This is a genomic window from Aporhodopirellula rubra, assembly GCF_014192335.1.
In the GTDB taxonomy this organism is placed as follows: Bacteria; Planctomycetota; Planctomycetia; order Pirellulales; family Pirellulaceae; genus Rhodopirellula; species Rhodopirellula rubra.
Genome location: NZ_JACHXU010000015.1, coordinates 105,156 through 162,826, shown reverse-complemented (window position 1 = coordinate 162,826; position 57,671 = coordinate 105,156). Strand labels below are relative to the sequence as shown.

Sequence of the window (57,671 nt, the reverse complement as noted above, 5' to 3'; positions counted from 1 at the left end):
TGACGGATCCGTTGGGGACGTCGGCGGATCCGTCGCCATCTTTTCCAGACGGTTTTCGTGCGCTATCGGGGCCGTACGGCGCATGGTTGCTGAGGTCGCGGGGCCGTTGAGAGCTGGTAGAAATCGCGTGCAATTCTCGTGCGCACTCGCGTTAATTGCTGGGAGCGATTGCGGGCTGCTCGTGGGTATTGCTGCTGTTTGGCACTGCTCTATCGTGAACAGGTGACTGTCGGTGAAATGGGGACGTGCCTGGTCGGCATGCTCCAATCAAAACGCGTGCATGTTACGCGCGGTAATTCGAGTGCAGAGCAACCGGAGGTTCGGGTTTGCAAGTTGTGGCGTAGTGTGTTTTCCGGGTTGAGCGAAAGACGCGAGCTAACGCACAACGCGTCCTGACGCTGAGCCTCCCATGAGTGACTCTACTTCAGCGCGGGTGGAGTAGTTGAAGTCGCCCTTGATCGAATGTTTCAAGCAGGATGCGGCGACGGCGTATTTGACTGCTGTTTGTGGCTCGCTCAGTTCTGCGGTGATGAGGGAAAAGATCAGCCCTCCTGCGAACGCGTCGCCACCCCCGACTCGGTCGACGATGTTTTTGATTTCGTAAGGCTGATAGTTACCAGCGTGGTCCACCGGAGCGAATGCCGGTTGGTCCGATGCCGCGTCAAACAGCATCGCGCCCCAGTTATTGTGCGTTGCCGAGAGGCTTTCGCGAAGCGTGATGGCAACTTTGCTGATGTTGGGAAACATCTTGATGACTTGGCGGGCCACGTCAGGGTAACGCGACGTGTCCAAGGATCCGGAATGCACATCAGTGTCGCCGGCTTGGATGCCGAGAACGTCATGGCAGTCTTCTTCGTTCGCGATGACAACGTCGACATAAGGCAAAACGCTCTTCATCGTTTCTTGAGCGAGTTCGCGCGACGATTTCGGTGTCGCCCATTTCCATAGCTTGCCTCGAAAGTTGAGATCGATTGAGACTGTGGCACCCGCTTGTTTGGCTTCTTTCGCGGCAACGAGCGTGGCATTGGCTGAATTTTTTGAAAGTGCCGGTGTGATGCCGCTGAGATGGAGCCACTGAGCATCGTGAAAAATTGTGTTCCAGTCGTATTGATCGGCGGGTGTGATGGCGATCGCGGAGTCGGCGCGATCGTAGATCACATTGCTAGGGCGTTGATTGGCACCGGTTTCGAGAAAGTAGAGGCCGAGGCGTCCGTTGTCGGTCCGCAGGACATAACGGGTGTCGATACCGACGGCGCGAACGGCGTCCATTGTTGCGTCAGCCAATGCGTGTTTGGGCAACGCGGTCACATAGCGTGCTGAACCACCGAAGTTGCAAATCGATGCCGCCACGCTGGCTTCAGCACCGGCGTACGTCACCTCGAGTTCGCGGGTTTGTCGGAGTCGAAGGTTATCCGGAGCGGCGAGTCGTCCCATGATTTCGCCAAAGGTCACGACCGTATTCATTGGCTCATTCCACATGATTGTCGAGTTTGATGGGGAGATGCAATCACCGACGGAAGCATCCGATTGATGGTTTCGTTATTGAAGAACAGGCGGGACGTTCGTGAACGTGAGCGGAAACGATGCGGATTGCAATCGAACGTTGCCGCACGAAATTTCCTGAACGCTATTTCGTGCGCTTGAATACTGCGGCAGCACGTTCGGTGATGCCGGACCAATCTTTGCGATCGACTAATTCCTTTTGCACGATCCAGGATCCGCCGACGGCCGGAACGTTGGGTTCCCGGAGATAGCTCGACATATTGTCGGCGTTGATTCCACCGAGAGGAAAGTACTCGATGCCTAAATGTTGATAGGGGGCCGCCATGCTGCGAAGGTACGTGATTCCTCCGGCCGGTTCGGCCGGGAAGAATTTGACGAATCGACAACCCAGCTCGATCGCGGCTTCGAGGTCCGATGGTGTGGCGATGCCGGGTGCGAAGGGAAGGCCTGCCTCTTGTGCGGCGCGGACGACACGGGGATTCATTCCCGGAGCAACGCCGAAATCGGCGCCCACTGCTTTGACTTCGATAGCGGTCTCCGGCGTCAAAATGGTGCCAACGCCCACTAGCATGTTGGGAACGTTTTCACAGATCGCTTTGACCGACTCGAGTCCCGCGGGCGTTCGCAGTGTCAGTTCGATGGCGTCGATGCCGCCAGCGAGGAGTGCTTTGGCCAGCGGGATTGCGTGCGCGACATTATCTACCGAGAAACCCGCGACGACGCCTGACTTTCTTAGTCGGTCTAAAATTTCGGTCGGGAAGTTCATGAGGAGTGCGGGATGCCGATATGCGGTGATTGTGTTGAACCGGATCGATTCGGTAGGGGCGTCATTACGGACCAACGAGGACAGAAACCCGTTTGAGCGTGAGGTATTCTTGCAAGCTGTAGCGGGAGCAGTCTTTGCCCACGCCGCTTTGTTTCAACCCGCCGTGAGGCAGGTGCACGGCGTAGTGGACTTCGTTGACGCAAACGCTGCCCGCTTCGATCTCGGCGGCTGCTCGGAGCCCTCGGGTGATGTTCGTCGTGTACACGTAAGCGGCTAATCCATATTCGGTATCGTTGGCTAATGCGATTTCGTCGTCATCGTCAGTGAAGGGGATGACGGGCAGGATCGGGCCGAAAATTTCGTCGCATGACAGTGCCATGTCTCGGCTGACATCGCGAAGGATGGTCGGTTCAATGAAAAAGCCTTCCATGGCTGGGTCGGGAGCCTTGCCCCCACAAACGATCGAGGCCCCTTTTTCCTGTGCGGCTGAAATCAATGACAACATTCGGTCACGTGCTTGAGAAGTGAGCACTGGCCCCATTCGTCGTCCGTCACCTCGTCCGGCGCCGAGGGTGATGCCCGACGCGCGAGCGGCCGCGGCGGACAAGAATTCCTCATACACGGATTCGTGGACGAAGCAGCGATTGGGGGAAACGCAGACTTGACCCGAATTAGCGAATTTCAGATCGACAATGCTGTGAGCCGCGGCCTCGATGTCGGCATCGTCGTAAACGAGCACGGGGGCGTTTCCGCCTAACTCGACGGAGAAATGTTTGACGTTCGTGCAGGCCGACTTCATCGCGCCGACACCTGCTCGCGTCGATCCGATCATCGTGAACATCGAAGGAATGCCGCTCTCGAGCAGCGGGGCCGTGACGTCATAATCGGTGCCGCTGAAAATGTTAATGACGCCATCGGGTACGCCTGCATCAATCAGCAATTCTGCACATCGGAGCGTCGCCAGCGGGGTGACCTGAGATGGTTTGATGATCGCGGTGCATCCGGATGCCAATACCGGTCCGAGTTTGTATCCGAGGTTCAGCAGCGGGAAGTTCCACGCGAGATATCCCACCACCACTCCCAGAGGCTGACGTAGGGTGTAGTTCAAAAAACGACCATCGGGGTCAGGAATCACCTGTTGGTCAATGCGAGCGGCTTCATCACAGAAAAAACGAAGGCATGTCGTCAGCATTCCAAAGTCGTATTCGGCATTGTCGTACGGTTTGCCGGTTTCTGTGATCAGCAGTCCGATGATTTCTTCGCGATTGCGTTCGAGCAGTTGGCGGTATTTTTCAATGATCGGTTGTCGCTGAGACAGCGGCATCCGGGACCAGATTTGAAAGGCGTCGTGCGCCGAAGTTAGTGCCAGTTGGATCGATGCATCGTCCACCTCGGGGACTTCCGCGACGACTTTGCCGGTAGCCGGATTGGTTACCGGGAATGTTTTGTCCGTGTGAATCAACTTGCCATTGATCAACATCGAAAAACGATGGTTCAGCATCCCTTCAAGCCTTGATTTCGGTTTGGTTCACGACGAAAGACTGCATCTTTTCTTCATTCACAATCACGCCGAGTCCCGGTCCCGTTGGGACTTGGGCGATGCCATCGCGAACGACCACGGGAACTTCAAAAAGTTCATCACGAAGTGCGTTGGGGGTGCGATCGTATTCAAGCAGTGGCGACGGAGTTTCTTTTCGACCGGGTTCGCGATATCCCGATGCAATGAAGTGAGTCGCTGATGCTAGGTTGAGCATGGTACCCCAGCAATGCGGCACCACGTTGATCCCCATCGAGGAGGCTAGATTGCGGATCTTCAATGCTTCGGAAGGACCGCCGCAATAGGCAAGGTCGGGTTGCGCGATTTGTACGCCGCCGGTCGATAACATTCGTTGGAAGCCATATCGCGTTTGTTCGCATTCGCCGGTCGCGATGGGAATGTCAAGTTTGTCTTGGAGTTGTCGAAACTGTCCTTCGAATTCAGGTGACAGCGGTTCTTCGAACCAACTGAAGTCATTCTCTTCGAGAATACGTCCGATTTGAATCGCTTCGGGTAGATCGAACGCGTGATTCGAATCGGCCATCATGGTCATGTTCGGTAATGCATCTCGGAGGGCTTCGATTTGTTTTGCGTCGAAGGCCAGGTTCTTGCCCACCTTGATCTTGAGTGCTTGGAAACCTTGTTGTTGGTAACTCGATGCCTCCGCGACGATTGACGAAATTAGGTCTGCTTCGGGCATCTCTTTAAAGTACATGCCGGTGGCATAGCAGGGAATCTCGTCGGCGTATCGACCACCCATCAGATCGGAAACCGACTGTCCAAGCGCCTTTCCACGGAGATCCCAAAGAGCCATGTCGATTCCCGACATCGCACCCATCATCACTCCGCCGCGTGCGAAGTCGAGCGAGGAACGCCACATCAAATGCCATAAGACATCCGTTGCTAAGGCGTTTTGATTAAGCAGTCTCGGCGCATAGAAACTGTTGATCGCGGATTGATAAATTTCTGACGGCCCATAGCACTCGCCCCAACCGGTCGTACCATCCTCGGCAACAATCTCAACCCACAAAGTGTTTCGCGTGTCGTAATACCATTGTGAAAAACCGAATGGCACATCGAGGTGGTCACGCAGGTGGTGTGTTCGGATGCATTGGATCTTCATGCCAGACGAGCCGATTTGATTTGAGTTTTCGCTCGTGGTTGCGCGAGGCGAGATAACTCGACTGGGTGCTGATGACATCGAAACTGGCGAGGTCGTGGGGCACCAATCCTGATTATCCATGTCTTCAATCATTTGTTTGCGAGGATGTCTCTTGTCGTCCACAGCGTCTGCCGATGCACTCCCCGTGTCAAAACAAAAAACGTTGTCTTGTTGAGTCTGGGGCGTCGCAGTCCCGCATTTACAACGGATCCTTGTCGCCTTTTGAATCACTCTCGTTGCACCGTGGGCGAACGCTTGCGGTGAATGTGGTATTGTAATACAAATAGACTTTGGCAATCAAGTGGTGTGAGGAAAAATGTCTCGAACTCGTCATAATCTTTGTGAGCAGGTCGTGCACGATCTCGGTGTTCGTATCGTGTCAGGCGGAATCGAGCCGGGCGATGCGATTCCGCAGGAATGGATGTTGTGCGAACAGATGGGCGTCAGTCGCACGGTGATTCGGGAGGCGATCAAATCGCTCGCGGCGAAAGGGTTGATCGAGTCGCGTGCGAAGCGCGGGACGATTGTGCGTCCGTCGTGTGTTTGGAATCACCTCGATCAAGACGTGATCGCTTGGCGTGCTCGCTCGGACGAGAGTGGTCAGAATCTCATTTGTTTGACTGAATTTCGCCAAGCCGTTGAACCGAAGGCGGCCGCTATGGCTGCCGAGCGCGCGTCGACGCCTGAGTTGGATCGGATCCGTGAGGCATGGGAAGAGATGGATCGAACGGCTGGCAATGACGTTGAGGCGTTTCTCGCCGCGGATATTCGGTTCCATACCGAGATCATGCAAGCGACCTGCAATCCATTTTTTTCACCCGTCGCGAACGTGATTGGTGCGTCGCTCGAGTCCAGCCTGCGGGTCACCAATTGCCTGCCGCCTGACAACATTCCATCGGTACCACTGCATGAAAAAGTGTTGCGGGCGATCGTTGAACACCGGCCAATGGCAGCCCACGACGCGATGCTGTCGATGCTAATGGACGCTGCGAAACGGATTGAAAGAGCGATCCAAAAAACGTCAGATGCCAGTCCAAAATAGCGGCTGTACCGTGCCAGATGGATGAACCCTTGCGAGCAGAATGCGCCGCCTGTCCGGCCAAACTGCCTCGCCGAATCTGCTCCCCCCAAACGCGATCTTGAAGATCCAGTTCAGCCGTATTGAGTAGGAACTGAGTGAGATTTGAGCAGTGGTCTACCCACCTGTCTCGTGAAAACGCAGAATTGTGCGGCGGATGAGGCGAGGTTGGTAGCAAACTGAATGTGGCAAATTGTTCGGTTGATGGGACGTAGTCGATCGGATTCGCTGCCGATCGCAAAATTGCGGGACCGGATTGTGCTAGGCGAGTTCTTGCCTCACCACAAAACCACGCGAAAATGCAACGATCGATTAGGAAACCGCTGTTCATCTTATCTTGGCAGCAGAAGAACCTCTGAGTGAAGTCAATAGACTTTGTTGGGCGAGGAGTCTACGATAGCTCGTGTTTTCCTGCAGATTCGGTGTGGAGTCATTCCCCCCGATTGTCCGTAAGGCGACGTTGTGCCGTTTTTTCGCGCAAAACAACAAAAATGCGTATTCGTTGCGCGTTATTGTCGGCGTATCTCGGTAATCTCTGTATCTGTTGGAGGAAGTTCGAATCATACTGATACGCTTCGCAGGCCCTCTTTTAATTGTCATCCAAGCATCGGTATTGATTGCCTAAACTACATGGAAAACATGCGTTCTCGTCGAAATCTTTGTGGCCAAGTCGTTCACGATCTGGGATGTCAGATTTTGGCGGGAGATGTGAAGCCAGGCGACCCGTTACCCCAGGAAGCTGTGCTTTGTGACAAGATGGGCGTCAGCCGAACGGTCATTCGCGAAGCTATCAAATCGCTGGCGGCGAAGGGCTTGGTTGACTCCAGGGCCAAGCGTGGCACGATTGTGCTACCAGCGAGGTCGTGGAACTATCTCGATCCGGAAGTTCTTGATTGGCAGTCGCGGGCAGATACCGGTGATTCGCAACTGTTTTTTCTGACGGAGTTTCGGCAGACGATCGAACCAGCGGCCGCGGCGCTTGCTGCGGAGCGGGCGAGCGACGAACAGTTGCAGGCCATCCGAGAAGCGTTCGAACAGATGGAAGAGAATACTGACAAGCTTGATGAATTCCTGAAGGCTGATCTCCAATTTCATACTGAGATCTTGCACGCGACGGGGAATTTGTTTTTCTCGCCGGTCGCGAACGTGATTCACGTTTCGCTAGCATCGAGTTTGCGAGTCACCAACCGTCAGGCGTCCGACAATCGCACGTCCATTCCGCCGCACCGTAACGTGCTCGATGCGATTTGCGCTCGCGATCCTGAGGCGGCCCGCGAAGCGATGCGGTTGTTGCTCAAGGATGCGAACGAACGGATTCAAAAGGCGACTCAGGTTTCTTAACCAGGTTGTCTGCCGGATTGATCCGCGAGCTGAACGACTCCGTTAGTTGAGACTCGCAACACGGTCTGCCGGTCACTGCGTCAGAGGCGCCCGCGAATTAACGAGGCGTTCAGAGAGCCCACCGGCATGATTGAGTTGGATTGTACCGGTTAGGTTGGTTTTGACGTGTTCGTCGGCGAAGTGAATGATCTTTTCGTTCTCGCAGGCCGCCTGAATTGGGAACACGAACTATTTTGGGTCACATGAAACGTGTCACCCTCCTCCCATTGTTCGCATGCGTCTGTGCCGTGTTCGCAGGCAGTGTTTTCGAATCGGTGTCTGCCGATTGGTTGACTTTGCCGAGCCGTTTCACGCATGACGTTCTTACCGGTGAACGTGTGGCGCAGTTCGCGCCGGTGGAGCCCCCTTCGACGGCAGTCATGCCGCCTCTGAGAACGAGCGGTTACACGCACTACCGTAGTTCGCTGGCATACGGTCAATCGGCCGACAACTACCACCAGGTCGAGCAATGGGGAGATCCCGTGCGTCCCTATGGTGAGTGGCGTTTTCCATACCGACCTTACAGCACGCCCTATCCGAACTGGGGTGCACCGTATGCGGGTTTGAGTTTCAACAACATCTACCCCGGCTTCGGCCAAGGTTATGGTGGCGGGATCGCTCCGGTAGGTCCAGGAGGCGGCGGAAACCCTGGCAATCCTGGCAACGGCGGTGGAGCCGGGAACCCGTATGGTCCGCAGCGGCCAGGGCAGCAGTGGCGTCGCCCGAATCCGGCGGCGGGAACCGACGGTTTTGCACCCTATCCCTCTGGGCGGGGCACACCGTATCCGGTCGCTCCTTACTATGACGGCTACCATCCGAATTATCGCGATTAACAAGGCGATTGAGGCGGTTTAGTAGTGCGGCGGTTTCTCGTCTTCGAGCGATCCGCCGCCATCATCGAGTTTGTTCTTGAAGTCTTTGACTTGGTCCATCAATCGCTGCAACATGCGATCACGCGTTTGGGCGTCGAGCGATAGTTTCGTGACGACTTCGTTGAGTTGGTCACAGGTTCGCTGAGTGTGTGCGAGCTGGATTTCGAGTTGCGTGATGCGCTCGTTGAGGGTGTCCGACATAGAACGATGCGGGCAGGGGGACGAAGGGTTGCGAGACAGGCCCGGGGGCTGGATTGAGGTCTGAATCTGGACGCCTAAATCCGGATGCCTCAATCCGGATGAAGGTCCGGTACAAACTCCATCGTCGTGTTCACGACGGAGGATCGCTTCGTTTTAGAGCAACGGAGGCGTGGCGCCGATGGCCGGAGACGTCTGGGAGCTGGGGATGCGGAGCCAGTCGGTGATCAACACCCTTTGGACGAGAGGTTCATCGAGATTTTGCAGGACGACGTCCATTAACCGCTCGCGAATCTCTTTCTGAGCGGGGTCCGCCAACCAGGCCGGTTCGACTTGACGGAGCATTTGTTCGGCCGACTCGATGATTTCCATTCTGGTTTGAGTCAGTCGCTGTTCACCACGGAAATGGCGTGTCGGATCGACAACCGCATGAAGTACCAACTGGTAAACCATGTCGGGCTCGTTCACGTTCTGGAACCGCAATCGACCGATTTCAACGGCGGAACTTTCGAGATTGCTCAGCCGGGCAACGCGGCTGCGCACGTATCCGATCACGGCTGCGTGAATCGCAACCATGAGTAGGATCAGAGCAGGAGCCCAAAAGCGTCGGAGCAAAGCCACGAGGTGAACCGTTTGAAAAAGGAGAAAGCGGAGTGGCCGGAGTCAAAAGAGAGTCCGGAAGTCAATCGCTCAATGAATAGGTTGCGATTTGCACCCATGCAAATGGAATGCGTACTCCCGCGGTCCGGTTGTAACGATTGGCATTCACGGTCTCAAACGACGGGCCGGTTTTTCCGACAATGTCAGTGATGCCATCTTTGTTGGACGCAATCTCATTGCCGGTGCTGATGCTCGAGTCGACATGAATTTAACGGACAGTCCGAAGATCGCACGCGGTTCGTCGCCGGTTGAATGGACGCGTCGATGGCTCATATCGATGGCTCCTGTCATGGGATGGACACTCGTTGGTGTGTTGATGGCGTTTGGTAATTCCGTTTGCGCTCAGGACGGCAGCGTGACCCTGTCTGATCAATTGATGGTCGGCGAGGTAGCAGGTGCGCTCGATACAGGTTTAGCTGATTCGGATCGCGAATCGGTCGCCGCGGAACTCGCTGACTTACAGCGTCAGATTGATGAGTTGTGGTCGCAGCGATTTGTTGATGAGTCGGCCATGCAACAACCTGAGGACGCGATCCAACCCGTCGCGATCGCGGCACCGGCGCAAGCCACGACCGACAAACCGAAGTATCCCACGGTGCGGTTGTCGGGTTTGTTGCAAACTGACGCGGCATGGTTCAGTCAAGATGCGGCCAACCGTGATTTGGTCGGTGACGTGCAGGATGGGGCTGATTTCCGGCGGACGCGTTTGTCGGCGGTGGGAAAGGCGTGGGACAATGTCGGGTTCTGCATCGACATGGATTTCGGTTTTGGGGGCCGGCCCAGTTTCGCCGATGTGCGATTGGATGTTGAAGATGTGATCGGACGTTGCGATTTACGTGTCGGTTTTTTCCGACAACCGATCGGCATGGACGTGATGACGAGCGCACGCGAGATGACATTTCTCGAACGAGGATTGCCTGCCACGTTTTTGCCGTTTCGGCAAACCGGAGTGATGCTGTCGGGGGCGCGTGAAGACGAACTCGCGGCATGGGCGTTGTCGGCGTATCGGTTCCCGTCGGACTTTTATGGAGGCAACGTCGGTGACAACGGCGGCTATGCGTTGGCGACTCGGGCGACCGCAGTGGTATTGAGTCAAGATGACGGACGGGGGCTCGTTCATATCGGAGGTGCTTACAGCCTGATCGATCCCGCAAATGATGTGCTCCAATATCGGAGCACGCCGGAGGTCTTCATAGGTGAGACCGGCGGGGGTGTACCGGTGGGCGTGCCGAATAACCTGCCGCCGTTTGTTGATACCGGTTTGATTGCGACGGAGCACACGCAATTGTTTGGCGCCGAGTTGGCAATGGTATGCGGTTCACTCTACGCGCAGTCCGAAGCGATCTACAGTGTCGTTGATCAAACGGATGGGCCAACGTTGTTCTTGCCGGGCGCCTACGTCCACGCCGGATACTTTTTGACCGGCGAGACGCGAGTCTACAACGGCAAGGGCGGCGTTTTTGGTCGTGTGATCCCTAAACAAAGCGTCGGAAAAGATGGGGGCATCGGTGCTTGGGAAATTGCCGCACGCTGTTCCTATATCGATTTGAGCGACGAGAACATTACGGGTGGTCGGATGAGCAATTTCACCGCCGGGCTGAATTGGTATCTCAACCCTCGAACCAAATTCCAACTCAACTACATTCACGCCAATGTTTGGCGTGAGGGAGAGAGCGAGGCGGGCATCTTTGCTACACGTGCGCAGATTGATTTTTAACGACTGGCGTAGACGTCCGATCGCGTTCGCCTGAACTCACCATCGATATGATTTTGGAAAATCGCACCGACGGCGAGTGGCTGGGCGAACGCGTCGAGCGTCGACTGAGAGAGCTGGTGTTGCTACTCATCATCGTCGTCGGCAACGGCTTCGGTCTTTCCGGCTTTGAGTCGCAGGAAGGCGTCGAAGAACCCCTGCAGTTCACTCCCGTTGAGGACGCTTTCGAAGTTGCCGACGTAGTGCCCGGTTCGAGAGTCTTTGACTCGCTGGTCGGGGTGCAAGAAGTAGTTTCGGATTTGGCTTCCGAATCCGGTCTTGGCCTGCGTCGCATATTTTGACGCGTCTTCGGCTTCGCGTTTTTCCTCTTCGATTCGTGCCATTTTCGCTCGCAGCATCTTCCACGCCGTGTCACGGTTCTGGTGTTGGCTGCGTTCGTTCTGGCACTGCACGACGGTGTTTGTCGGGATGTGCGTCAACCGAACCGCACTGTCGGTTTTGTTGACGTGTTGCCCACCGGCACCACCGGCGCGGTAGGTGTCTTCGCGAACATCCTTTTTCTCGATGTCGATCTTGATCGAATCGTCAATTTCGGGGGACACGTTCACCGCCGCGAAGCTGGTCTGGCGTTTCCCTTCGCTGTTGAAAGGACTGATCCGAACGAGTCGGTGCATCCCTTGTTCGCCTTTGAGATACCCGTAGGCCATCGGTCCACGGACGGCGATCGAGGCGTTGTTGATGCCTGCTTCTTCGTTCTCTTGTCGGTCGAGGAGTTCGATCTTGAAACCCTGTCCGACCGCCCAAGCGGAATACATCCGCAGCATCATGTCGGCCCAGTCGTTGGCATCGGTTCCGCCGTCGCGTGCGTTGATCGTGACGATCGCGCCGGCCGAATCGTGAGGCCCGTTGAGGAGGGCTTTCAATTCCAAATCGTCGAGGACTTCCTCGAGTCGTTCGATTTCGGTACGTACCTCTTGTTCGATCGATTCGTCTTCCTCAGCCATTTCAAAAAGGGCGTCGAGGTCACCCGCCGATTCGGTGAGGTCGTCGAGGGGACCGACAATCCCTTTGAGGGTTTTTAGCTGCATGACGACTTTTTGAGCCGTTTCGCTGTTGTCCCAAAAATCGGGGGCCGACATTTTGGCTTCGATTGCCTTGATTTTGTCGTTCTTGGCAGCGTGGTCAAAGAGAGTCCTGTAGTTGGATCAGGCGAGCACGGATCGATTTACTGCGGGTGGTTAGTTCAGCGTCCATGACGGATTGGACTCCATAGGTATGATAAGGGAAGTAATCTTTTGTAGCTCAGTGCTTTTTTACCAAGTTGTTTATACATGTCACGTGTCGTTCTCGCGATGAGTGGTGGAGTTGATTCCAGCGTCGCGGCCCACCTGCTTACCCAAGCTGGTCATGAGGTGATCGGTGTCTTCATGCGGCACGGAGAGGCGTCTGCTTCGGCGTGTCGGATTCAAACCGATGACGCGGCGGACCCGAATCCGTTGGGGCTGCCCGTCTTGGGAGGAGTTTCGACGTCGGCCTCGCAGGGAAAACGGGCTGACCACAAACAGGGGTGTTGCAGCGCGACCGATGCGGCCGACGCACGCCGCGTGGCGATGTCGATGGACATTCCCTTCTATTCGCTCGATTTGCAGGAAGACTTTCGCAAAATCGTGGACTATTTCGTCGACGACTATCTGAACGCTCGGACACCGAACCCGTGTGTGAAGTGCAACCACTGGATCAAATTTGGCAAACTGTTTGACTACGCAGACGGTGTCGATGCGGATTACGTCGCGACCGGGCATTATGCTCGAATGAGCGAAAATTCGGAGGGACGGCAACTCCGCCGCGGGCTCGATGATTCGAAGGATCAGTCCTACGCGTTGTTCGGGATCGGTCACGAGCGGTTGTCGCGAATGATGCTGCCGGTGGGCGACTTCGAAAAGTCTCAAATCCGCGAAATTGCCGCTTCTCTCGGCCTAGGTGTCTCGGAAAAGAAAGATAGCCAGGAGATTTGTTTTGTGACGGAGGGGCACCACAGTGATTTCGTGAAATCGCGGCGTCCCGAGATGGTCGGTGCCACGGCGGGAGAAATCGTGACGATCGATGGTCGCGTGGTTGGCAAACATGACGGATTTGAAGCGTACACCGTCGGCCAGAGGAAAGGACTCGGGGTGGCGCTCGGCAAGCCACAGTTTGTCGTCCGGATCGAGCCCGACACGCGGCGGGTCGTGCTCGGAGACGCGGCCGATTTGTTGGCTCCGGGACTCGAGGCTGACCAAGCGAACTGGCTGATCGATCCGAGTGATTTGCCGGAACACGTTAGTGTTCAGATTCGCTACAACGGCCGCCCTCATGCGGCCCACGTCCGGTTTGATGCTGCCGATGCGAGTCGTTTCGCGGTGAGATTTGCCGAGCCACAGAAAGCGGTCGCCCCAGGACAAGCCGCCGTCGTTTACGATGGAGATCGCGTGTTGGGTGGGGGATGGATCGTTCGCCCCACGGTCGACTGATCTCAAAACTCGCTCCGAATCGTTTGGCGTGGTCGTCTTTCATGGATGACGTTTCGCGATGAATGGATGTCAGAGATTGAATCCCCATTGAAGGTCCTCGCGTGAGTGGACGGCAAACGTCAACTAGCAGCATCGGGGCGCGAGGCAGGCGGCCTACGCGTGATCGTGAATTCGCGATCGGACGCAAATGGTGGGTGATGCCGATCGCGTATCTCATCGGCCAGTTCATCGCGTTTTTGGTGATTGAACGGACAACCAGCTTTAGTGGCGATAGCCCGTGGGACTGGGTGTTGTTCGTTTCTTTAATGATCGGATCACCAACCCTCGCGGCCATTTTGCTTTCGCCCGGATTTAGTCGCTATCACTTCGCGGTGGCGACGGGGGCGGTGTTGATTGGCGGTGTCATTTTTTCTTTACAGAGCAACGGAGTCTTTGAGCTATTTGTCGTCAGCACGATTGTGACGGCAATTCAGGTGTTTGTATTACGGATGACTCGAGTGCCGCCCTGGGTCATCCGTCCGGTGCGATCCGGTCGGGACCAAAAAGCGTCAATCGGTTGGCTGTTGATGATGACAGTGATCGCGGCCGTGTTGATCGCGATCATTCGAGTCGCCGAAGACGGCGGTCAGTATCTCGTTGTCCTGGCGTATTTAGGTTTGGCGATGATGTCCGCGTTGGTGGGAAACACGATTGCGGGGTTGCGTTCGGGAAAAGTGCGATGGTTGATTGTCGTGGTGGTCGGAGCCCTGGGGTGGGCAAGCATGGTGGCCGCGGAATCGGGTGTTCTTTCGCTCGAAAACTGGAAAAATCTTGTCGAAATTGATTTCGACTATGCCTCCAAAATCGTTTGTTTGGCACCTGCCGCTTCGTTAATCATTGTTGTGTTGGTACATCGCATGATGGCTCTCCGAATTGGCAATGTCGGAACCCGAAAAGTCCGTCCAGTGGGGGCCGGTACGTCAGAGCCCCCTGTCTGATCGATTTCAGTTCATCGTCAAAGCGGCGGCAGGTCTCCTTTTCTGTGCAATCCGATCACCTCGAGGTCCAATTGGGGTGGCACCGATGCGGTTTGCGATTGTCCAGAGAGTCTCATTCGTTACATTCAAACGCATGAGCGCTACCTCCACCCCCGCACCGTCTGAATCCGCCTCCACCGAATCAGCGGGGGCGGCGTCGCAGCCTCCTGCCGGACCGCGGATTATCCGTCAATTGCCGCCTCAATTGGTCAATCAGATTGCCGCGGGGGAGGTGATCGAGCGACCCGCTTCGGTCGTCAAAGAGCTGCTCGAAAACAGCATTGATGCGGGCGCGTCCCGCGTTGAACTGGCGATCGCCGGTGGCGGCGTCGAGATGATCCGGATCAGCGACGACGGTTGTGGCATGACGGCCGAGCAATTGCCACTCGCGGTGACCAGTCACGCGACCAGCAAACTGCCGGAGGACGATTCCCTGTTTCATGTCGGTACGCTCGGGTTTCGTGGCGAGGCGCTCGCTTCGATCGCGAGTGTTTCGCAGATGACGATCCGCAGTCGGGCAGAAGGTTCGCAGAGCGGAAGTCAGATCGATATTCGCGGCGGCGTGATTGAGTCGCCGGGACCGTGCGGTTGCCCGGTCGGGACGACGATTGAAGTCCGCAATCTGTTCTTCAACACACCGGTCCGACGCAAGTTTCTCAAGACACCGCAAACCGAACGTGGGCATATTGTCGAAGCGTTCACGCGGTTGGCACTTGCTAACCCGAAAGTTCATTTCGTGTTGCGAAACGGTGACAAGGAGATGTTCGATTTGCTGCCCACGCCACGTTGGGCAGATCGTATCGAAGCGTTCTTCGGGGCTGAAATTGCGGAGTCGTTGATTCTGATTGAGAGCGACGACGCGCAAGTCAAAATCTTTGGGTTCGCCTGCGACCCGTCCGTCAATCGAGGCAACAATCGCATGCAGTACCTGTTTCTTAACGGGCGACACATTCGTGACCGCGCGTTGCAGCATGCTCTTGGCGAAGCCTACCGAGGGCTATTGATGGTGGGGCGGCACCCGGTGTGTTTCTTGCGGATGACGATGCCACCGGAGATGATCGATGTGAATGTTCACCCGGCAAAGTTGGAGGTGCGGTTCACCGACAGTGGCCGGGTTTACAGTCGGTTATTGCAAACGCTGCGTCAACGATTTCTGTCAACCGACATGACGCACCGCGTCGGATCGGCTCCTGCACCCGAACCGATGACGGGTGATGCATTGCGATCGCGAGGCGAGTCCGTCATGGGGATGCCCGCTCGCGAGGTTGATGAGCAACGTCAATCGGTGATCGAGTGGGCCCGAACGGGACAAGAATCATCGGCCAGCAATGGGCCTACGGTTGCCTCGTCTTCGTCGAGCGTGAACCGCATCGACGGGTCACCGATTCACTCTTCCCCTATCCATACGCCGTCGGCCAACACGATGCCGACGGGGTTCGGCGGTGTGCCTGACTTCCAGCCTTTTCCCAATGGTGCGAGTTCCCCGGTTTCGCCGTCTGTCGGTTCGCAGCCGGATGGCTCCTCGGCGTCGCAAGCGGTCGTTCCCGGAGATATCGCTCCCTGGGATCTGGAACCCGAGCCCACATCCGGCTCAAACGCGTCCGTCGGTGCCGACGGCTCCGGTGCATTGGGTGGTACCTCTCCTTCGCCGAGTGTTTGTTATCTCGGATTTCAGGTGCACAATCGGTATTTGGTCACGCAGGACGAAAAAGGCATGGTCGTCATCGACCAGCATGCCCTTCACGAACGCGTGCTTTACGAACGGGTCTGCAAGAAAGTCCTCGGCGAGAACGCGTCCCTCGAGGCGCAGCGATTGCTCGTTCCAGAGCCGGTGTCGTTGACGCCATCAGAACGAGCGGCGGCCCTCGATGTCAAAGACACGCTCGCCCGCATTGGTTTGGAAATCGAAGAATTCGGTGGGGAGACGATTCTGATTCAATCGTATCCGGCGATCATGCCGAGCAAAGATCCGGCGGAGATGTTGCGAACCATTTTAGAATCCGTGATGGGCGCCGGTCGCGATCCGAATCCGAAAGACCTTCTCAATCACCTGCTTAGTACGGTGGCGTGTAAAGCGGCAGTGAAAGCCGGCGATCCACTATCGCCGGAAGAGATCACGAGTCTGCTCGAGCAGAAAGACCTCTACCAAGACACGCATCACTGTCCCCATGGACGACCAACGGCGCTGTTCTTCAGTCGCGACGAACTCGACCGCATGTTTGGACGTTTGGGGCCACGCGGCCGCGTGACGTCTTAAGCGTCAGTCGTGTTCTCAACCGAACGACCCCACACGGTTTCGCGGAAGAGTGGCTGCATCCCGATTGCCCGATAGGCGGCGATCGCGGGGAGGTTGTCGCGGTCCACGGCGAGAATCAGTCGTTCGGCCGACAGTCGTTGGCAAATCTCGGTGATCCTTTGCATGATCTGCTGTCCGTAGCCTCGCCCGCGGTACTCCGGCGCGATTCCCATGTAAACGAGTTCGATGACAGCGGCTGGATTCTCGGGTTCGTCGTCCAGCGGAGATGAGCCTGGGTGCTGAGCGAGGATCAGGCAGCCAACACCCGGACGGGCATCCTGATGATGTGGGGCTGAATCGCCGGTGTTTTTTTCGTGAATGATGTACCACTGATCGGGCGCGTAGGCGGCGGCGGTCTGATATCCGGAGATGATATCGCCGACCGTTCGGAATCGTTCGAGAGGTGGGCAGTCGAGTGAATCGATGTAGGTTCGCTTCACCAGCTTTTCAAAGATCTCTCGCTGGGAAGGATCGTCATGATCGAGTGGTTCGAGGTCGATGGAAAATTGATCCGCCGATGGTGAGTTGGACTGTTGCGACTCGTCCGGGTGTCCGGTGGGCAGGCTTGTTTCATGCCGGTTGGTTTGAGGCCATTGGCCGTGTCCATCGCAATCGAGCGCCAGGTATTCGAGGGTTCCGATTTGTGAGAATTGGAGCGATTGTGGCCAACGGTTTGCAGCGTCCATGGCACCCGAATCGAGTGTCTCGGTAGGAGGCAAAACGGGGTCGGTCGCCCATTGAATGAAGTGCATTCCACGGTTGGCGAGGATCGTGGAGAGTTCTTGCCATAGCGATTCACCGAGCCGGCGTTTCAGAGTCGCGTAGTGAGAGTTCGTGTCGTCTTGCCCAACTGTCGACTCGCCGTCGGAATTCGTGTGAGTCGACGGGATCGATGGGAGACTGGATTTTTGGGGGTGGATCCAGTCGACATGCAAAATGGTGGCCGTGTCGCCGGATTCCGGGAGGAGCGTGATCGCGAGAAGAGCGTTTTGCAGTTTCTGTGGGGCGGGGGACGCGGCCTGCACGACGAGCCGTCCGGTTGACTGAGATTTCAGGACGGCACGGAGTTGGTCCGTGACAATCCCCGCACGAGCGGGCGAAATTCGGACGAAGGTGGTCGACAGAGCGGTTGCTAATTCCGCGGTCGACAATGTCCAGACGACGACCGCAGGGGCCTCCGCCGAAGCTTTGCCCATTGTGGAGGAGGTCGCGGGCACGGATGGGGCGTTGGACTCGCGTGGCATCGAGGCGAATCTGCTAACCGACGCGGATTCCCGCGCCGTGGGAGGACGGCGAACCAATTGTAAGAAAGACGTTCCGACAACTTAGCGTCTTTTGCCGAAATCGTCTGGAGCGGATGGACTGTGCAGATGATCCCTCTATGATTGGGGGGTGTCTTGTCGGCGTGATTCAATGGATTGTTTCCTCTCAAGCCGTATTCTGCTGGCCTGTCGTTTTCATCGCGAAAACTAATTTCCTGCTGGTGGTTCGCCAAAATATCTAGGTTGATTGAATGTTAGTGTCGGTGTGTCTGAAGAAATCTCGATCGGTTTGCCTGTCGCTCGCGAGCGTGTTTTTGTTTGTGATGATGCAAGGCGTTTTTTGCCAGCCTGCGTCGGCGCAGCGATTATTGGATCGTTGGCGTGCACGGATTGAAGCACGACGAATTCCTCAACCGCCCGTCACGCCGCCCTATCAATCGCCCGCCAATTCGGGTTCTCCTCGAGTGCTCGCGACACCCGTCCCGGGGCAGGGCGGCCAATCCCAGGGAGCGTCCGGTTCCGCGTCCGCTGAAGATGCGGAACAGGATGAGACATCGTCGCCGACGTTCGGAATTGAAGTGTCCCCGGTCGCCTCGGGCAGGTACCGCGGTTTGCAAGTTCTCGGCTTTACCGCTGAATCGAACGCTCCGAAGATGGGGATTCGGCTTGGCGACGTGATCGTTTCGATCGATGGCGTGCGAACCGATTCGATGGAAGCCGTTGCTGCGGCTCAGCGCCGGGTCGCGTCGGGGACGCAGGCCGTCGTCCACATCCTTCGTGGCGGTCGGCTGTATCAGACAAAATTGGCGACGATTGATGGAGATGATTCAGCGTCCGATGACGCCCGATTATCCGCGAAACCTCCCGTCGACCGTTCGAAGACCGGACCGACACTGGCTCGTCCGCGAGGGTCGTTGGGGCTCGAAGCTCGTGACGCGAGCCCTCAGCGAGGTGTGTTGGTCGTGACCGTCAAAGAAGGCAGTGCAGGTGAGCGATCGGGGATCAAACCCGATGACCGAATCGTTTCGGCGGCAGGACGATTGGTTCGTGATACGAGTGGATTGGTTCGCGAACTTGCGTTGCTCAATCCGGGTGAGTCGGTCACCCTCGGGATTGTTCGCGGAGATTCGATGCGAGAAATCGAAGCCGAAATGGGCGGTCCCGGAGGAGTGCCCGCTCAATCGGCGACCGACCTTAAGAAGACTGTTGAAGGGAAATCGGTCTTAGATACGTCGGAACCGAATCAAGAGTCAGTCGCTGAAACGCCAGCCGATCAGCCGTCGGCTGGTGAGAGTCTGCTCGGTGGTGTCGGTTCGGCTCTCGGAAGCTTCTTCTCTGGTCAGTCGACGGCATCGGAAGCGGACGCGTCGGGCAACCTAACTCCGGCGAGCCCCGGCAATGACAGCGAGCTCCCCGCACCGAACCGTCGTGAGGTATCTCCGCCGACTGACCCGCTCGCGTTGCCCGAAGACCGATTTGGGGACGAGACGTTGCCGCCCCCGGCGCAAAACTAGTTGCCGTCGACTTTTGACTTTGCCGAGCGAGGCTTGACACTCGCGGGTGAAGGGGATGACAATCGGAATTGACTTTTATTTCTTTCTTCGAATTGTGCTGAGCTTGCATCGACAAGCTCCTTGAATGTCTTCGAAAAAACTGCGTCGCCAAATCGCTTGGGAAGCGGCACGCTTGATGTACTCGCGAGAAGTGAGCGAGTACTACACCGCCAAACAAAAAGCGGCGCGGCGAATCTACAAGGGCTGGGTCAAGCCAGCCGATTTGCCCAGTAACGCCGAGATCCGGGAACAAGTCATGTACTTCACTCGGCTGAGTGAGGGTGCCGAGGGTGTTCCGCAGCGACTACTGGAAATGCGATTGCGGGCGGCATGGTGGTTGAGGAAGCTTGCGCAGTTCCACCCAAAGTTGATCGGTAGTGTGCTTAAGGGAAGCATCCGCGAGGGCTCGGATATCGATATCCACGTTTTTGCAGCGAACGTTCATTCGATCACCATCGTGTTGGATGATTTGGGTGTTGCGTATGACCTCGAACGCAAGCGGATTCGAAAAGATGGCGAGGCTCGGGTGTTCACTCATTTGCATGTGAAGGACCATTTTCCGATCGAATTGACCGTGTATGCTCCGTCGTTGATGGGGTTCCGGTTTCGTTGCTCGATTACCGGCAAAACGATCGATCGCGCAGGACTGAATGAACTCGAACGATTGATCGCGATCGAACACGACGTCGAACCACGCGAGCAAGTCAGTCGTATGGCAGACATGGATACGTGTCCGGATCGAGCGAATGTGTTCTTGTCGTTGCTGATGCCGCTGGAGAAGGTTAAGCAAAACCTGCGTTGGCATCCCGAAGGCGATGCACTCTTCCACAGCATGCAGGTGTACGCGTTGGCGAAAGAGGCGATGCCGTACGACGAGGAATTTTTATTGGCCGCCTTGTTGCATGACGTCGGCAAAGCGATCGATCCCAGTGATCATGTTTCTGCGGGGCTGGAGGCTCTCGAAGGATTCATCACACCGCGAACATCGTGGCTGATCGCGCATCACATGGATGTTCACAAAATCATCGATCATTCGATCGGTGCCCGGCATCGAAAACGACTCACCGCTCATCCTCTCTATGAGGATCTCTTGTTGCTCGGTGAGTGCGATCGTCACGGCAGGGTCCCCGGTGCTGAGGTAGAGGAGCCTGAGGAGGCACTCGACTACATCGAGCAAATCGAAGAGATGTTTTCGTGATCCTCAGTGCGACGGAGAAACGCGAGAGGCGTGCTATGAGAGAATGCATGGCCCCTTTTGGGAATCGTCCCGGTTGATCGGGAATTCGCAGGCTGGCAGGCGATCGCGTGCATGGGAGCTGCTCTCGTCGCGGCTGAGTCTTTTTAGAACCGGTGTTCTATAAAATCTTCATTGAGCCGGTTGAGGTTGCGGTCGCTTAGAAGAGCGGAGGTGAGTGACATCAGATTAGGTTCTGCAATGTCGTGCTTGAGCTTGGCGTGTCCCGATGTCACTCCTACCGCCGCGGGGCGACCGGAATCTGGATCCGTAACAATCCATGGGCATCCGCTCGCGCCGCCTCCGAAGTCGGTTGCGAATGTGGGTGCGTACTCGTCGCCGCCACCACCGCTGACGCCAAACAGAAATCGGCCGCGGCTGCACCACAATTGTTTACCAAAATCGAATCCGCTTCCCGCGGGGTAGCCCATGATATCGACGCGAGCCGAATCGAAGAATTCAATGTTCTCTACTGTTTGAATTGCCAGTTCCGCGCCGACTTGATCGCCAATGTTGGAATCGACCCTGCAGATCGCAAGGTCATGATTGCTGAGTGGATTATTGAGATAGGCTTTCGGGATGACCGCCGTTACGACCCGGCAGACGGGTTGTGGTTCGTTCGAATAGAAATCGTAGCCGGGGTAAAACTCGAGAGCTTGCGACCACGTGCGTTCGTTGGAATCGAACAAGTTGTGGGCACACGTCATCAGCGTATTGGGACCGGTGATGAACGCTGACCCGCTCGCGAATTGTCCTGCATGGCTTCCGGGCAGTCGGATCACCAGTTTGCCGATGGCCCTGGCGATGTTTTGTCGTTGCATGGCCAGTGAGTTTTCATTGTCCGCAGCGTGCTCTTGGGATTGGCCCCGGGTAGAGGTTTCTTTAGTCCAGAGAACGTCCGTTGCCAGTGCAGAGCGGAATAGTGAGGTGAGCGGTCGGCGACGCAGTTCGGTAAGGTCGGGAAAACGTTTGGCGGGGCGAAGGTTTTGCAGCGAACCTGACTCCAAGGGCGAGTCATCGAATCGGCCTAGCAGCGGTGGTTTCGTTGGGGATTGCCACGGCATCGATGGATCGATTCGGCGTTCCGTCTCCGCATCGCCAGGGCTGCGGTGGTGTTGCCCGCGTCCTGGGGCCGTCGAAGGCAGCGGGATGCCATCGGGAAGATTCACTCTCGCGTTCTGTTGTAGCCACAGCCCGCGTGAGGTTAGAAACGGATGGGCCTCGCCGGTGAGCGAGGAGTCGTGTTGATGGGACGCGTTTCGTCGAGGCTCACTCATCTTTTACCCGTCTCTAAGCTGCTGGTGACTTCCGTTCGGCGAGACATTCTGGGTGCAAGATCAGTGCCGCGTTTGATGCGTCAGCCTCGTCGTGCTAGCCGGCCACTAGGTATCGCGAATTTGCTTTAGCAAAGCCGTAAACACCAATTCGTTTGCGTCGAAGTCGCGGCTTTCAGCTTGGAACTGAATCAACAGTCGTCCGGCGATTGGCATTTGGTCGCGGGTCGATGCGGGGGCGTCGAGTAGCACGATTCGGGAAAACACGACCAAATCGAGATGGTAGAAGCTCATGTCGACGGTGCGTTCGTCCTCGTCTGCACCTTCGAGTTGAACCTCATGGCTTTCGATGCTGCCGTACTGTTCTCGCAGCATTTCATCGATTTCGCTGAGGATTTCGTCATCCCCTCGCGTAATCGGAAGCGTTTCGATCGAAAGGAATCCGCCGCTGGGGAGTTCCAGCGTCAAGCCTTGGTCTCCTTCGTCCTCGCCGCGGGGCGTGAGGGTCCAGTTATCCGGATACAGAAGTTTGAGTCCGAAGCCTTCAAAGGTTGCGGGCATGGTCTGGATTTTGAGAGGGCGTTGGGGCGGGATCGGGTGGGCGTCAGTCGTTCGCCAGGAGAGCGGACCGAATCGAATCCGGCACCGGCTTTTTGGTGAGTTTGCCGCCGGAGCCGAGTTGGCAGCAGACTACGGAAATCCGGCCGATCGCCACTGGTTTGGTCTCGCAATCGATTTCGTATCGGTAGTGCACGCTGCTGGTGCCGACCCGTTCGACGATTAGCGAGATATCGAGGATGTCCTCGAATCGAGCGGGTCCGAGATATTCGCAGGCGGCGGAGACTCGCGGCCACGTGAGTGAATCGGGGCTGTCGTGGCTGGGCATGACAACGACGCCGATGGATCGCAAAAATTCGTGCTCGACCGACTCCATGATTGGAAAGAAGGCCGAAAAATGCACGATTCCTGCTGCGTCGGTGTCTCTAAATTCCACACGACGCTTCGTCCGATAGCGAGCTGGTGTATCGCTCACTGGGCGAGATTACTCGCCGACATAGGGGAGCAGAGCCATGAAGCGGGCTCGTTTGACCGCAGCGGTCACGGCGTGCTGACTCGCGGCGGTGCAACCGCTCTTGCGACGACCCATGATGCGGCCTTGGCGGTTCACCATTTTCGACAGCAGATCGATGTCCTTGTAGTCAACGTACATCGGACGAGGGCGATGGCCATCGACGAAGATCGGATCTTTTTTGCGGGTACGGCTGCGGACGCGTGATCGTTTGCGGGCACGGCTACGCGTGCTCATGGGACGTGGGGGCATGTTTTTCCTATAACAGAAAGGCGAATGGTCTATGTCGGTCGGCTCGAAGGTTGCGAACACGCATGCATCAGCCGACTCGCCGAAGGGCCGCACAGTGTGACGATCTGACGGCTGCTTTGCAATGCGTATTCGGGCTAAAAACACGATTGTAGGCTGTGAAAAACGACGGTTTGTCGGAGAGGTCAGGTCAGGTCAGGTCAGGTCAGGGCAGGGCAGGGCAGGGCAGGGCGACAGCAGGCTGAGGCTGAGGCGGGGTTTGCCTGAGAAGGTTCCGCGGGGCCGGCGGGTCGGAAGAGATCGGGGGCGTTGTGAACGCAGCCCGATGGTGCTCGATCGCGGAGATGGCCTGCGCGGGCAGAATTGCCGTGGCGCTGGGCAGGCTGTGTCGCGCTGCCGGCCATGCTGGCGATGCCAGGGCATCCGGGTTGGCTGAGCCCGGTTAGGGAGAGTCGTACGGTTTGGCTATCGTGCGATTGGCGAAACGCATCCGCAGGGAGACTTTCTGCCAGGCAGCTTCCGCGAAGGTGTCTGCATTTCGGGGCGTGACTCAAGCGTGGGCAAGACTTGAGGTTGGTCCCTTAATGCGGTTCTCTTCGAGGGGGCTGGCGACGTCGAGGTATCCCGCGGCGCGATCAGGTCGACTTACCAAGCCGCGGTATCTTCCGACGATTCGTCTTCCACACCGAGTCGTGTTTGCAGCTGGAGGAATCGGTCGTACATCCGTTCGCTGCTGCTGTGGACATGTTCGGCTTCGGTGATGAACCGGATGGATTTGTCCGGATAAATGTCCGCACCGATCAGCGTTTCGCGGAACGGATCCAGCGGGGCACCGTAAGCGATCAGCAGTTTGTGTTCATCGAGTTGAACTTCCTGCTTTTTCGTCGGGTTGATGATTGCGATTCCGGTGCAACCGTCATCCGTCAGCACGTCTTCGAATTCCATCAAGATGCTCTTGAGGACAGGAACGTCGATGTGCTCGCGATAAAGGTCTTCGTGATGCGAACTGCTGTGATGGCTCGTTTCGAGAACCACGTCCACTACGTTTCCGAGGTGATCGATTAATTCGAGAAACGTATCGAGCAGGATCGATTTGGTCGCCGCTGCCATGATGACGGGCGTTGTCGCACCGGAGGCTTCGTCGACGTATTTGTCGTAACGGAACCCTTGGCGGGGAGCGATTTGCACGTCGTAGGACGGACGGATCGCGTCGGTGAGTTCGAAGGCTCCATAGGTTTTAATGCCCATGTGAACCTGGAGTTCTTCATCGCTGAGGCGTTCGAAACTGCCTGGAGCCACGGGGGCGTCGGCGGTGTCTTGCGGGGTCGGACGAAGAATGCGTTTGAGGAAGCCCATCTTGTTGATCAAATCATGAAACGCGGTTTGAGATCGTTTCGAAAAGCAAGCAAGCCGGCTTTTTGAGACGGTCCACCGGTGCGTCAGGTGAACAACCAAAATTAGGTCACACAGCGGTTGAGGCGTCCGGAGCCTGATCCAACGATAAAAAACGTGCAGAATGAACAGAATGCTGTGTTATCTCTTCGGTACAGCCGGCACTATCGATCCAGAGCGTTCAATCGGCCCTCAAAATGCGATCAAATTGATCAGGATTCGTGTTGAGAAAACACCACATCTGTGCTTAAACGAGCACCACCTTTGCGGAAACGCAACGGCCCTGAGTCGTCACTTTGACGTGGTGGTTTTGGTCGCACCTTTTGGCGGCTCTCGAAAATGTTCGCGAGGCTCGTTTAATCACGGCTCCACAGTCAGGTTTCGAAAGATTGAGTCGGGAGAAACTCAGGGTTGGATTTCACAGTGCGAAGTTCCGTGGTTGAACCTTTGCGATAGGCTCCTCCCTGGTATCGCAGATCCACCTTTCGATGCAGATCCCTCACGCGCCGCAGATCAACGGTGCCAGAAAAGTACGTGTCAGGGTATCATCAAGGATGGCGAGGTCGGGCGGTGGTGGGCCGGGCGGCAGGTAATCTGGTGAAGTTAAGGATGGATCGATGGTAACCGAGACGAATGACCTGTTAGACGCAGTCCGAATGCGTGCTTCCCGCTGGGGATGTGGCGTGCTAACGGGGCTGGTCGTTGGGCTGATGCTATGCGGTTGTGATTTGCCCGATCGGCACGACATCGCGATGTTTCGCAAGCCAGCGGTTTGGGAGGTTGAACCGCCCAGGGACCCTACCAACGACGTCAACGTTCAGCCGGCGAGTCTCGTACCAGAGAACTCAAACGCCACGGCACCTCGAGCAGATTGGCAGTTTTGGTATTTGCACCATGTCGATCCCGACGGCGTGATCGGTGGTGGTGTGATGCAATCGCAACGCACTGATTCCGGCCAGATCAAATTGGAATTGAGCGAGCGAACGCTGGAGAAATTCGGTGGCAGCGACGGTGCGTCGCCGGACGCCAGTTGGCAGTTCAACGCGATCGCGTGCTTGCATTCGAATGAGCAGGTGTTCTGGCATTCCGACGACGGGCAGTTATCGCGGATCGAGTGTCGCGTCCGTCGTGGACCCTTGCAGACATCAAAGTACATTGAGATCTCTGGTGACGAGGTTCGTTTCGATGTCGACCATTTGACGTCCCAATCAAAGAAGCGAGTGATTCATCATGGAGCACTCGGGGGACCGCTCGCTGTTTACCAGTCGTTGCTCGGAAATCCGCTGCGACCGCGAGAGGTGCGTGAATCGAAAGTGTTGTTGCCGATTCAGGAGACTCTCGCGACGTTGCAGATTCGTGGCCGCAGCGATGCGTTGGCAAAGCGGATGACCGAACAAGGATTGGTTTTGGATTCGTTACACGAGGCCGTGGCAATGGTTTCGATCGATGAAGTTCGACGGCGCGAACGTTACTACTGGTACGACGACGACGGCGTGGTGCAAGCGACCAACATTACAGGCGAAAGTCGATTCACGTATCGTTGCGACGAGGATCAGTACCGCGAACGTGTTCAAGGCTTACTGCAAGATATTTATCCGATCTCCATCGAAGTGCCGGGCAAACCGATTCCGCCGGGACAAATCAGGCAGCTCGCGCTCAATATCGAGTTCAAGCCCCAGCGTGAAGTTTCTAGCGAGGCGTCAGAGGCTCCACCCATCAGCAAGGCGAGCCAACTCATTGCGGCCCCTCGGCAATATGTGCAGGACATTGATGAAACGCATCAACGAGTGATCACCGCGAATCGTCCGGTGTCTGCCAAGAAGTTGGCCGGCCGCTTTGACGTCTACAACACGCGCTCGTTCGCTGCCGATTCTGCGGTAACTCAATTGGTCGATTTCCGCTCGGCCGGTGTGCGTAAGGTGTTGAATGTCGCGACGTCCATGACGGGGATGAGCGATCAAGAAAAAGCCATTGAACTCAATCGCACCGTTCACTCGTTGTTATCGTTTGACCCTTTGTCCGTTGGGTTGCGATCCGCGAGTGCGGTAGCCGGTGCGAATATTGCTGACAGTACCGAGCATGCGATTTTGCTGATCGCGATGTTGCGAGCGAAAGGGGTTCCTGCCCGCATGTGTCTCGGGATGCGATACTTGCCTAGGAAGGTGCAACCGGATGTGGCGAGTCCCGAAACGAACCGATTCGTTTATCACGCGTGGGTGATTGCGAAGGCCGAGGACGACTGGATTTCACTGGACGCGACCACGGGAGCGGAGACAGCCGCGGACTGCATCGCGTTGGCGATCGATGACCTTTCCAATATCGATACCAAGACTTTCGTCAATCGCTACTTGTCGATTCTAAAATCGATGAGCATGTCGGTGTCCGCAGCGGTGGTAGAGAAAGCGGACTGATGCGATCGTCTCGCTGGATGTTCCAGCGAATGGGACGTTCCAATATTAGCGACGTGAAGAAACGAGACCGATTCAACAAAAAACGCCCCAGGAGAAGTTTCCTTCCTCTGGGGCGTTGTTGTGTCACGTCTGTTTGACGCAGTGTTGCATAAGCAAGTCAGTGAACGAATTCACTAGCGAGCGTAGCTGGCACTGGCCTGAATGACGCGACGAGTGCGGGAGATGCTAGCACTTGGATCGACGATCGGTGCTGGTGGCATCGGTGCGGCTTGCTCGTAGACAGGAGCTTCGACTGGTGCTGCGTAAGGAGCAGCGGCAGGTGCGCCACATCCGCAGCCGGTGCTGCAAGTGTCGCAACCCATGTCGCAGCAGCTGCTGCTCTTCTTGCCACACGACAGGTTGCCGAACAATTTGCTCAGCAGGCCGCCGCTCTTCTTGCTTCCGCAGCAGCTGTCGCAGCTAGGAGCTTCGCAGCATGAAGGTGCTTCGCAGCAAGTTGGCTCGCAGCAGGTGCTTTCGCAACCGCAAGCTGGTTCGCAGCATGCAGGAGCTTCGCAGCATGCAGGTGCTTCGCAGCAAGAGCTTTTCTTCTTACCGAAGAGCTTGCCGAGGAGACCACCACAAGCTGGTTTGCTTCCGCAGCAGCTGTCGCAGCTAGGAGCTTCGCAGCACGTAGGTGCTTCGCAGCAAGTTGGCTCGCAGCAGGTGCTTTCGCAACCGCAAGCTGGCTCACAGCAAGTAGGCTCGCAGCAGGTGCTTTCGCATCCGCAAGCTGGTTCGCAGCACGAAGGTGCTTCGCAGCATGCAGGAGCTTCGCAGCAAGTAGGCTCGCAGCAGGTCGACTCAGCGCCGCAGGCCGGTTCGCAGCAGGTCGGTTCGCAGCAAGTAGTTTCGCAACCGCAAGCTGGTTCGCAGCAAGGGTCGTCACAACAAGGGGCTTCGCAACACGAGCTCGAGCTGCCGCAGCCCTTCATGCCGAGCATACGGTCAAGCAAGTCAAAGCCAAAACTTTGGCTACAAACTGAACTCGCCAAAACCATCGTTAATGTTAGGATTGTCCGCTTCATGGAGATCAATCTCCCTCTCTAGAATTTTGCGGGATTGGAAAGACAGCTTTCCAATGAGGCCAGCGGATTGTTTTGATCAGACCGTTTGGTGACTGGGGGACGCGGTCGTCGGACGAAGTCGCCGACGATCATTTCCCGAAGTCGTTTTGTAAACACTCACGAACCAGGTGCGGACACCCGGCCCGCTGACTTCGTTCAGTTCACGTTTACCAAAAAGCCTCGGAGACAAGAGTCTCCGAGTTAACATCGCACTCTCTACTTTTCCTCTTGGAATCTGTCAGATACCGACATCCGCTGTCGGCATTTCTGGGTCTGTCACAGGAGCGTTCCCTGTCGTCCCACCAACTTGGTGAAGTTGGGTGAAGTGCGGGGTCGTCCTTGGACACAGAGAGGTATCGGCGACGTTGACGCTCAGGAATAGCCGAAGGATTGCTTTTTTGTGGCTTGTTAAGCTTTTAGGTTTATGCGGTTTTGGCTTGAATTGCCGGTGAATTCCGTTGCATTGAACAAACCGCCCTCGCAACGCGTTTAAACGGTGTAGACTACCACTCTCGCCGTTTCACGCCCTGTGAAACTGAATCTCCCGCCTGTTTCCCTCTCCGTCGCCTTTCACCATGGCTGAACCTCAGATCGTCGATCTGACCGCGATCGAGCCGATTGCCTGCCCGTGCGGGTTGGCTCGACGTGCGTTTGCGGATTTCGCGGCGTTCCCCGGAACCGTGCATTTGACGGAAATCCAGGCGACTGCCCAGTCACATTCGCACCGCGACCACACTGAAATCTATGTGATCCTGGACTGTGACGGCGATGCGGCGATCGAGCTCGATGGGATACGGACGCCCGTCGCACCCCTAACGGCGATCGCAATCCCGCCTGGAGTCGTCCACCGGGCGATCGGGCGAATCAGGACGCTGATCATTTGCCATCCCGAGTTTGATCCGCTTGATGAAGTGCTCACTGAAAATTGATCCGCTATTTAGATGTCACGCCTAACGGCGTGTTTGAACCGTGTTTTGATCGTGGACGCCCTACTAAACGAGATGACCCTTCCAATCGATTACATACTCAAATGGCCAAATCGATATACTGTGTCGATTCGGCGCCTCCCGAAAATTTTGACTGACTGTTAAAGTGCAGGGGTGTCACTCGGCACTCTCCTTCCATCTTCCCACCTCTCCCTTCCAATCCGGTTCGCTAGATGTCCCCCACGACCTCGACAATCTGCCGCACTGTATGTGCTGACAATGTCTTCTCCCGATCAAAGTTCGGTTCGGTGATGACCGCGACGGTCCTTGTTTTGTCCACGTTGATGACGCTTTCAGCCTCCGCGGACGATGGGGCCGATTGGACTTACTGGCGTGGACCAATGTTCAACGGCACCGCCGAAGCCGAAGGACTGGTCGACGATTGGGATGCCGAAGGTGGCGAGGGCAGCAATCTGTTGTGGAAACGCGACGACTTGGGTGCCCGCAGCACTCCGGTTGTGATGGATGGGCGACTGTACACCATCACGCGTGCCGACCGGGGAACACCGATCGAGGGCGAAAAGGTGGTTTGCCTGGATGCCGAAACGGGAGAGACCCTTTGGGAAAACCGCTTCAACGTTTGGATGTCGGATGTTCCAGACACCCGCGTCGGTTGGAGCAGCGTGGTGGCGGACCCGGAATCGGGGAATGTCTATGCACTCGGCGTCTGTGATTTGTTCCTGTGCATTAATGGGAAAACGGGCCAAACGATTTGGAGTAAACCGCTCCACGAACAGTTCGGATTGCTGAGCACCTACGGCGGTCGGACGAACTTTCCCGTCGTTCATGAAGACCTCGTGATCATCAGTGGGATCGTCATCAACTGGGGCGATGCTGCGAAACCGAACCATCGCCTGATCGCGATGGACAAACTCACCGGAGAGGTGGTTTGGTTCTCCGGTACGCGAGACCTGCCTTATGATACGACGTACTCGGCGCCGACCCTGACGACGATTGATGGTCAGCGTCAGATGATTTTGGGCACCGGTGACGGAGCGATTTGGGGTTTCCAACCACGCACTGGCAAACCGTTGTGGCATCACAATCTGTCGCGACGTGGCATTTTCGCGACGCCTCTGGTCGACGGAAATCGTGTTTACGGCAGTCACAGCGAAGAAAACGTGACGGGAAGCGCGATGGGTACCGTTGCGGCGATGGAGATATCCGGCACCGGTGACGACACGACCGTCAAAGAGATCTGGAAACTCGATGAACTCGTTGTTGGGCGAAGTGCCCCGATCGTGATCGACGGCCGTTTGTATGTCGTCGATGACCGTTGCAAGCTGTGGGTGATCGATGCCGAATCGGGAGACATGATTGCTGAACGAATCGCGATCGGCGACCGCAAGCAATGGCCGAGTCTCCTATATGCGGACGAGAAAATTTATGTGCTGACCGAGAACGGCCGGTGGGCGATTCTTGAGATTACCGAAGACGGCGTCGACTTCATCAATAAGGGACGCCTTCGCGATGAAGCGTTCTATGCCTCGCCAATTCTCGCAGGCGGAAAACTTTACTTCCAAGGCACGTCGGCACTTTACTGCGTCGGCACCGAAGACGGGAAGCAAACCCCGGTCAGCCTCGCCGAGCAACTCGTTGGTGAGACTCCGATCGATGAAAACCCGAGCATTTCGCAGTTGTTGGTTGTGCCAGCGGAATTGTTGCTCGAGCCCGGTGAGTCGGTGGATTTGTCGGTCCGCGTCTTCAACAAGTTAGGCCAGCAGCTCGCCACACCCGCCGAAGGTGACGTCACTTACTCGGTGGCAGGCCCGGGCAAAATCGAAAATGCGACTTTCACGGCCAACGAAGACGCGTCCCATCAAGCGGCGACAATTACAGCAACGGTGGATGGTGTTTCCGGTTCAGCGCGTGTGCGAATCGTGCCGCCACTGCCTTGGAAATTCACGTTCGATGATCTCAGTGACCCACCGGTGACTTGGGTCGGAGCACGCTACCGCCATCAAATTCGCCCGGTCGATGGTTCACCCGCGTTGGTGAAGGTCAGCACGATTCCCAAGGGTGCTCGTAGCCGCGCTTGGATGGGATCGAGCGACCTGAAGAACTACACCATCGCAGCGGACGTTCAGGGCAAACGTAGCAACGGGCAGATGCCGGACATCGGTCTGACGGCTCATGGCTACGTGCTCGATTTGATGGGCAATAGTCAACAACTTCAGATCCGCACCTGGTCGCCACAGCTCCGAATGGCTGAGACGGTCGATTTCCCTTGGGAACCGGATCGATGGTACCGCATGAAATTGCGAGCCCAAATCGAAGGCAGCGGCGAGAACGCGGTTGCCGTGTTGCAAGGCAAAATCTGGCCTCGCGACGAAGCTGAACCGGAGTCATGGACGGTGACCGCGCGAGATCAATCGCCCGTCATGACCGCGAGTCCTGGTTTGTACGGCAACGCCAAGGTTGCTGAGATCGCGATCGACAACCTCGAAGTCACTGAGAACTAGTCGTCGCGTTTCGTAACCTGCGTTCCAACCTCCCCCAATTTTACCCCCCCCTCTGCAATCTACCCTCCGCCATGGCTCGTACAGAATTAACCGCATTGTTTTTGATGTTCGTCTCGTCCGTTTTAGGTGCGATCACGACAGTCCTCGTCGCTGGATGCCAACCACCGGTCAGCATGGTTTTGCCGGCGAGCGTTGTCAGTGCCGCTGCGATCGCCCCGGATGTCGTCGCTGAATCAGCTCCCAAGGCGTCTGCGACCAATTCGTCCAAAATCACCATCGACGAATTCGTAAAACCTGAAACGATCCTCAACGAAGGCAAGGAATGGCCGCAGTGGGGCGGAACGCGGGTTCGCAATAACGTTCCGAACGTCAAGAATTTGCCTGAGGTTTGGGACATCGGAAAATTTGATCGTCGGACGGGCGATTGGGACAACACCAAGGCCGAGAATCTTCGCTGGTACGCTGAGCTCGGCAGCCAAACTTACGGCAACCCCGTTGTTGCAGGTGGCAAGGTCTTCGTGGGTACCAATAACGGCGCCGGATACCTAGCTCGTTATCCTTCCAAAGTTGACTTGGGTTGTTTGCTCGCGTTCGATCAAAAGACCGGCGACTTTCTGTGGCAACACAGCAGCGAGAAATTGATCACCGGTCGTGTGCACGACTGGCCCCTTCAAGGGATCTGCTGTGCTCCTTTGGTCGAAGGCGAACGTTTGTGGTTCGTGACCAGTCGTGGCGAAGTCCGTTGTCTCGACACGGAAGGGTTTCTCGATAACGAAGACGATGGAGTTGTCCAGAACGAACCAGCCCGCGTTGCCGACCTCATGGACAGCGGCGAAGGCAGCGAATTCGAAGAGTCACTCGGCCAACTCAACGACGGAAAGCTCACCGATGCTCTCCGAACAGTACTCGCCGATGCAGGCAGCGAAGCGGGTGACGACATCTCGATCGAAACGCTCGCCCCGAACAAGTCTTGGAAAGCAAAGGGCACCTTCGGCGGCGTCGAACGCGAACTCGCGATCAAGCAGATCGGGCCTCGGATCTCGATCTTCAAATCACTCGGCGTCAACGACAAACAAGACGCTGACGTCATTTGGGTTTTCAACATGATGGACGAACTCGGTGTCAGCCAACACAACATGTGTTCGTGCAGCGTGACCACGTACGGAGATCTGTTGTTCGTCAACACCAGCAACGGTTTGGACGAATCGCACATCAACTTGCCCGCGCCTGAAGCACCTAGTTTCATCTGCATGAACAAGAATACCGGCGAAGTGCTTTGGACCGATCAGTCTCCAGGTAACAACATCCTTCACGGACAATGGTCGAGCCCTTCAATTGAAGTCCTCGGCGGTGTTCCGCAGGTTATGTTCTGTGGCGGCAACGGCATCCTCTACAGTTTCCGTGCCGACGCAGGGAAAGATGGAAAGCCCGAGTTGTTGTGGCAATTCGACTGCAACCCCAAGACCTCGAAATGGGTACTCGGCGGTGAAGGTACACGGAACAACTTGATTGCGACTCCGGTTGCCTATGACGGACTTGTCTACATTGCGGTCGGTCAGGACCCCGAGCACGGCGAAGGTGAAGGTCACCTGTGGTGCATCGATCCGACGAAGCGAGGCGACGTTTCACCTCAACTCGCCGTCAAGATGGAAGGCAACCAACGCGTGCCGATCGAACACAAACGCATCCAAGCCGTCGAACCCGAAAAGGGCGAAGCAGCGATCGATAACCCGAATTCCGCGGTCGTTTGGCACTACTCACTCGCCGATCAAAACGATGACGGTGAGATTGATTTCGAAGAAGAAATGCACCGCAGTTGCGGTACCGTCGCGATCAAAGACGATGTGCTCTACATCGCTGACTTCTCCGGTCTGCTTCACTGCCTCGATGCGAAAGGCACTCCGGACGGGATGGCGATCGTGCACTTCACCTACGACATGTTCGCTCAGAGCTGGGGCAGTCCATTGATCGCCGACGGCAAGGTTTACATCGGTGACGAAGACGGCGACGTTTGCGTTTTCGAGTTCGGTGCCGACAACAAGGAACCGATCGAGGAAATTAACATGGGCAGCAGCGTTTACAGCACCCCTGTTGCCGCCGATGAAACGATCTTTATTAGCACGAAAGACAAGCTGTTTGCGATCGGTAAATCGGACGAATAAGTCTTACTCGCTAAATCAACCGCTGATTGAGTCTCAGACGAACATCATTGCCGTCTGGCGTGCAAACGCCAGACGGTTTTTTAATGCGCGGTCGTTCAGTTGGCTCGATGCTTGCCAAATTGTCCATGGCGAGAATGAGACCGGCCTACATGCAGAAGAATTGTTTCCCCGCGGCAACCGCGCTCAGTGCCGTCGCACCTTTGTCATCAAAATCGTCCCAATGCCGGCCAGGACGACGTTCCCGGTCCACACACCATACGGTGGCAGGTCACCCGACTTGGCTTGGTCCAGCCCAAAGAGGAACAGTGGGTAATAGATCAGGATGATGGGCAGGAAACACATTCCGAACGTGGTCCAGTAGTCACTCGTTTTAGCGAGAATCGCCAGTGGTGCACCCACGAAGACGAAGAAGAAACATGTGAACCCTTCCGCCCAACGACGCCACGGCTCGGTTCGGAGTCTCGTCAGTCGATAGCGGCTCGATTCGAGCGAGTTGTGAATTCCTCGGGCCTCAGGACCACCGATTGTCTCTGGACGTGATTGCAGAAGGGCGAATCCGGTGAAGGCGGCCAGTTGTCCGATCGTCGCGTGCGTGTCTTCACGTTGTCGTGATTTTTCGCGGCTGATCAAACGCAGTGGTAATTCGCTCGGACTTTTTGAGGCCGTGTCGTCTTCGTCGAGAGCGTTGCCCAGTGGGATTTCGAATGTTGATTCGCCAGGAAGTGTGCCACCAAATCCACGGCCTCGAACGACTTTGCTGTCGACGAGTTTGAGCACGAGGGCCTGACGTTCTTCGTCCATGACGAGTTGGCCTTCACTCGCGGTAACCTCAAACGCTTCGTCACCTCTCCCGCGAATCACGACGGTCGGCGAGATCATCCGGCGGTCTTTGATTTCTCGAACGTGGATCGAGAATCCATGATCGGATGTGAATGAGTGTTGGGCTTCGAGCACCTTGTACGCGATGTCTTCCACCGATAGCAGGACAACGCGTTTGACGCCGGGTTTGCCCCATGAGACCGCCATGTCACTGCAGTAGACCGCGATCGGGCTGAGTAGGGCCGCGAAGATGATGGCTGGTTGCAGGAGCCTCAGTGGAGAGATGCCTGATGACTTGACCGTGCTGATCTCGCCATCGGCTGCCATCCGGCCGTAGACGCAGCAGACGGAGAATAACGCCGTTGCAGGAACCGCATGCTGCAGCGAGATCGGCATCGCGAACGGCAGCAGGTGCAAAACAGCCATCGGGCCGAGACCCTTGCGAATTAGTTCTCGGGCAACCGCGATCAGCAGTATGATGGTCGTCAGCACGACCAACGCGACTACGAAGATCCGAAGAATCTCCCACAAAATCGTTCGCGTTAATCGGGTAGGAATCACGTGTGGGGGCGCAAGAAATGAAGGGAAATGGCAGTGCGTAACCAAGGCCCGTCGCGCGTTCTCGTGTTTCACGCCCGTGAAACGTGGCGTCACGATCGTCCAAACGCGACTGGACAAGGCGACGTATTAGCAAAACTCACCGGCGAGTGAATAGAGCGTTACTTACGTATCTTCCAATTCGTCGATCATCGAGGACGACGAGCACCTACCAGAGTTGACTCGGCCGCGAGAGCGATCGCTGAGCAAGCTTCTGAGCGAGAGAGTGCCGATATGGCGTGCTGTCTGGGAATCCAGATGAGACCCAAGCGTTTCGGTCCGCATCCCGTCTGATAGATCATCCTGCGTCGGTCGATCGTGACATTCCGCGATGGTGATCCGGCGGGAATGCTCCACATGTGCCGGTTCGCCGTCGGACCGATCCGCTTTAGACCATTGCGGGGATGGAGACTTCTTGCGGTGGAAACGCGAACCGTCCATAGGACGCACTTGAGATGTCCCACTTTTCGAGATGAGCGTGGTGCAATGTATCCGCCATGCATCGCTCGCTGTAGTGAATCACATCACGCCATTCATTAGGTTCGAGCAAGACCATCTTGGTTCGACGTTTTTCCGCGATCTCGGCAGCAACCTCGAGGTGCTTGGTAACCAATTTCGCGGTCTTGCCGGTGGCATGCATTCGCAAACTGGATGTGTCACCATCGGTTGTGTCGGTCAATCGTTCGTCGGCACCGTTGCCGCTGATGACGACATGCCCGTCTTCGAGAATACTGACCATTCGCAGTCGCAGGTTTTCGTCGAGGCAATCGGTCATCGCCAAAACGAGGTTGCGGCATCCTACCTGGACGGTCGCTTCGATAGTGTCTTCGCCGCGTGCGATTTCAATAATCAACGGGCTGTCGAACTGCAGCCGTTCAAGACTCGCGGTTTGCTTTTGAACGTCTGCGGCCGTTTCCAAGTTGACGGAAACGTTCAGTCGTGGATCCAGATAACGCCGTGTGTAGTCATTGGTAGAGATCATCGATTGCAGTGCCGCAGGACGCGGTTCTGTCGAAGACTCTTCGTTTTCTGTGTTGCGGCGGTTCTTCTTGGTGCTACTCGAGGTGACGGAGGGGACCATCGTCGCCAACGCGTCATGATTGTCGTCGCCAATTCTACGTTTCGCTCGGATGCTCAACAGGGTGCCCACGATCGCCGCCAGGCCGAATGACGCTGACAATAGTCCTGCCGATTGCCACAGCCAAATGCCACCGGCTTGTCCAAGCCGACCCATTTCAAACGCGAGGTGATAGCCTGCAGCCAAAGCTGTGCCGCCCGCAAGCAAGCTCATAATCCAAGTGATCAATCCGCCACGTCCGTTACGCAGGATCACACCCGGGAGTCCGATGAGTGCGGAGATTGGCGAGACCACTGCCCACCATCCGATCGGCGAACTGCCGCACAGGATGAGTCCGAATGCAATCGACAATCCACCGCCAACGCACCACAGCAAGGCCTCACGCTGAGTTGCGATCAAACTAGCCGGTTTAAGCGAGAAGGAAGGAATCTCTGCGGCCTGTCGTATGCCTTCGGGGATCGGCAGGCTGAGGCGATCGGCAATTTTGCAGATCAGCTTGGCCGTTGGGTCTTCGCTGACATGTACCGTCAACGAACCTGTCTCTTTGGTTTCGTTCAGTGCGGCTTCTGCAGTCTCTCGTCCGGGCGTCAACCGCAGCGGCTGTGGGCCGGGACGCTTTGTCATTCCGCGAGGCAGAACGTCACCGCGAACCAGTCGATCGACCAGCACCGCGGCGCGGGGGTGTGCTAAAACCGCTTGCACTTTTCCAAGCATCGGGGATGCTGCGCCGCCATCGACGTTCAGTTCCAGTTCGCCTGGCGGGTGAACCTGCGCATCACGCAAAACGACAATCGATGTGTTGTCGGGGAGGCCACCACGTAACAGTTCGACGCAACTCAGCTGCACCGGAGTTTGGGTTATTGTCAACGACTGATGTAGCATCGGTACTCCTGCAAAGACCGCTGCTGCGATTCCGCAGACGATCAAAAGTGTACCGAACGAGGCACGACGAAAACCGCCGCGAGTCGATTGTAACGAGCGAAACAGCCCCATGAGCATGTTCCTACCAAATGTGAGCAAAGGAAAAGTGAAGGAGATTCAATTCAAAAGTAGGTCACGTTTGAACATCGCGCACACATTCGGGGGGCCCAAAAGGGTATTTTGTTAGCTTTGCCGCCCATGCCATGATGGCAATCAGGGCAGGGTTTGTTATGAACCTCCGATTGATGTCCCCGTGTTTTCAAGCATTTTCGAAGGACCATGAAGATGACCGAGCATTCAAAACCGCCAAAACACAGCAACTCGCTGACGTACTGGATCGCCGGTGCGATTGTGGCGGCAATCGCGATTGCATTGATGTTTCCAAATATCGCGGTTCATTTTGATCTCGGCGGCGAGTTGTTCTTGCGTGCGCTCAAGATGATTGTCGTTCCACTGGTATTTACCTCAGTGATGTGTGGTGTCCTGGGGCTCGGAGACGTTCGGCGACTTGGAAAACCAGGGGCCGCGGCCGTGGGGTATTACCTATGTACGACAGTGATCGCCGTGATTGTCGGGTTGGTCGTTGTCAATATCGTGCGCCCAGGCGTCGGCACGATTGACCAGGCTCAGTTGGAACGGTTTTCGAAGGCAACTGAAAAGCCTGATCAGATTCTTCGTCGCACACTGGCCGACGAAAGTGGATTGAGCGAAACGCAGGTCGCGAGCGTGTTCACCGATCTGCCCGCGGACAACGATGAGGCTCCGACTACCGATGTCATATTGAAAAACCTCGCATTGATGCTTGTCACGGATAACCTGTTTGGTGCCGCGGTCGAAACTCAGCTCTTGCCGATCATCGTTTTCACGATCTGCTTCGGTGCCCTGTTGACGACCATGCCCGATGAAACTCGCACGATCAGCAAATTTGTCACCGAGGCGAACCATGCATTACTATCGTTTGTGATGGCGCTGATGAAGATCGCGCCGCTGGGCATCTTTTGTTTGGTAGCCGCACGGTTTGGCAAGGCGCAGGCGGACGGGCGCTTTTTCGAAGAACTCGGACAGATCGGTTGGTACTTTGCCGCAGTTTTGATCGGGTTGGCCATTCATGCCTTCATCGTTCTCCCGTTGATCTTTTGGATCGTTCGTCGGGAGAACCCATATCGTTTCGCTGCCTCAATGAGTCAAGCGCTTTTGACGGCGTTCTCGACGGCGAGTTCTTCTGCGACGTTGCCCGTCACGCTCGAGTGCGCCGAGTCGGCGGGAATCCCCAAACGATCTACCGAGTTTGTGATCCCTTTAGGGGCGACGATCAACATGGACGGAACGGCGCTGTACGAAGCCGCAGCTGCCATTTTCATCGCTCAGGCGATCGGGATCGAACTCACGATGGGGGAACAGGCGATTGTTGCCGTCACCGCAACTCTTGCTGCCATCGGAGCGGCCGGTATTCCCGAAGCTGGGCTGGTGACGATGCTGATTGTCCTCGGTGCCGTTGGACTGCCCCTGGAATACATCGGACTGATTCTTGCGGTTGACTGGCTTCTCGATCGATTCCGCACGACTGTCAACGTTTTCGGCGACAGCGTCGGAGCCGCTGTGGTCGGAGTAACGATCCCTGATGAGGAACCTGCGGCCAAGCCCAGCTGAGTGCCGACGGCTCATTCAGCTAGCAAATCAAGGGTATACCGATGGTCTCCCTCTGGTAGCGGAGGCCAGTCGGGAAACAAGTGTCCCATTTCTCTTCCTGGATTGGTCTACGGATAACACGGCAACGCGGAGGTTGATTTTAGGATCCGTGACGAGCGAACGGACTTTCCTGCTGGGACGAGGACCGCCGAACCCATTGTCGAGTGGTGGGTGCAGAATACCGTGATTTTGAGTTATTAAAGCCGTTTTGAGGGCGCAGTTGAGCCTTGTTGGCTATAGCGTCTCAGGCGGACAAACTACTAAGGATGTATGTGTGCAGACGTTTACAGGTGCGTGTTTGGGCACGTGCGAGCCCGTTCCCCCCGTTTAATCGCCAGAATTGACAAAATAGGGGCAATAGGGGGTTGATTCGGCCTGCTTCCGGCCCTATTATCCAATCGAACTTGTAGGAGGATGCTGTGTCGGTACCACTCGCGAGTCTGATTTGGTCACCAAACCAAGGGTATACATCATGATGAAGACATTCGGAAAATTGGCGATTGCAGGCATCTGTATCGCGGGTCTCGGTGTCCAGGCGTTCGCAGTGAGCAGTGAAGCCGTGGTCTCTGACACAAAATCAACGCAGGAAAACCGCGAGACACTCGTCTCCAAGATCTTGGCCGAAGGCAAAGAAAATAACCTGGATTGCAAGCAACTCGTAACCAAGCTCGACATCGAGATCATCGAACTCGATCTCAAGCTTGACCAAGGTGCCAAGAACGAGGAAGAACTTCTCGCCGAACGCGAGTCGCTCGTTGGCTGCCGTCTCAGCCAGCCTTGTCACGCAGAAGTTGTTACGCCAGTGGCACCTTGCTGTGGTCACGCAGTCGAAATCTGCACTTGTGAGCAGCCGATCGAAATCATCGAAGAGACGATCCTCTGCGAAGAAGAAATCCTCGTCGAAGAACCTCTTGCTGCGGCCCCGATGATGGGTTGTGGGTACGGTAGTTCTTGCGGTATGGGTGGCGGCGGTGGTGGTGGATTCGGCGGTGGTGGTTTGGCCCTTGCCGGTCTCGCTGGTCTCGCCGGTCTTGCTGGGTTGGATGACGATGACAACGTTGTTTACGTCCGGCCGTAGTTCGCATCTAGAATCATATTGAATACGAAAACGCCGTTCACATGAACGGCGTTTTTTATTTGCGTTACTGGCAAAAGCATTCTGTGAAATTTCAGGTTCATGGATGGTGGTATCAGGAGTTTTATTTAGACTTAAACACGCTCATCATCCCCTTAGATGATCGTATGGACGCGGCGCTACACTTCACCTCGTCAACTGCTTTATGCCCCACCACGCTTCTCTTGCCAAACATAAAAGGCGGCACGCCGGACGCACCGCGACGGGGCAAGTAGGGATTTGGGGCCAGACACCTTTTTTAGACGCTTCACGCGTTGTTTTGATGGCGACGATTTGGATGGCCGTGTGGCTTATTGGTGGTTTCTATCACCTGCCACGCTTTCTAATCCTCAGTTCATTGGCTGCCGCCCTGGTCCTCGCGTGGCTCGATCTACGCCACGTGACACCGATGCTCCGCGCTACGGGGTGGTTGTGGGGGCTCTGTCTTGGGTTGCTGGCCATCGGTGTCGTGCAACTCATTCCAACGCCTCCTTGGTTGGCGGCCATTGCGAGTGGCACGTTCTCGCTGCGAGAGCAGTATGCTGGGCTTGATGCATCGAGTTGGTCAATGATTTCGTTGGTCCCTTGGGAGACCTTCAACTGGATCGCGATGGCGTTGATTGGCATCGTTGGATTGTTTCTCGGGGCTGGGCTTTTTCAGACTCCAAAGACCAAGCTGTTCCTCCTCGGGGCCATCGCAGCTTGTGGTGCTGCGCAAGTTTTCTGGGGCATTGTTCAGATTGTGGTGCATCCCAATGAAATCTTTTGGGGTGTTCCCAACGAAGGTGGAACAACACCCTTTGGCACCTTTTTAGTTCGAAATCACGGTGCGGATTTCGTCGGCATGTCATTGTTCTGTGCGATCGGTTTGCTGCATTTCATGTTGAAGCAAAATGGCTCATCGAAAGAGGGCGGTTATGGCGTTAGCGGCGGTTGGTCATCCGTGTTAAGCCATCCGGGCATCCTTGCAGTGGGAGCGTTGGTCGTTTGGCTCGCCGTTGGTCTGATCTGCAGTAACTCGCGTGGTGGTTGGACCTCGTTTGTAATCACGGCGGTTGCGATCGTGCTGATTTGGAAGCACGTCGGTGCGCCACGTCGAGTTGGGCGTTTCGCGGGATTCCTCGTCGTCGCGTTGCTGAGCATGGTGGTGATACAAGCGATTGGCCTTTTGGATCGATTCGAGGATCGCGTCGGTGATCTAGACGTTGATCGTGTGATGGCAGACGGACGCTGGCAGCTATGGCGTGACTCTTTGCCGGCGCTATCGCATTTCTTGCCGCTTGGTTCAGGTCTTGGAACGTACGGCTATGCAATATTACCGTTTGAGCCGACGACCAGTCGTGGTTGGCTACCGAACGCACACAATCAATATCTGGAAACGATCGTCGAAGCTGGTGTCCCAGGAATTTTGTTAGTCGTTGGGTTTATATTCGTATCCGGTCGAGCAGCAATTTCGTTGTGTCAGTCCAGTCGCACGCGAGAGAAGCAGGCCCTGGGGATCGCAGGGTTAGGCGCGTTGCTTTTTCAGTCGCTCCATGCGGTTACTGAGTTCGGTTTATTGATGCCCGCGAACCTGCTCACCGCATCGGTGCTGATAGGTGCATCGGTTGCAGCATCGCCTTCAGGACGAATCCGGGTTTCAAAGAGCCGATCGTCTGAAGCTGGCGATGCGACGTCGTTAGGTTCGTTTCGGTTGTCTGTGAGTTCAGCGACCAAGGGGCCAATGATCATTACCGGTTCTCTGATTGTGTTCCTCGGCGGCGGGCTGTCCTGGGCAATCTGGCATCAAGCACGCTGTGTGAGAGCGGATCGTTTGTTGGCGTCCACGACGTTTGCTCCCCGCACACCGTCACCAACTGTCGCGACCGCGGACGAATGGATCGAAGAACTTCAGCAAGAATTAGGAAACAGTTCGCTTAATGAACGTTTGCATCGGCGTTTGATTCAATTGCTGATGCATCGTGCCCAACGAGCGACCTATGACCAGATCCGTGCCGGCCAAATTGCACGGGCTCGTCCTACCAATCCGATCGCAGATTGGGACCGAACGTCGCTGAATTCCATCATCATGCAGTTGTACGACGACAGTGATACGGGGCCCACCGAGTTGCAGAAACAGCGCATTAATCAACAGATTGCGATAGAGCCGTCTCTCGCTGCCGCGTGGAAGCAGTTCAGCCTTTCGCTCGCGGCCAACCCGGTCCAGCCGAAAACGCAGATGCGAATGGCCCAGCTCGGCGCCGCATCGGGCCGTCCATGGAAGGATATTTTCGCGAATTCAATGCGGCTTTCCGCGGTGGATTCGCGTCAGACATTGGGCAACGGCCTGCTCGCATGGGCGGCCGGCGACATCGAAGCGATGACAGGTCAGTGGCGACAAACGCTTTCGGTTGATCTGACGCATTTGGAATTGATCTATCGCCTGTCCAGACTAAAGTTGACGGACGAAGTAATCACTGAACGCCTGATGCCCGACATGTGGGTGGCACCTTATCGACTGGCGTTGGTGATTCGAAGCGAGCCGGGGACAGATGATTTGCGGCGATCGCTATTCGACAAAGCCAGTTCAATTGCGTCGACTGCAGAGATGGAGCCAATACCGAAGCAATCAGCCTTAGCGGCAATTGCTTCGGCGAAGGGCGACTTCCGCGTCGCAGCTAACCATTATTCACAAGCGGTACAAGCAGACCCCAAAGACCCCGAATTAAGATATCGCTACGCTCGATCGCTTTACCAATCCGGCGACGCAGAGGAAGCTGCATCCCAGGCAAGGGTTGCCATGAATTTGGAACCGAGCAACGACCGTTATAAGAATCTTTTCGATCAGTCCAAGCGACTGCATCACCGACAATCGACCACACTTCTCCCCACCGAGACGCCGTAAATGAACGACACCGCAGCACTCGCTCCAGCTCAAGCAAATCAAGAAACGGACTTGCTAGACCTGCTCGGTATCCTCCGCCGCCGCAAAGGCCTCATCGCCCTCGGCCTTTTCCTCGGCGTCGCCGCAGCGGCACTCTACTACTTCCTAACGCCACCCACGTTCCGCGCCGAAATGGAAATCTTAGTTGGCCAAAAATCAGGCGACTTGGTCAAAGGAGCGAGTTCAGGATCGTCTGTAGAAGGCGTTGACACCGAAGAAGATGTGCTTTCCACGCACATCCAATTAATGACAAGTCGGCGGATTGTTGCAGCAGCGATCAAAGAGCATCAGCTCGATAAGATTTCGAGTGTCGTCGAGGCGGTCAATAAAAGTGACAGTGTTACTCCATTGGTTTACATCTTGGATAACCTTGATGTGACGAAAGGCGGCGACGGTGTTGCTCGCGATGCGCATACCCTCAAGGCAACTTACGATGATCCGTCCCCTATGGACTGTGCGACGATTTTGCGCGCGATATTCGATGAGTATTCAACCTACTTGAAGCAACACTTCGAGGGCACTAGCACCCAAGCTGTCGACCTCTTAACGCAGCTTGCTAACGAAACCGGGCGTGATGTCCGCGAAGCTGAAAAACAACTCGCAGATCAATTAGCAAATTCGGCGATCATGTGGGACGGGGAGAAGACCAGGAACATCCATAAGGAGCGACTCGACAAGATTGAGGAAGATCTTCACGATCTCACCGAAACTGAAGCAGAAACCGCTTCTCGTTTGGCGGTGATCACCAGCTTTCTCAGTAATAACGCTCCCAATACTGTTTCGGATTTCGACAGGTTGGCACTTCTAAGTGAGAAAGAGGTAAACCGACTGAAGTTGATGTATGAGGTGACTCGAGGAGATGTCGCGAGCGAAGCATTCCAGGCGGAGCAGCCTATACGTCAGGCAACTGCTCAAGCGGAGTACGATGAGTACCTTTCTTTGGTAATGAAGGAAAAAAAGCTTCGTGAGAAGTTCAGCGATGGTCATCCGCAGATTGTGTCGCTGCGGGAGCAAATTGCGATGATGCGAAAATTTATCGATGATAACTCCGCGAAAATTACGGCGAGTGATACACGTGAACGAATGCAACCTGCCGAGATGTTGCAAACCTATGTTGGCTTGTTAAGGAATGACTTGGCGGGCTTAGTACAGCAACGTGAAGTGCTTCAGCGTCGAAGCGATGTTGAGCTTGCTAAGGCGAAAGAACTTGAGCAAGTGGAGATGCAGGCGGAATCTCTTCGACGCGAGATGCTGCGTCGTCAAGAGGTTTTTGAAGATACTCAAGACACCCTTAAAGAACTCAACTTTGTCCGTGACTACGCGGGATTCTCTACCGACGTCATCGGTGATGCAGAACCTCAGGAGCGTCCAAGTTGGCCGAAGCCAATCATCGTGCTGGCGTTAGGGCTCTTTGCAGGTGGATTGCTCGGATTCGGGATGGCCTTGCTGTCGGATTTGATGGATACAACTTTTGTTGACCCGGATGATGTGCAGCGTACTCTAGGTGCTCCGGTCTTGGCTCATGTGCCGCGTTTTGAACCTATCAAACGCAAAAGAAAAGATGCGCCATTTGCAATTGATAGTTCAGTTCGAGTGCATCATCAGCCTCGGACACCCGCTGCAGAGGTGTTCCGGGTTCTACGCACGGGACTGTTGGTAGAGGCTCGGAAAAATGGGCATCAAGTTATACAAGTAACGTCGCCATTGCCCGGCGATGGTAAGAGCACGACGAGTGTGAACCTCGCGATGGCATTTGCGCAAACTGGCAAACGGACCCTGATTGTTGACGCTGATTTGCGAAAACCTCGCGTAGCGCGTTTGTTGCACCTTGATGGTGAACTTGGTTTTGCTGAGGCACTCATGGATCAGTGTGATCCTGTTGATGTGGTTCAAACGACAGTCAATGAAAACTTGTTTGCAGTAGGTGCAGGTTCGATCCCGCCAAACCCGTCTGAACTTCTGCAGTCAGATCGTTTTTCACAGTTGCTGAACGTATGGCGAGACAAGTTTGATTTTATCATCGTCGACACCCCCCCGGTACTCGCTGTGTCCGACGCTGCTGTTGTCTCTGAGGAGATGGATAATGTGCTCTTAGCGGTCCGAATTATCAAGAATGGACGCAAGGCGGCAGTTCGTGCCGCTGACATTCTGCGTCGTAGTGGCAGTGAAGTCGGTGCGATTATCGTCAACGGCTATCAAACCAAAGATAAGAGTTACGGCTACTCAGGCGGTTACGACGCAGACGCCTATGGCTATGGTTACGGCGAATCCCACAAGGCGTACTACGGTGACAATGTCAATACTCTCCAGTCGGTGTAGCGTAAGTAGCAACTTCGCCGCCTAACTCTCGCTCGCCTTGATCAATCGCCTAAATAATCCGTGAATATAATGTCCCCCGAATCGGGAATCCAAACAGAGCCGTCCGAGATTCCGTCATCTTTTGGGTTGAAAGGAAGGTTGTTTTCGTGGCTAGATAAGGTGCGATATCCCGCTGTCCGTCTGCCTGTCCTGCTGAGTTTGCACCTCGTGCTCTTCAGCGCCATCTATGCGTTTGCATTCTTCGCAAGATTTAATTTTCAGCCACTCGATAGCCATCGGCAGTTGTTTTGGTCAACACTCGGTCCTGTGGTCATTTCCAAACTTGCCGTTTTCTACTTTGGCTCACACTTTCATGGTTGGTGGCGATATGTCACCTTTGCTGACCTGAAATCCCTGTTGAAAGTGACGATGGTGTCGATGTTCGTGGTCGCATTTGTCGACTACTTTTTGTTGCCATTTGCTTGGGCGATTCCTCGCTTAAGCATCCTACTCGACGCTCTGGCGACGGTAGTGGTGATTGGTGGTCTGCGATGTACATGGCGTTTTGTGGATGAGGTTTTCGGGATAGCCCTCCCCAGTCGGAGAAAACGCTCAGCGATCCTCGTTGGGACTGATCGTAGCATTGGTCAGCTTGCGGCGCAGATCAATTCGAACCAGTCAATGCCTTGCCGCATCACGGCGCTACTTGCAGTCGAGCCTGGCTATCGCCGTCGTGCCGTACTCGGTGGTGTCCCTGTGCTCGGTCACCTGGGTGAGTTAACTGAAGTCGCCGCGAAGCTTGGCACTAAGGATGTTTTGGTCCCGGCAGGCGTCTTGGATGGATTGACCTTGAGGCAGCTCACCAACCAGTGCAATGCCGTCGATCTTAGCATTCGCGTGCTTCCGCGGTTCGAAGACGCGATGGATGGGAATGAGCAGATTCCACTGCGTCCGCTCAATATTGAAGACTTGCTACGACGCGATCCGATTCAGCTCGACACCGAGGAAGTGGAGAATTTGCTGCAAGGCAAGCGAGTTCTGATTACTGGTGCTGGAGGAAGCATCGGCAGTGAGATCTGTCGACAAACGATGCGATTTGGTCCGAGTGAAGTGATTTTGCTTGGCCGGGGGGAAAATCGTATCCATGCGATCCATGGGGAACTGAAGGCGGTCGCAGGCGAGCTTGGTATCACGCTTCACATAGAGATCGGCGACATCACAGACCAGTCGAGGATGCAACGGCTCTTTGAAACGCGGCGGCCTCAAATTATCTTTCACGCCGCAGCCCACAAGCATGTTCCGCTGATGGAGCTGCATCCCGGTGAGGCGGTCAAAAATAACATTCTTGGAACAAGGACGATTGCGTCGCTAGCCGACCGACACGACGCGGAGCATTTCGTAATGGTTAGCACCGACAAGGCCGTTAATCCGACGAGCATCATGGGCTGTTCGAAGTATCTTGCCGAACGCATCGTGTATGAATTCGCACAGAAGAGTCAGGCTAAGTTCGCTGTTGTTCGGTTTGGCAATGTTTTGGGCAGTGCAGGCAGCGTAATTCCCATCTTTCAAGAGCAGATTCGAAGGGGGGGGCCGATTACGATTACTGATGAGCGAATGACGCGCTACTTCATGTCAATCCCGGAGGCATCACAGCTCGTTATTCAGGCGGCCGCGCAGTGTCGGGGAGGTGAAATTTTTGTTCTGGACATGGGTGAACCCATTAGGATTGTCCAGCTTGCCAGTGATCTCGTCGCACTTAGTGGTCTCCCAAAGGGCAGCATCGAGTTCGTGTTCACGGGCGTTCGTCCTGGCGAAAAGCTTTACGAGGAGCTTTACTTTGACGACGAAACCACAATTCCGACGCCTCATCCCAAGGTACGCGCAGCGTACGCCAGTGATTTTCAGGATTTTTCAATTCAATCGGGTCTCGATACGCTGATAAAAATGTCGGATGCGGCACCTGCGGAAGTACGTGCAGCCGTCACTCGTTTAATCCCTTCTTATTTGCCCAGCCATTCGTTGTCGACCACTGGTAATGACGTCAAATCGCTAGATAGAAAAAGTCAAGAGCCAGCTGGAACTTCCATATAGACGTTACTAGCTAGGTTTCTTGGCTCTTCTTCAAAACATGGTAGTCCCCATTCATTGGTTAACGGATACTGGACTACCACGCCTATGCCGATCCGATTACAAGGCGATGTCATGAGAAGTCGCCTTCAACTGGTGAGTGTCTTCACACTGCGTTTCTTTTACCTGTTCAGTTCGTTCGCGCTGTCATCTATTCTAGCGAGGTCCTTGTCGCAGGTTGATTTTGGTGTTTTTATTGTTAGTCAATCAATTGTGCTCTTGATGTACAGTATTGCTGTAGCTGGTGTGCCGAATTATATCGTTCGCGAAGTTGCAATTCTAGATCCAGTTGAACGCTGTAAGCCAATACGATTTGCCGCAACCTGGTCGATGACGATCTTGTTGGCTTCTGTAGTTTGTTTCATCGTAATCGCTGCTCTGATCAAGCTGGACTACAGTGTGCTTAGTGGTGTCTTGGTCGGTATTCCAGCAGCTGGAATCCTAGTCTTGACTGTTGTCTCCAACGCCACCTTGCGAGGAACTGGTCAGGTAGCAGGATCGCAGATTTCAGACATGTTGCTGCGGCCCGGCTTGTTTCTGCTTATAACCTCGGTTTTTTGGCTGAGCCCAGATTTAATCATGACGCCAGTCGTTGCGATGACAGCGTTTCTTTCGGCTGTCACTGTTGGGTTTGTATTTTCAATCTTCCTGTTTAGGAAGATTTCGTTGTCGCCATCTCCAGCGTATTCCAGTATTGAACACCGGCGTGCAATGAGTTCCGTAAAGAGGCTAGCAGGTGTGGATTGGGTTCATGCAGTTTCTCTATATTCGACGCCGTTGTTAATTAGTGCCTTTGCGTCGGAGGCTGACGTTTCTCACTTCCGTGTGGCGTTTCAAGTTTCCCTGTTGCTTCCTACCGGATTATACGTTGCAAACGCAATTTTTTACCCTCGTCTCTGTCGTGCTTTTCATGACGGAAGGTCTTGTGATGTCAAGCGGGTGTTTGCACGATGCTGCCTAATTGGCTCGGGGTTTTCTTGGGCGGCAGCGACCATGCTGTGGTTCTTCGGAGAAAAATTTATATTGCTGTTCTATGGAGAAATCTATCTCGAGGCGATGAGTGCGATTCTAATTCTGGCGGTTGCTCAGTTGTTCAATACCGCCACGGGGCCTCTTGATTTATTGCTGACGGCTGCTGGTTTAGAAAACGTGGTGCTTAAGGCTCGCTCGTTCGCTCTCGTTGGGCAGCTCGTTGTTGTGCCAATTCTGTCGCATTTTTTGGGCGCAACAGGTGCCGCGATCGGTTATGCGTTTATTTCGATACTGTGGAACGCGTTCTTGGCTATTTTTGGCTATTATCGCTTTGGAGGATTGTTGGTCGTAAAGAGTGGATTTCATGGCAATAATGAGGTGCGAGAATGAGAGGGCGTGAAAAGTTTGGGAGATATGCCTTCTTGCTGAAGGCCTTTTCTTCCTGCCTGTCCATCGTTCCGGTCAAACTTCGTGAGTTCCTTTGGTCGTCTTCAGGGATCTTCGATGGCCCTTTTGCTATTGCATTGAGGTATTGTATCCTGAAGTCACTGATAAAGGATTGTGGTGACAATGTGTACGTTGGGAAATTTGTTTGTGTTCGGAATTGGAGCGGGTTGAGCATCGGATCAAACGTAAGTATCCACGCGATGTGCTATATCGATGCAGCGGGTGGTGTCTCAGTCGGCGACAATGTTTCAATTGCCCATCAAGTGTCGTTGATTAGTTTTAATCATTCGTACCAAAATATTTTGCTTCCCATTAAGTACAATCCGAATAAGCTGGCTCCTATCGCAATCCATGAAGATGTTTGGGTTGGCTGCGGAGTACGGTTGCTAGCCGGAGTTGTTGTTGAGCAACGCTCAATCGTTGCCGCAGGGGCGGTCGTCAACCGCGCAGTTGAGCGAGGTTCCATTGTCGGTGGTGTGCCAGCTAAGAAGATCGGTATGGTTTCGCAGTTACAAACAATTGAGAAATGACATGTGTCTTCCCTTGCGAAGTGTTATTACCTGTGCTCACTGAGTTATTCGCAATCGGGGCATTCGCGGTCATGCTTTGGGTCATGGTGTGGCAGGCGTTTCGTGTCTGTCGTAAAGAGCAATCACTTCGAAGAGTGGCTCCTTTTGTCGTTGCCTCCGCATTTGTCTGGTCGATAGCGACTCTCTGTGGGATGTACGCGGGCATTAATGATGCCGACTTTAATGACGGGACAATCCATGAAATCGAAGCGAGGGTCGTTGCCGCGCGATTGCTTGATGGTGGGTTCAAGCCAACGGAGTTTCTGGTGGTCGGTAATAAAGGCTACCGCTTGTTACTTGGAATGTTCTACGCATTAACCAACGCTAGTCCATGGATTATCTATGGTTTTAATGGGATGGTTGGATTCACTGGGATGTTGCTGACTTTGAGTTCTGTCTGTCGTTACTTCGAGGGGCGACGCTGTCCAGTCTGGCTAGTTGTGCTGTCTCTTTTGTTGCCGTCTTGTCTGGCATGGGCGCCCCTGAACTTGAAGGAGGGAATGTTGCTTTTCGGGATCGGCTTGATCTTGAATGGCGTTTTGTATCCACCTGGTCGCACGCGTACAGTGGGTTCAAAGGCGGGTTTGTTTTTCGGGTCGGCTTTGGTGTTTTTTTTACGCCCGCACATCGCAGCGGCGTGGTTAGGCGGCCTCGTCTTTGGTTTCGTTCAACCTACCCAGAGTGTGGGTAAGGCAATTAGTGCTTGTTTGGCATTTAGCATTGTCGGAATTGGAGCTTTTTACGCGATCGAATTAGCGAGGCCAGGATTCATGCAAGGCGTTAGAGATGAAGGCTTGACAGGGTCGCTTGATGCAAGTTTCCAAAGCCGGAAGTCAATTGGTTCGACCGCAATCTATCAACAAAGTAATCCGATTCCAGTTGTGACGGGATTGTTCATTCTCGCATTGTCACCGCCCCCTCAGTTTTGGGGGACGCCGGCATGGCTGATTCTTGGAATGGAGTCATTTGTATTGACATTCCTACTCGTTCATGGTTGGTTCGTACGTCGCTTGCCATCAAAGCTGCAGTTGCTAAGGAAGCCGATGGTAGTCGGTTCGATCTATGTTTTGATCTTTCTCGCGTTTCACCTTAGCTATTCCTATAATATGGGGCTTGCGGTCCGTCAGAAAATGATGGCGATTCCGGCGATTCTACTTCTGATATCAGGGCCGGTCCTGCAAACGCAGAAAGTTGTTAGGGAACGTGCTGCTAGTGGCTAGTGAAGCCGGATTTTCCTTGCTAGATCTGGCTCTGGTAGGATTGTTGGATTGCAGGGGTCGGTGTTTTTTCGAGAGTTTAATGTGCATGAGAATGTTCGATGAGTAATTTACGCGTACTGGCGGCAAAGGAAGCACGCGATATTGGATTAGAGTACCCGGATTTTTATTTTACCGATGGATATGGTCTCGCGTCGGAAGCATCGGATAACGCGGTCTGGCAAATCGCGGTTTGGGAGGATGGTCCGATCATCTATCCTTTTTTGAAGCGAGGGATCGATGGGCATGATGGGTGTTTTGATGTTGCGTCGCCCTATGGATATTCGGGGGTTTACGGGCCGAAGAGCGTGCCTGAGCGAGAGTGGTTGGCGTTTCGCACCGCCTGCAAAATGTATTTTCGTGACACAGGCATCGTCAGCGAATTTCTGAGATTGAGCGGGCTCGTTCCCGGCCGGGATGAATTTCTTGCATGTGACCCGTCAATTTCTAGTCGGGTTCACAATCAAACGCTTGCGATTGCAACGCATGATGGTTACGACTGCTGTTGGAGCCGATTCGACTCACGAGCTCGTACCAAAGTTCGAAAAGCCCGTAAGAACGGTGTCGAGGGCCGATGGTTTCAGGCGAACCCTCAAGATGTCGCGAGTGACTCGGTTTTTCGTCGCCTGTACACCGAGACGATGGATCGCATTGAGGCTTCGTCGTATTACTACTTCCCGGATGCCTACTTTGACGTGCTAGCGAGATATCTCGATCTTTATATTTTCGAAGTTGCTAAAGGGAACGAAGTAATTGCGTCAGCGATGATGTTGCCATGTGGGGAAATATGTCATTTGCATTTAGTCGGGACTGCATCGGGCGCGAATCGATTGGGTGTGAGTAATTTCCTTTATGATGAGTCATGCCGTTGGGCGGCTGAGCGCTCATATAGGTATCTGCATATTGGTGGTGGCCTGAAGCCAGACGATTCGCTTTTCTATTTTAAGAAAGGCTTCGGCGGAGAGCCTATTCCATTCAAGGTGGCTGAATCGGTTATCAATCCCAGTTTATATGAGCGATTGGTCAATCAACGATCCGCGGAATTGTCGGTAACGACTGATTCGCTGTTGGCGAGTGGCTATTTTCCAGCATATCGAGCAACAGTGTCTCCTGTCTGCGAGTCAAAAGAATGACCATGGTTTCGCAATCGGACTCAATGGTCGGTTCTTCGCGACCGCTTGTAGTGCAGATTACCACGGTCCCGCAGACTCTGTACCGGTTGTTTCCTGCTGTCGTGGCCCATCTAAAGCAAAAGGGATTCGCAATTAAGGCCATTAGCTCTACCGGAAGCTGGAAGAAGAGCGATGAGGTCGCTGAGTATCTTAACATTGAGATTGGTAGTGTTAATCTTTCGAGGAGTTTTAGCCCTGTTCAGGACTTCATCGCGCTTGTGCAAACCACAAGAATCCTCCGCCGTTGGCGCCCTGAAATCGTCCATTGCCACACTCCAAAGGGTGGGCTCGTTGGAGGGATTGCGTCTTGGTTAGCCCGAGTTCCCTGCCGCGTCTATACGGTGCGCGGGCTTCCACACATGACAGCGACCGGCGTTTTGAAGTTCTTGTTGCTCACTAGTGAACGCGTCTCTTGCGCATTAGCTCATCGAATTATCTTGGTGAGCCCGTCTGTTCGCGACGAGTTGATCTCGCTCGGTATTGGTGATCAAGCGAAAATGGTTGTACCTGGAAGCGGGTCAGCTCAAGGCGTTGATGCGGACGGACGTTTCAATCCAGAACACGTTCGGTCGAATTATGCGACGTCATCTCGAAGCGAGCTTGGGATTGCCGAGTCTGACTTCGTCGTCGGGTTTGTAGGACGTCTTACTCGCGACAAAGGCGTCAAAGAGCTCTGGGAGACGTGGCAACGCGTTCGTGAATTCTCGCCAGCTAGCCATTTGATTATTGCGGGCGCAAGTAACGAACCACGACGAGGTGATGTCGACGAAATTTTGCAGGCGCTCAATTTAGATTCGCGAGTTCACATCGTCGGAAACGTGGAGGCGATTGAGAAATACTACGCCGCCATGGATCTTCTATTGTTTCCCTCTTATCGCGAGGGTTTCTCGAACGCGGTGCTCGAAGCGTCGGCAATGTCAATTCCGACTGTCGCTTTCGATACCGTCGGATGTCGCGATGGAGTTCGGGACGGTATCACCGGATTTTTAGTTCCTGTTCATGACAGCAACGCGATGGCGGATTGTGTCATCCGCCTTTGTCACGATGACAACATGCGTCGCCAATTCGGACGCGATGCCAGAGAATGGGTGCTTCGGGAATTCCAGCCATCAGACCGCCACGTGATGCTCGAACACGAGTATTCAGAGCTTCTTTCCAAGAGAATTTGTTCATGAAGAGAACTGACCCTGAAATGGTTGGAAAGTACCAAAAGGACGATGAAGAGGAGTCGTTCTTGGAGCGGCTCAACGCAAGTTTGAGATCTTTCGACCAAAGCCTTCACGTCAACGACTCATCAGATCATCCGAGCGTTTACGTATTCGGAGTGCCGCGTAGTGGTACGACATTGCTCTATCAATCCATTGCAGCTCACTTGCCAGTTGACTACATCAGCAACTTGACGGCGGCATTTTGGGAAGCGCCAGTCGTAGGCTTGAAGCTTTCGAAAAAACTGTTGGATTCCGAGCGGCCAACGGAAATTAACTCCCATTACGGCCAGACGAAGGTTCCAGCAGGAGCACATGAATTCGGATACTTCTGGGCAAAGCATCTTCGCTACTCATCGCTCAGGGAACCGACCGATGATGATCGAAACTCGGTTGATTGGGCATCGCTCCGCCTGACCATCAGTCGAATGTCGCAGGTCAATCTTCGTCCGATTGCATTCAAACCCTTGATGGCGGGGTGGTATGCTGAGCGAATGCAAGCAGAGATTCCCAAAAGCATTTTCGTTTGGATTCGTCGTGATCGGATCCAAAACGCGATGTCGATCTTTCAAATGCGACGAGAGATGTTAGGGTCGGAGGATAAATGGATGTCGCTGATTCCATGTGCCTATGATCAGTTGAAAAAACTACCAGCCTGGGACCAAGTTGCAGGACAAGTGTGGCATATTGAGAATGGATTCCAGCAACAGTTTGACCGATTGTCCGACGACCGAAAGCTATGCGTCCAGTACGAAGACTTTTGCTCCGATCCGGCAACGACGATCAAGGAAATTTCTGGGTTGCTCGAACGACAGGGCGCCAGGCTAGAAAACATCGAAATGATGCCAATGGCATTGCAAGCGAATAAACGAGACGCCAACTCAGATCCGATCTACGGAAAAGTCGCAGAAGCGTTCGAGCGACTCGATCAGACACCGTTTGGTCACGGTCTCGCTTGATCCGGATTTCGATCCATGCTCATTCCCGTTCCACAAAGAACCACTGTGGTTGTTTGCAATAGAATTCGCAAATCGAGCCAGAGTGACCATTCGCGGACATATTGGCAGTCCAGTTCAAAACGTTTCGTCCATGTGATCTCATTACGACCAGAGACCTGGGCCAGCCCCGTGATTCCAGGTCTCACTGCGAATCGCGGATCGAACTGAACGTCGATCTCCTCGGCATCGGAAATCTGAATCGGACGCGGTCCTACGATCGACATCGTGCCCACCATCACACTGAAGAGCTGCGGAAGCTCATCCAAGCTGAACCGGCGTAAAAAACGGCCGACGCGTGTGATTCGGTTCTTCGTAGGCCGTCCAGCGGAATCGAGAAACGCATCCGCATCCACGATCATGCTACGGAACTTGGGGATCGAAATGGGTTTTTTGTCCCGACCCGCACGAACGGCTCGGAAAAAAATGGGGCCACCATCGGTGCGTACCAATACCGCGACGACGATTAGCAGAGGTGCCAGCAAGATCAGGAGCAACGATGCCACCACGATATCGAATACTCGTTTTGTCATGGGGGAGGCATGAAAGTAGGAGAAGCAGCAGAGTATTGTTGGCGAGTGCCCCAGAGAGGATTCACAACCTCCTGAATATTGTAGTTCTCAGTCGATATTTTGCCATACACGAACAGCAATGGCAGCTGTTTTCCTAACGAAAACCAGGATGCGTTGGGACGCTGAAGGCCCTCTCAATGACGGCTGAGTCGATTCCTGATTAGTCGTCTTCACTGGGTGATCGTCGGTGATCAGTGAATACAAAGAAGGGCCAAAGATGGAATGTGATAATGAGGCTGGGCAAAGTAGAATAGGATCCCAATTGATACTCATTCGATAACTCCTTCCAATTTTTGACTTGTTGCTACCATGAGCTTTTCATCTCAGCGACTATTTCTTTCCCCGCCTCACATGGGAGCTCGGGAACGTGAATTGCTATTAGACGCGTTTGATTCCAATTGGATCGCACCGTTGGGCCCCCACGTTGATGCGTTCGAGCAAGAGTTCGCAGGCGTTGTTGGGCGCAAACATGCCGTCGCGGTCGCGAGCGGTACCGCGGCCCTGCATCTGTCGCTTCGATTGTTGGATGTGCAGCCAGAACAAGAGGTGTTCACGTCAACAATGACCTTTGTGGCGACAGCAAATTCCATTCGGTACGCGAATGCCAAGCCGGTCTTTATTGATAGTGAGGAATCGACCTGGAACATGGATCCCATGCTGCTCGCAGAGGAACTGGATCGATGCTCGCAAGTTGGCAAGTTACCGGCCGCTGTGATGGTGGTCGACGTCAATGGACAGTGCGCGAACTACGCCATGATTAGTGAGATTTGTGAATCGTTCGGTGTGCCCATCATTGAAGATGCCGCCGAATCGCTTGGAGCAAAATTGAGTGGTAAACCAGCTGGCAGTTTTGGCCAATTGGGCTGTTTTTCGTTTAATGGCAATAAAATCATTACCACTTCGGGTGGTGGGATGCTGGTCACTGACGATGAATCTTGGGCGAAGCAGGCTCGATATCTTGCGACGCAGGCACGAGATCCGGCTCCCCACTACGAGCATACCGTGATGGGTTACAATTACCGCATGAGCAACCTTCTCGCTGCAATTGGCCGAGGGCAATTGCAGGTATTGGAAGATCGAGTAAATCGTCGTCGTGAGATCTTTCAGGTTTATCAGCGGCATCTGAGCAACCTACCCGGCATCTGTTTTATGCCAGAACCAGATGGATTCCATTCCACTCGCTGGTTGACTGCGATGACAATCGATCCGAACGCATTGGGGTGTGATCGTGAACAAATTCGCTTGGCATTAGAAGCTGAAAATATTGAGGCGCGTCCGGTGTGGAAGCCGATGCACCTTCAACCAGCATATCGCGACTGTCGTCATGTCGGCGGCGAAGTCGCTGAGCGTCTTTTTCGTGACGGGCTGTGCTTGCCCAGTGGTTCGTCGATGAGCGAAGCTGATCAAAGTCGGGTCATCAACGTTATTTCGCAACTGCGACGAACTGCCTCCGTAGAGGCATTGACTTGCCCAACGCGTGTCTAGGTCGAAGTTGTAATTTGTGTTATTCGATTAGGTGCTCTGCGTTGATGCTTCAGAACAGAAGATCTTCCAGGGCACTCTCTTCGCTGGCAAGTGCATCGTCATCCCATTTAGCGAAGGCGGCGTCGTAGAGTTCGACTGTGCTGATTCCCTTGGATGGCGAATCATTCTCGTTCACACGATTGATGATCACGAGGGCGTCCAATGCAGTTACCCGTCCATCACCGTTGACGTCGCGGCTAGCTCCCGAATCGTCTGCTGATTTCGCCTGTTGTGCATCTTTTGCGTTCAACGCATTGATAACCAATAAAGCATCGATCGCCGTAATGCTTCCATTTCGATTAACATCCAGCGGGTCATGCGCGGCCGCTGGTGTTGGCGAAAGTGCGGCGAGTGGTTCGCTACTGCCGCCACTTCCGAAGGCGATCAGCACTGCTGAACTGAACTCGCTCGTATTGCCCGCCGCATCGGTAACCGTCGCGCTACCGTATTCAGGAGTAAAGGGGAATGAACTGACCAAGAAACTTTGGCTGAATGGCTTCAGTCCCACCGTTTGATCGGTGGTGCTGTAAAGATTGTCAGTGAGATAGTGGATTCCCTGGCCATTGGAATCGGATAAGAAGAACTCCACCGTCAGCGGGAAGGTCGCATTGTCTGGTAGCGTATCAACTTGGTACTCAAAATCGATCAACGCGGTGGTCCCAGTCTCGGTGACTTCGATTTCTAACGTGGTTGCCGTGTTTTGTAGGCGGTTGGGTCCCATGTCTGCGTCGTTAGTATCATTAACGGTTGCGCCGTCACCGGCTAGATCGATTCCTAGGCCAATATTCGATACGATCGAATTGCGATGAATCGCATTGTCGATTGCTTGATTGTCAAGCACGCGTATGCCGCTCAATCCGTTGTTGGCGATTGTATTACCTGTGCCAGACACTGTGCCGCCGATCGTGTTGTTTGCGGCACCCTGGATGACAACACCGCTGAGTCGGTTTCCTAGGTCCTTCGTGCCAGTGGCGTTGGTGCCAATGTAATTTCCTTCGACCCGGTTAGCGGTTGCACCGTCACGGATCAGGTACACCCCAGACCTGAGGTTACCGGAAATCACGTTTCGGGATTCTGGAGTCGTTCCGCCAATGAGATTCTGGGACGCGTTACTGATCACGACTCCACTTCCGGCGTTACCAACCGGGTTGAGACCGGTCGCGTCCGTGCCGATGTGGTTTCCTTGAACCGTGTTGCCTGTGGAGTCGACGCCGAGCAGGTAGACTCCAAATTCATCGTTGCCTGAGATTACGTTGCCATCGATATTGTTGTTGGGTGAATTGGATAGCAGCACACCGCTGAGAGAGTTTCCAAGATCGGAGGCTCCGTCGAGAGCAGTGCCGATGTAGTTGCTCGCGATGATGTTGGCTCCAGATCCGGTTTCAAATATCCGCACGCCAAATTCATCGTTGCCAGAAATGATGTTTCGCGCCGTTGCGGTGGTGCCGCCGATCGTGTTGTTTGCGGCACCCTGGATGACAACACCGCTGAGTCGGTTTCCTAGGTCCTTCGTGCCAGTGGCGTTGGTGCCAATGTAATTT

43 protein-coding genes are annotated in these 57,671 nt (G+C 54.8%); 26 read left to right on the top strand and 17 right to left on the bottom strand.

Going from position 1 to position 57,671, the window contains the following annotated elements:
- Positions 1-375: 375 nt before the first annotated feature.
- The 4 genes from FHS27_RS19720 to FHS27_RS19705 form a co-directional block, all read right to left on the bottom strand.
- Complete coding sequence (locus FHS27_RS19720) at positions 376-1,464, bottom strand: sugar kinase (protein WP_184306582.1); 1,089 nt, start codon at positions 1,462-1,464, stop codon at positions 376-378.
- Positions 1,465-1,627: 163 nt separating this feature from the next.
- On the bottom strand, positions 1,628-2,269 hold the full coding sequence (locus tag FHS27_RS19715) for a bifunctional 4-hydroxy-2-oxoglutarate aldolase/2-dehydro-3-deoxy-phosphogluconate aldolase (protein WP_184306581.1): 642 nt from the start codon (positions 2,267-2,269) through the stop codon (positions 1,628-1,630).
- A gap of 64 nt (positions 2,270-2,333) precedes the next feature.
- Complete coding sequence (locus tag FHS27_RS19710; RefSeq protein ID WP_184306580.1) at positions 2,334-3,770, bottom strand: aldehyde dehydrogenase family protein; 1,437 nt, start codon at positions 3,768-3,770, stop codon at positions 2,334-2,336.
- Between the two features lie 4 nt (positions 3,771-3,774).
- On the bottom strand, positions 3,775-4,929 hold the full coding sequence (locus tag FHS27_RS19705; RefSeq protein ID WP_184306579.1) for a mandelate racemase/muconate lactonizing enzyme family protein: 1,155 nt from the start codon (positions 4,927-4,929) through the stop codon (positions 3,775-3,777).
- Between the two features lie 355 nt (positions 4,930-5,284).
- Between FHS27_RS19705 and FHS27_RS19700 the strand changes: the two genes are divergently transcribed.
- The 3 genes from FHS27_RS19700 to FHS27_RS19690 all read left to right on the top strand — a co-directional run bounded on the left by FHS27_RS19700 (position 5,285) and on the right by FHS27_RS19690 (position 8,259).
- Entirely contained in the window at positions 5,285-6,010 is a 726-nt protein-coding gene (locus FHS27_RS19700) for a FadR/GntR family transcriptional regulator (protein WP_184306578.1), read from the top strand.
- A 675-nt stretch (positions 6,011-6,685) separates the two neighbouring features.
- Entirely contained in the window at positions 6,686-7,387 is a 702-nt protein-coding gene (locus tag FHS27_RS19695; RefSeq protein ID WP_246420272.1) for a FadR/GntR family transcriptional regulator, read from the top strand.
- Positions 7,388-7,629: 242 nt separating this feature from the next.
- The gene (locus FHS27_RS19690; protein WP_184306576.1) at positions 7,630-8,259 is read left to right on the top strand and encodes a hypothetical protein; all 630 of its coding nucleotides are present in this window, start codon (positions 7,630-7,632) and stop codon (positions 8,257-8,259) included.
- 18 nt (positions 8,260-8,277) lie between these two features.
- Here the strand turns inward: FHS27_RS19690 and FHS27_RS19685 are convergent, their stop codons facing one another.
- Together FHS27_RS19685 and FHS27_RS19680 are read right to left on the bottom strand one after the other, a co-directional pair.
- Positions 8,278-8,499 (bottom strand): SlyX family protein, encoded by a 222-nt coding sequence (locus FHS27_RS19685; protein ID WP_184306575.1) that lies wholly within the window; start codon positions 8,497-8,499, stop codon positions 8,278-8,280.
- A gap of 153 nt (positions 8,500-8,652) precedes the next feature.
- Complete coding sequence (locus FHS27_RS19680; RefSeq protein WP_009104849.1) at positions 8,653-9,072, bottom strand: hypothetical protein; 420 nt, start codon at positions 9,070-9,072, stop codon at positions 8,653-8,655.
- Between the two features lie 133 nt (positions 9,073-9,205).
- Between FHS27_RS19680 and FHS27_RS19675 the strand changes: the two genes are divergently transcribed.
- Positions 9,206-10,873 carry an OprO/OprP family phosphate-selective porin gene (locus FHS27_RS19675; RefSeq protein ID WP_246420270.1) on the top strand — a complete coding sequence of 556 codons (1,668 nt, stop codon included), beginning with the start codon at positions 9,206-9,208 and terminating at the stop codon, positions 10,871-10,873.
- Between the two features lie 122 nt (positions 10,874-10,995).
- Here the strand turns inward: FHS27_RS19675 and prfB are convergent.
- A protein-coding gene (gene prfB, locus FHS27_RS19670) for a peptide chain release factor 2 (RefSeq protein ID WP_390854026.1) occupies positions 10,996-12,124 on the bottom strand; the annotation gives its coding sequence in 2 pieces (ribosomal slippage) (positions 10,996-12,054 and positions 12,056-12,124; 1,128 coding nt in all).
- A gap of 77 nt (positions 12,125-12,201) precedes the next feature.
- Between prfB and mnmA the strand changes: the two genes are divergently transcribed.
- The 3 genes from mnmA (at position 12,202) to mutL (ending at position 16,653) form a co-directional block, all read left to right on the top strand.
- Positions 12,202-13,380, top strand: a complete 1,179-nt coding sequence (gene mnmA, locus FHS27_RS19665; protein WP_184306573.1) for a tRNA 2-thiouridine(34) synthase MnmA — start codon at positions 12,202-12,204, stop codon at positions 13,378-13,380.
- Between the two features lie 101 nt (positions 13,381-13,481).
- Entirely contained in the window at positions 13,482-14,357 is an 876-nt protein-coding gene (locus FHS27_RS19660; protein WP_184306572.1) for a hypothetical protein, read from the top strand.
- A gap of 133 nt (positions 14,358-14,490) precedes the next feature.
- Positions 14,491-16,653 (top strand): DNA mismatch repair endonuclease MutL, encoded by a 2,163-nt coding sequence (gene mutL, locus FHS27_RS19655; RefSeq protein WP_184306571.1) that lies wholly within the window; start codon positions 14,491-14,493, stop codon positions 16,651-16,653.
- Here mutL and FHS27_RS19650 read toward each other — a convergent pair.
- Positions 16,650-17,888, bottom strand: coding sequence for a GNAT family N-acetyltransferase (locus tag FHS27_RS19650; RefSeq protein ID WP_246420257.1), 1,239 nt, complete (start codon positions 17,886-17,888; stop codon positions 16,650-16,652). The genes mutL and FHS27_RS19650 overlap by 4 nt on opposite strands.
- Positions 17,889-18,205: 317 nt before the next feature.
- On the opposite strand from FHS27_RS19650, the gene FHS27_RS19645 reads away from it, so the two are divergent.
- Together FHS27_RS19645 and FHS27_RS19640 are read left to right on the top strand one after the other, a co-directional pair.
- A complete protein-coding gene (locus FHS27_RS19645; protein ID WP_184306570.1) occupies positions 18,206-19,468 on the top strand; it encodes a PDZ domain-containing protein in 1,263 nt (420 codons plus the stop codon).
- 124 nt (positions 19,469-19,592) lie between these two features.
- Positions 19,593-20,705, top strand: coding sequence for an HD domain-containing protein (locus FHS27_RS19640; RefSeq protein ID WP_184306569.1), 1,113 nt, complete (start codon positions 19,593-19,595; stop codon positions 20,703-20,705).
- Positions 20,706-20,848: 143 nt separating this feature from the next.
- Here the strand turns inward: FHS27_RS19640 and FHS27_RS19635 are convergent, their stop codons facing one another.
- The 5 genes from FHS27_RS19635 to FHS27_RS19615 form a co-directional block, all read right to left on the bottom strand.
- Positions 20,849-22,018, bottom strand: coding sequence for a trypsin-like serine peptidase (locus FHS27_RS19635; protein ID WP_184306568.1), 1,170 nt, complete (start codon positions 22,016-22,018; stop codon positions 20,849-20,851).
- Between the two features lie 105 nt (positions 22,019-22,123).
- Positions 22,124-22,576 carry a hypothetical protein gene (locus FHS27_RS19630; RefSeq protein WP_184306567.1) on the bottom strand — a complete coding sequence of 151 codons (453 nt, stop codon included), beginning with the start codon at positions 22,574-22,576 and terminating at the stop codon, positions 22,124-22,126.
- Between the two features lie 43 nt (positions 22,577-22,619).
- Positions 22,620-23,048 carry an acyl-CoA thioesterase gene (locus FHS27_RS19625; protein ID WP_184306566.1) on the bottom strand — a complete coding sequence of 143 codons (429 nt, stop codon included), beginning with the start codon at positions 23,046-23,048 and terminating at the stop codon, positions 22,620-22,622.
- A gap of 9 nt (positions 23,049-23,057) precedes the next feature.
- Positions 23,058-23,321: a 30S ribosomal protein S18 gene (rpsR, locus tag FHS27_RS31165; protein ID WP_009104826.1), complete on the bottom strand. Its 264-nt coding sequence runs from the start codon at positions 23,319-23,321 to the stop codon at positions 23,058-23,060.
- 657 nt (positions 23,322-23,978) lie between these two features.
- Positions 23,979-24,689: a hypothetical protein gene (locus FHS27_RS19615; RefSeq protein ID WP_184306630.1), complete on the bottom strand. Its 711-nt coding sequence runs from the start codon at positions 24,687-24,689 to the stop codon at positions 23,979-23,981.
- A gap of 653 nt (positions 24,690-25,342) precedes the next feature.
- Here FHS27_RS19615 and FHS27_RS19610 point away from each other — a divergent pair.
- From FHS27_RS19610 to FHS27_RS19590, 5 genes are all read left to right on the top strand, one after another.
- On the top strand, positions 25,343-27,136 hold the full coding sequence (locus FHS27_RS19610) for a transglutaminase-like domain-containing protein (RefSeq protein WP_184306565.1): 1,794 nt from the start codon (positions 25,343-25,345) through the stop codon (positions 27,134-27,136).
- 360 nt (positions 27,137-27,496) lie between these two features.
- Positions 27,497-28,225 (top strand): hypothetical protein, encoded by a 729-nt coding sequence (locus FHS27_RS19605; protein ID WP_184306564.1) that lies wholly within the window; start codon positions 27,497-27,499, stop codon positions 28,223-28,225.
- A 592-nt stretch (positions 28,226-28,817) separates the two neighbouring features.
- On the top strand, positions 28,818-29,171 hold the full coding sequence (locus tag FHS27_RS19600; protein ID WP_184306563.1) for a cupin domain-containing protein: 354 nt from the start codon (positions 28,818-28,820) through the stop codon (positions 29,169-29,171).
- A 341-nt stretch (positions 29,172-29,512) separates the two neighbouring features.
- Positions 29,513-31,690, top strand: a complete 2,178-nt coding sequence (locus FHS27_RS19595) for an outer membrane protein assembly factor BamB family protein (RefSeq protein ID WP_315854632.1) — start codon at positions 29,513-29,515, stop codon at positions 31,688-31,690.
- A gap of 71 nt (positions 31,691-31,761) precedes the next feature.
- Positions 31,762-33,852, top strand: coding sequence for an outer membrane protein assembly factor BamB family protein (locus FHS27_RS19590; RefSeq protein WP_184306561.1), 2,091 nt, complete (start codon positions 31,762-31,764; stop codon positions 33,850-33,852).
- A gap of 183 nt (positions 33,853-34,035) precedes the next feature.
- Here FHS27_RS19590 and FHS27_RS19585 read toward each other — a convergent pair whose 3' ends face one another.
- Positions 34,036-35,232 carry an LptF/LptG family permease gene (locus tag FHS27_RS19585; RefSeq protein WP_184306560.1) on the bottom strand — a complete coding sequence of 399 codons (1,197 nt, stop codon included), beginning with the start codon at positions 35,230-35,232 and terminating at the stop codon, positions 34,036-34,038.
- Between the two features lie 424 nt (positions 35,233-35,656).
- Positions 35,657-37,339 (bottom strand): hypothetical protein, encoded by a 1,683-nt coding sequence (locus tag FHS27_RS19580; protein WP_246420251.1) that lies wholly within the window; start codon positions 37,337-37,339, stop codon positions 35,657-35,659.
- Between the two features lie 213 nt (positions 37,340-37,552).
- Here FHS27_RS19580 and FHS27_RS19575 point away from each other — a divergent pair, with 213 nt between their 5' ends.
- The 11 genes from FHS27_RS19575 (at position 37,553) to FHS27_RS19525 (ending at position 53,998) form a co-directional block, all read left to right on the top strand.
- Positions 37,553-38,917 carry a dicarboxylate/amino acid:cation symporter gene (locus tag FHS27_RS19575; protein ID WP_184306558.1) on the top strand — a complete coding sequence of 455 codons (1,365 nt, stop codon included), beginning with the start codon at positions 37,553-37,555 and terminating at the stop codon, positions 38,915-38,917.
- A gap of 511 nt (positions 38,918-39,428) precedes the next feature.
- Entirely contained in the window at positions 39,429-40,034 is a 606-nt protein-coding gene (locus tag FHS27_RS19570; protein ID WP_221225235.1) for a hypothetical protein, read from the top strand.
- Between the two features lie 319 nt (positions 40,035-40,353).
- The gene (locus FHS27_RS19565) at positions 40,354-42,954 is read left to right on the top strand and encodes an O-antigen ligase family protein (RefSeq protein WP_246420248.1); all 2,601 of its coding nucleotides are present in this window, start codon (positions 40,354-40,356) and stop codon (positions 42,952-42,954) included.
- Entirely contained in the window at positions 42,955-45,312 is a 2,358-nt protein-coding gene (locus FHS27_RS19560) for a polysaccharide biosynthesis tyrosine autokinase (RefSeq protein WP_184306556.1), read from the top strand.
- Positions 45,313-45,381: 69 nt separating this feature from the next.
- On the top strand, positions 45,382-47,382 hold the full coding sequence (locus FHS27_RS19555; RefSeq protein WP_184306555.1) for a polysaccharide biosynthesis protein: 2,001 nt from the start codon (positions 45,382-45,384) through the stop codon (positions 47,380-47,382).
- Between the two features lie 111 nt (positions 47,383-47,493).
- Complete coding sequence (locus FHS27_RS19550) at positions 47,494-48,780, top strand: oligosaccharide flippase family protein (RefSeq protein ID WP_184306554.1); 1,287 nt, start codon at positions 47,494-47,496, stop codon at positions 48,778-48,780.
- A complete protein-coding gene (locus FHS27_RS19545; RefSeq protein WP_221225234.1) occupies positions 48,777-49,367 on the top strand; it encodes an acyltransferase in 591 nt (196 codons plus the stop codon). The genes FHS27_RS19550 and FHS27_RS19545 overlap by 4 nt, the downstream gene beginning before the upstream one ends.
- Positions 49,364-50,626 (top strand): hypothetical protein, encoded by a 1,263-nt coding sequence (locus tag FHS27_RS19540; RefSeq protein WP_221225233.1) that lies wholly within the window; start codon positions 49,364-49,366, stop codon positions 50,624-50,626. The genes FHS27_RS19545 and FHS27_RS19540 overlap by 4 nt, the downstream gene beginning before the upstream one ends.
- A 98-nt stretch (positions 50,627-50,724) precedes the next feature.
- The gene (locus FHS27_RS19535) at positions 50,725-51,795 is read left to right on the top strand and encodes a GNAT family N-acetyltransferase (RefSeq protein WP_184306552.1); all 1,071 of its coding nucleotides are present in this window, start codon (positions 50,725-50,727) and stop codon (positions 51,793-51,795) included.
- Positions 51,792-53,009, top strand: coding sequence for a glycosyltransferase family 4 protein (locus tag FHS27_RS19530; protein WP_315854629.1), 1,218 nt, complete (start codon positions 51,792-51,794; stop codon positions 53,007-53,009). Before FHS27_RS19535 ends, FHS27_RS19530 begins: the two co-directional genes overlap by 4 nt.
- Complete coding sequence (locus FHS27_RS19525) at positions 53,006-53,998, top strand: sulfotransferase (RefSeq protein WP_184306550.1); 993 nt, start codon at positions 53,006-53,008, stop codon at positions 53,996-53,998. The genes FHS27_RS19530 and FHS27_RS19525 overlap by 4 nt, the downstream gene beginning before the upstream one ends.
- Here FHS27_RS19525 and FHS27_RS19520 read toward each other — a convergent pair.
- Entirely contained in the window at positions 53,983-54,567 is a 585-nt protein-coding gene (locus FHS27_RS19520) for a sugar transferase (RefSeq protein WP_184306549.1), read from the bottom strand. The genes FHS27_RS19525 and FHS27_RS19520 overlap by 16 nt on opposite strands.
- 390 nt (positions 54,568-54,957) lie before the next feature.
- Here FHS27_RS19520 and FHS27_RS19515 point away from each other — a divergent pair, with 390 nt between their 5' ends.
- Positions 54,958-56,091 (top strand): DegT/DnrJ/EryC1/StrS family aminotransferase, encoded by a 1,134-nt coding sequence (locus FHS27_RS19515; protein ID WP_315854627.1) that lies wholly within the window; start codon positions 54,958-54,960, stop codon positions 56,089-56,091.
- 49 nt (positions 56,092-56,140) lie between these two features.
- On the opposite strand, the gene FHS27_RS19510 is transcribed toward FHS27_RS19515, so the two are convergent.
- Positions 56,141-57,671, bottom strand: a 1,531-nt coding sequence (locus tag FHS27_RS19510; RefSeq protein WP_221225231.1) for a dockerin type I domain-containing protein, incomplete at its 5' end; no start/stop codon positions are given.

Bases quoted from the DNA above. Each gene is read 5' to 3' on its own strand.
- FHS27_RS19680 (WP_009104849.1), bottom strand. From the start codon at position 9,072: ATGGTTGCGATTCACGCAGCCGTGATCGGATACGTGCGCAGCCGCGTT.
- FHS27_RS19595 (WP_315854632.1), top strand. From the start codon at position 29,513: ATGACGCTTTCAGCCTCCGCGGACGATGGGGCCGATTGGACTTACTGG.
- FHS27_RS19630 (WP_184306567.1), bottom strand. From the start codon at position 22,576: ATGCCCGCAACCTTTGAAGGCTTCGGACTCAAACTTCTGTATCCGGAT.
- FHS27_RS19550 (WP_184306554.1), top strand. From the start codon at position 47,494: ATGAGAAGTCGCCTTCAACTGGTGAGTGTCTTCACACTGCGTTTCTTT.
- FHS27_RS19545 (WP_221225234.1), top strand. From the start codon at position 48,777: ATGAGAGGGCGTGAAAAGTTTGGGAGATATGCCTTCTTGCTGAAGGCC.
- FHS27_RS19610 (WP_184306565.1), top strand. From the start codon at position 25,343: ATGGTAACCGAGACGAATGACCTGTTAGACGCAGTCCGAATGCGTGCT.
- FHS27_RS19695 (WP_246420272.1), top strand. From the start codon at position 6,686: ATGCGTTCTCGTCGAAATCTTTGTGGCCAAGTCGTTCACGATCTGGGA.
- FHS27_RS19525 (WP_184306550.1), top strand. From the start codon at position 53,006: ATGAAGAGAACTGACCCTGAAATGGTTGGAAAGTACCAAAAGGACGAT.
- FHS27_RS19580 (WP_246420251.1), bottom strand. From the start codon at position 37,339: ATGGGGCTGTTTCGCTCGTTACAATCGACTCGCGGCGGTTTTCGTCGT.
- FHS27_RS19540 (WP_221225233.1), top strand. From the start codon at position 49,364: ATGACATGTGTCTTCCCTTGCGAAGTGTTATTACCTGTGCTCACTGAG.
- FHS27_RS19700 (WP_184306578.1), top strand. From the start codon at position 5,285: ATGTCTCGAACTCGTCATAATCTTTGTGAGCAGGTCGTGCACGATCTC.
- FHS27_RS19575 (WP_184306558.1), top strand. From the start codon at position 37,553: ATGACCGAGCATTCAAAACCGCCAAAACACAGCAACTCGCTGACGTAC.
- FHS27_RS19720 (WP_184306582.1), bottom strand. From the start codon at position 1,464: ATGAATACGGTCGTGACCTTTGGCGAAATCATGGGACGACTCGCCGCT.
- FHS27_RS19515 (WP_315854627.1), top strand. From the start codon at position 54,958: ATGGGAGCTCGGGAACGTGAATTGCTATTAGACGCGTTTGATTCCAAT.
- FHS27_RS19635 (WP_184306568.1), bottom strand. From the start codon at position 22,018: ATGAGTGAGCCTCGACGAAACGCGTCCCATCAACACGACTCCTCGCTC.
- FHS27_RS19530 (WP_315854629.1), top strand. From the start codon at position 51,792: ATGACCATGGTTTCGCAATCGGACTCAATGGTCGGTTCTTCGCGACCG.
- FHS27_RS19590 (WP_184306561.1), top strand. From the start codon at position 31,762: ATGGCTCGTACAGAATTAACCGCATTGTTTTTGATGTTCGTCTCGTCC.
- mnmA (WP_184306573.1), top strand. From the start codon at position 12,202: ATGTCACGTGTCGTTCTCGCGATGAGTGGTGGAGTTGATTCCAGCGTC.
- FHS27_RS19565 (WP_246420248.1), top strand. From the start codon at position 40,354: ATGGCGACGATTTGGATGGCCGTGTGGCTTATTGGTGGTTTCTATCAC.
- FHS27_RS19640 (WP_184306569.1), top strand. From the start codon at position 19,593: ATGTCTTCGAAAAAACTGCGTCGCCAAATCGCTTGGGAAGCGGCACGC.
- FHS27_RS19685 (WP_184306575.1), bottom strand. From the start codon at position 8,499: ATGTCGGACACCCTCAACGAGCGCATCACGCAACTCGAAATCCAGCTC.
- FHS27_RS19690 (WP_184306576.1), top strand. From the start codon at position 7,630: ATGAAACGTGTCACCCTCCTCCCATTGTTCGCATGCGTCTGTGCCGTG.
- FHS27_RS19650 (WP_246420257.1), bottom strand. From the start codon at position 17,888: ATGGGCAAAGCTTCGGCGGAGGCCCCTGCGGTCGTCGTCTGGACATTG.
- FHS27_RS19645 (WP_184306570.1), top strand. From the start codon at position 18,206: ATGTTAGTGTCGGTGTGTCTGAAGAAATCTCGATCGGTTTGCCTGTCG.
- mutL (WP_184306571.1), top strand. From the start codon at position 14,491: ATGAGCGCTACCTCCACCCCCGCACCGTCTGAATCCGCCTCCACCGAA.
- FHS27_RS19615 (WP_184306630.1), bottom strand. From the start codon at position 24,689: ATGGGCTTCCTCAAACGCATTCTTCGTCCGACCCCGCAAGACACCGCC.
- FHS27_RS19555 (WP_184306555.1), top strand. From the start codon at position 45,382: ATGTCCCCCGAATCGGGAATCCAAACAGAGCCGTCCGAGATTCCGTCA.
- FHS27_RS19705 (WP_184306579.1), bottom strand. From the start codon at position 4,929: ATGAAGATCCAATGCATCCGAACACACCACCTGCGTGACCACCTCGAT.
- FHS27_RS19570 (WP_221225235.1), top strand. From the start codon at position 39,429: ATGATGAAGACATTCGGAAAATTGGCGATTGCAGGCATCTGTATCGCG.
- FHS27_RS19535 (WP_184306552.1), top strand. From the start codon at position 50,725: ATGAGTAATTTACGCGTACTGGCGGCAAAGGAAGCACGCGATATTGGA.
- FHS27_RS19520 (WP_184306549.1), bottom strand. From the start codon at position 54,567: ATGACAAAACGAGTATTCGATATCGTGGTGGCATCGTTGCTCCTGATC.
- FHS27_RS19605 (WP_184306564.1), top strand. From the start codon at position 27,497: ATGTCGCAGCAGCTGCTGCTCTTCTTGCCACACGACAGGTTGCCGAAC.
- FHS27_RS19560 (WP_184306556.1), top strand. From the start codon at position 42,955: ATGAACGACACCGCAGCACTCGCTCCAGCTCAAGCAAATCAAGAAACG.
- rpsR (WP_009104826.1), bottom strand. From the start codon at position 23,321: ATGAGCACGCGTAGCCGTGCCCGCAAACGATCACGCGTCCGCAGCCGT.
- FHS27_RS19715 (WP_184306581.1), bottom strand. From the start codon at position 2,269: ATGAACTTCCCGACCGAAATTTTAGACCGACTAAGAAAGTCAGGCGTC.
- FHS27_RS19600 (WP_184306563.1), top strand. From the start codon at position 28,818: ATGGCTGAACCTCAGATCGTCGATCTGACCGCGATCGAGCCGATTGCC.
- FHS27_RS19710 (WP_184306580.1), bottom strand. From the start codon at position 3,770: ATGCTGAACCATCGTTTTTCGATGTTGATCAATGGCAAGTTGATTCAC.